This window comes from Phocaeicola sp. HCN-40430 (genome assembly GCF_037890285.1).
Taxonomy (GTDB): domain Bacteria; phylum Bacteroidota; class Bacteroidia; order Bacteroidales; family Bacteroidaceae; genus Phocaeicola; species Phocaeicola acetigenes.
Map to the genome: position 1 here is coordinate 1 of NZ_JBBKBS010000008.1, position 57,671 is coordinate 57,671.

General features: G+C 42.1%; 41 protein-coding genes and 1 tRNA gene (1 of these 42 running past the window's edge). 23 read left to right on the plus strand and 19 right to left on the minus strand.

The window, feature by feature from the left end:
- Window positions 1-31: 31 nt before the first annotated feature.
- The 4 genes from WKU26_RS04995 to WKU26_RS05010 all read right to left on the minus strand — a co-directional run bounded on the left by WKU26_RS04995 (window position 32) and on the right by WKU26_RS05010 (window position 9,165).
- Complete coding sequence (locus tag WKU26_RS04995) at window positions 32-1,672, minus strand: RagB/SusD family nutrient uptake outer membrane protein (protein WP_340321129.1); 1,641 nt, start codon at window positions 1,670-1,672, stop codon at window positions 32-34.
- A gap of 12 nt (window positions 1,673-1,684) precedes the next feature.
- Window positions 1,685-4,765 (minus strand): SusC/RagA family TonB-linked outer membrane protein, encoded by a 3,081-nt coding sequence (locus WKU26_RS05000; protein ID WP_445323216.1) that lies wholly within the window; start codon window positions 4,763-4,765, stop codon window positions 1,685-1,687.
- Between the two features lie 187 nt (window positions 4,766-4,952).
- Window positions 4,953-7,133: a glycoside hydrolase family 97 protein gene (locus WKU26_RS05005; protein ID WP_340321130.1), complete on the minus strand. Its 2,181-nt coding sequence runs from the start codon at window positions 7,131-7,133 to the stop codon at window positions 4,953-4,955.
- A 178-nt stretch (window positions 7,134-7,311) separates the two neighbouring features.
- On the minus strand, window positions 7,312-9,165 hold the full coding sequence (locus WKU26_RS05010; protein ID WP_340321131.1) for a glycoside hydrolase family 13 protein: 1,854 nt from the start codon (window positions 9,163-9,165) through the stop codon (window positions 7,312-7,314).
- Between the two features lie 227 nt (window positions 9,166-9,392).
- Here WKU26_RS05010 and WKU26_RS05015 point away from each other — a divergent pair, with 227 nt between their 5' ends.
- From WKU26_RS05015 to WKU26_RS05025, 3 genes are all read left to right on the plus strand, one after another.
- Window positions 9,393-10,988: a DUF6377 domain-containing protein gene (locus WKU26_RS05015; RefSeq protein ID WP_340321132.1), complete on the plus strand. Its 1,596-nt coding sequence runs from the start codon at window positions 9,393-9,395 to the stop codon at window positions 10,986-10,988.
- A gap of 30 nt (window positions 10,989-11,018) precedes the next feature.
- On the plus strand, window positions 11,019-12,392 hold the full coding sequence (locus WKU26_RS05020; protein WP_340321133.1) for an MFS transporter: 1,374 nt from the start codon (window positions 11,019-11,021) through the stop codon (window positions 12,390-12,392).
- A 73-nt stretch (window positions 12,393-12,465) separates the two neighbouring features.
- Entirely contained in the window at window positions 12,466-13,578 is a 1,113-nt protein-coding gene (locus tag WKU26_RS05025; RefSeq protein ID WP_340321134.1) for a hypothetical protein, read from the plus strand.
- A 76-nt stretch (window positions 13,579-13,654) separates the two neighbouring features.
- Here WKU26_RS05025 and WKU26_RS05030 read toward each other — a convergent pair whose 3' ends face one another.
- The 6 genes from WKU26_RS05030 to WKU26_RS05055 all read right to left on the minus strand — a co-directional run bounded on the left by WKU26_RS05030 (window position 13,655) and on the right by WKU26_RS05055 (window position 21,266).
- Complete coding sequence (locus tag WKU26_RS05030; RefSeq protein WP_340321135.1) at window positions 13,655-14,224, minus strand: hypothetical protein; 570 nt, start codon at window positions 14,222-14,224, stop codon at window positions 13,655-13,657.
- Between the two features lie 11 nt (window positions 14,225-14,235).
- Window positions 14,236-14,694 (minus strand): Spi family protease inhibitor, encoded by a 459-nt coding sequence (locus WKU26_RS05035; RefSeq protein ID WP_340321136.1) that lies wholly within the window; start codon window positions 14,692-14,694, stop codon window positions 14,236-14,238.
- Between the two features lie 1,002 nt (window positions 14,695-15,696).
- A complete protein-coding gene (locus WKU26_RS05040) occupies window positions 15,697-18,363 on the minus strand; it encodes a 4-alpha-glucanotransferase (protein WP_340321137.1) in 2,667 nt (888 codons plus the stop codon).
- A 308-nt stretch (window positions 18,364-18,671) separates the two neighbouring features.
- Window positions 18,672-20,636 (minus strand): DNA topoisomerase (ATP-hydrolyzing) subunit B, encoded by a 1,965-nt coding sequence (gyrB, locus tag WKU26_RS05045; protein WP_178265719.1) that lies wholly within the window; start codon window positions 20,634-20,636, stop codon window positions 18,672-18,674.
- A 261-nt stretch (window positions 20,637-20,897) separates the two neighbouring features.
- Window positions 20,898-21,152, minus strand: a complete 255-nt coding sequence (rpsT, locus tag WKU26_RS05050; protein ID WP_178265720.1) for a 30S ribosomal protein S20 — start codon at window positions 21,150-21,152, stop codon at window positions 20,898-20,900.
- A gap of 42 nt (window positions 21,153-21,194) precedes the next feature.
- Window positions 21,195-21,266, minus strand: a tRNA-Glu gene (locus tag WKU26_RS05055).
- A 226-nt stretch (window positions 21,267-21,492) separates the two neighbouring features.
- Here WKU26_RS05055 and recO point away from each other — a divergent pair.
- Window positions 21,493-22,218 (plus strand): DNA repair protein RecO, encoded by a 726-nt coding sequence (recO, locus tag WKU26_RS05060; protein WP_269878037.1) that lies wholly within the window; start codon window positions 21,493-21,495, stop codon window positions 22,216-22,218.
- A 4-nt stretch (window positions 22,219-22,222) separates the two neighbouring features.
- Here recO and WKU26_RS05065 read toward each other — a convergent pair whose 3' ends face one another.
- From WKU26_RS05065 to WKU26_RS05075, 3 genes are all read right to left on the minus strand, one after another.
- Complete coding sequence (locus WKU26_RS05065) at window positions 22,223-23,524, minus strand: ABC transporter permease (RefSeq protein ID WP_340321138.1); 1,302 nt, start codon at window positions 23,522-23,524, stop codon at window positions 22,223-22,225.
- Window positions 23,525-23,566: 42 nt separating this feature from the next.
- Complete coding sequence (locus tag WKU26_RS05070) at window positions 23,567-24,487, minus strand: ABC transporter ATP-binding protein (RefSeq protein WP_340321139.1); 921 nt, start codon at window positions 24,485-24,487, stop codon at window positions 23,567-23,569.
- Between the two features lie 242 nt (window positions 24,488-24,729).
- Window positions 24,730-26,472, minus strand: a complete 1,743-nt coding sequence (locus tag WKU26_RS05075) for a tetratricopeptide repeat protein (RefSeq protein ID WP_340321140.1) — start codon at window positions 26,470-26,472, stop codon at window positions 24,730-24,732.
- A 251-nt stretch (window positions 26,473-26,723) separates the two neighbouring features.
- Here WKU26_RS05075 and WKU26_RS05080 point away from each other — a divergent pair, with 251 nt between their 5' ends.
- A complete protein-coding gene (locus tag WKU26_RS05080; RefSeq protein ID WP_340321141.1) occupies window positions 26,724-27,083 on the plus strand; it encodes a DUF3244 domain-containing protein in 360 nt (119 codons plus the stop codon).
- A gap of 10 nt (window positions 27,084-27,093) precedes the next feature.
- Window positions 27,094-27,441, plus strand: coding sequence for a hypothetical protein (locus WKU26_RS05085; RefSeq protein WP_178265726.1), 348 nt, complete (start codon window positions 27,094-27,096; stop codon window positions 27,439-27,441).
- A gap of 270 nt (window positions 27,442-27,711) precedes the next feature.
- Here WKU26_RS05085 and WKU26_RS05090 read toward each other — a convergent pair whose 3' ends face one another.
- Genes WKU26_RS05090 through WKU26_RS05100 form a run of 3 tightly spaced genes read right to left on the minus strand, consistent with a single transcriptional unit; the run spans window position 27,712 to window position 30,945 of the window.
- The gene (locus WKU26_RS05090) at window positions 27,712-28,137 is read right to left on the minus strand and encodes a SufE family protein (protein WP_178265727.1); all 426 of its coding nucleotides are present in this window, start codon (window positions 28,135-28,137) and stop codon (window positions 27,712-27,714) included.
- A gap of 13 nt (window positions 28,138-28,150) precedes the next feature.
- Complete coding sequence (locus tag WKU26_RS05095) at window positions 28,151-29,152, minus strand: M20 family metallopeptidase (protein ID WP_340321142.1); 1,002 nt, start codon at window positions 29,150-29,152, stop codon at window positions 28,151-28,153.
- 11 nt (window positions 29,153-29,163) lie between these two features.
- Window positions 29,164-30,945 (minus strand): gamma-glutamyl-gamma-aminobutyrate hydrolase family protein, encoded by a 1,782-nt coding sequence (locus WKU26_RS05100; RefSeq protein ID WP_340321143.1) that lies wholly within the window; start codon window positions 30,943-30,945, stop codon window positions 29,164-29,166.
- Between the two features lie 80 nt (window positions 30,946-31,025).
- Here WKU26_RS05100 and WKU26_RS05105 point away from each other — a divergent pair, with 80 nt between their 5' ends.
- Together WKU26_RS05105 and buk are read left to right on the plus strand one after the other, a co-directional pair.
- Window positions 31,026-31,946 carry a phosphate acyltransferase gene (locus WKU26_RS05105; protein ID WP_178267245.1) on the plus strand — a complete coding sequence of 307 codons (921 nt, stop codon included), beginning with the start codon at window positions 31,026-31,028 and terminating at the stop codon, window positions 31,944-31,946.
- A gap of 5 nt (window positions 31,947-31,951) precedes the next feature.
- Entirely contained in the window at window positions 31,952-33,010 is a 1,059-nt protein-coding gene (buk, locus tag WKU26_RS05110; protein WP_340321144.1) for a butyrate kinase, read from the plus strand.
- A 366-nt stretch (window positions 33,011-33,376) separates the two neighbouring features.
- Here the strand turns inward: buk and WKU26_RS05115 are convergent, their stop codons facing one another.
- The 3 genes from WKU26_RS05115 to WKU26_RS05125 form a co-directional block, all read right to left on the minus strand.
- Window positions 33,377-34,279, minus strand: a complete 903-nt coding sequence (locus WKU26_RS05115) for an alkaline phosphatase (RefSeq protein ID WP_340321145.1) — start codon at window positions 34,277-34,279, stop codon at window positions 33,377-33,379.
- 99 nt (window positions 34,280-34,378) lie between these two features.
- Window positions 34,379-34,702, minus strand: coding sequence for a DUF4491 family protein (locus WKU26_RS05120; RefSeq protein WP_178267242.1), 324 nt, complete (start codon window positions 34,700-34,702; stop codon window positions 34,379-34,381).
- Window positions 34,702-35,169 carry an Lrp/AsnC family transcriptional regulator gene (locus WKU26_RS05125; protein WP_178267241.1) on the minus strand — a complete coding sequence of 156 codons (468 nt, stop codon included), beginning with the start codon at window positions 35,167-35,169 and terminating at the stop codon, window positions 34,702-34,704. The genes WKU26_RS05120 and WKU26_RS05125 overlap by 1 nt, the downstream gene beginning before the upstream one ends.
- A 279-nt stretch (window positions 35,170-35,448) precedes the next feature.
- Between WKU26_RS05125 and rimP the strand changes: the two genes are divergently transcribed.
- The 15 genes from rimP to WKU26_RS05200 form a co-directional block, all read left to right on the plus strand.
- On the plus strand, window positions 35,449-35,916 hold the full coding sequence (gene rimP, locus WKU26_RS05130) for a ribosome assembly cofactor RimP (protein WP_178267240.1): 468 nt from the start codon (window positions 35,449-35,451) through the stop codon (window positions 35,914-35,916).
- A 2-nt stretch (window positions 35,917-35,918) separates the two neighbouring features.
- Window positions 35,919-37,175: a transcription termination factor NusA gene (nusA, locus tag WKU26_RS05135; protein ID WP_178267239.1), complete on the plus strand. Its 1,257-nt coding sequence runs from the start codon at window positions 35,919-35,921 to the stop codon at window positions 37,173-37,175.
- Window positions 37,176-37,268: 93 nt separating this feature from the next.
- Complete coding sequence (infB, locus tag WKU26_RS05140; protein ID WP_178267238.1) at window positions 37,269-40,241, plus strand: translation initiation factor IF-2; 2,973 nt, start codon at window positions 37,269-37,271, stop codon at window positions 40,239-40,241.
- Between the two features lie 116 nt (window positions 40,242-40,357).
- On the plus strand, window positions 40,358-40,894 hold the full coding sequence (locus WKU26_RS05145) for a CvpA family protein (protein WP_178267237.1): 537 nt from the start codon (window positions 40,358-40,360) through the stop codon (window positions 40,892-40,894).
- Window positions 40,867-42,318 (plus strand): Fe-S cluster assembly protein SufB, encoded by a 1,452-nt coding sequence (gene sufB / locus WKU26_RS05150; RefSeq protein WP_340321146.1) that lies wholly within the window; start codon window positions 40,867-40,869, stop codon window positions 42,316-42,318. Before WKU26_RS05145 ends, sufB begins: the two co-directional genes overlap by 28 nt.
- A gap of 22 nt (window positions 42,319-42,340) precedes the next feature.
- Window positions 42,341-43,093 (plus strand): Fe-S cluster assembly ATPase SufC, encoded by a 753-nt coding sequence (gene sufC, locus WKU26_RS05155; RefSeq protein WP_178267235.1) that lies wholly within the window; start codon window positions 42,341-42,343, stop codon window positions 43,091-43,093.
- A 2-nt stretch (window positions 43,094-43,095) separates the two neighbouring features.
- On the plus strand, window positions 43,096-44,439 hold the full coding sequence (gene sufD / locus WKU26_RS05160) for a Fe-S cluster assembly protein SufD (RefSeq protein WP_340321147.1): 1,344 nt from the start codon (window positions 43,096-43,098) through the stop codon (window positions 44,437-44,439).
- 30 nt (window positions 44,440-44,469) lie between these two features.
- A complete protein-coding gene (locus WKU26_RS05165) occupies window positions 44,470-45,687 on the plus strand; it encodes an aminotransferase class V-fold PLP-dependent enzyme (RefSeq protein WP_269878024.1) in 1,218 nt (405 codons plus the stop codon).
- A 49-nt stretch (window positions 45,688-45,736) separates the two neighbouring features.
- Window positions 45,737-48,907 (plus strand): glycoside hydrolase family 2 TIM barrel-domain containing protein, encoded by a 3,171-nt coding sequence (locus WKU26_RS05170; RefSeq protein ID WP_340321148.1) that lies wholly within the window; start codon window positions 45,737-45,739, stop codon window positions 48,905-48,907.
- 458 nt (window positions 48,908-49,365) lie between these two features.
- Complete coding sequence (locus WKU26_RS05175) at window positions 49,366-52,302, plus strand: TonB-dependent receptor (protein ID WP_340321149.1); 2,937 nt, start codon at window positions 49,366-49,368, stop codon at window positions 52,300-52,302.
- 13 nt (window positions 52,303-52,315) lie between these two features.
- Window positions 52,316-53,635, plus strand: a complete 1,320-nt coding sequence (locus WKU26_RS05180; protein WP_340321150.1) for a DUF4876 domain-containing protein — start codon at window positions 52,316-52,318, stop codon at window positions 53,633-53,635.
- Between the two features lie 28 nt (window positions 53,636-53,663).
- A complete protein-coding gene (locus WKU26_RS05185) occupies window positions 53,664-55,268 on the plus strand; it encodes a DUF6850 family outer membrane beta-barrel protein (protein WP_340321151.1) in 1,605 nt (534 codons plus the stop codon).
- A gap of 78 nt (window positions 55,269-55,346) precedes the next feature.
- Window positions 55,347-56,225, plus strand: a complete 879-nt coding sequence (locus WKU26_RS05190) for an ABC transporter ATP-binding protein (protein WP_340321152.1) — start codon at window positions 55,347-55,349, stop codon at window positions 56,223-56,225.
- 5 nt (window positions 56,226-56,230) lie between these two features.
- Entirely contained in the window at window positions 56,231-56,905 is a 675-nt protein-coding gene (locus tag WKU26_RS05195) for a hypothetical protein (RefSeq protein ID WP_340321153.1), read from the plus strand.
- Between the two features lie 33 nt (window positions 56,906-56,938).
- Window positions 56,939-57,671, plus strand: partial view of a DUF4857 domain-containing protein gene (locus WKU26_RS05200; RefSeq protein ID WP_340321154.1) — the 5' portion only. It continues 500 nt past the right edge of the window; the window shows 733 of its 1,233 coding nt (coding positions 1-733); it begins with the start codon at window positions 56,939-56,941; its stop codon lies off the right edge, out of view.

Genomic DNA, 57,671 nt, shown 5'->3' on the forward strand with positions numbered 1-57,671 from the left:
TTTTTTTCATATTTGTACTTCATTAAGATTATTAATATCCCTCATTCTGAACCAAACTTCCATTTACACTCAAGTCTGAAGTAGGAATTGGGAAAACATTATATTTTTTATCCACACCAATACCTGTAATGACACCGCCTTTTTCAGCCCAAGTATATTTTGAATCGGTAAACAATCCATAGCGAATCAAATCGGTACGGCGAGTAGCTTCCCAATACATTTCACGAGCACGTTCATTCAAAATATTACCATATTTTATTGAGGTTTTTGTTCCACCTACCGCTGCTGTTGCAGTCAGCCAGTTAGCATCAATATCGTGGTCATGATTGCCGAATCCGCGGGCACGAAGTTCATTCACATAATTTACAGCATCCTGCATATTTCCTCCTTCACCACCGCGTGCAGTCGCTTCTGCATACATCAGATACACGTCAGCCAAACGAAAGAGAGGGAAATCTGTGTCTGGGAAAGTCGTATTCTTCCCAGCAGTTCCATCACTGGCCAGATTAGTATATTTGTAGACAGCCCATCCTTCTGTTGTAAAGGTAGTCTGAGCCATTGTTACGATATCAATACTACGGTTTTTGCTGTAAAATATACCACGTTTATCCAGGATATTGTCTGCTGTCCACTGATTCTCATCACTGGTTTCAAACTCGAATGAACGAACCAAATTTCCTGTTGATCTAAATCCATCCCATCCAGCATCACAACCATAAGTAGCCGGTCCTGACTCACTATTGGATCTGGAACCCAAAATAATGGCTCCAATTCCATAAGACTGAGCAGAAATACCATCAAAGCAAACAGGATAGATAATCTCTCTATTAGCTTTAGGATTCTCTCCATTGTCTGCCATAAACAATTCGGCATAATTTTCTGCCAACTGATAATTCTGACTGGATATGATATTATTACAGCGAGTAATACAGTCTTTATATCGGGAAGTTCCTGTATATACTTCTGCATTCAGATACATACGAGCCAACAGTGCATCAACAGCAGACTTTCCAGCATAACCATATACAGGTTTATCAGGTAAAGAATTATAAATTCCAGTCAGTTCTGATTCTATCCAATTGAATAACTCTGTACGACTCAGCTGAGCAGGGGCCAATGAATAATTGTTTTCTGTGATAAAAGGAGGACGTGCAAACAAATCCATCAATGCATAATAAGCCAGTGCACGGCAGAAACGAGCTTCAGCTGCATATTGTTCCTTATTGATTCCTTCTGGAGCATTTCCGATATTTTTCATAAAGTCATTTACCAAAGCAACGACATACATGCCTCTCTGATAAACACCTTCGATAGATTCCACTTGTGCAGTACTCCATGTAAGACCGTTAATAGATTTTACCCATGAATCATTCCATGCACACTTTGCTTCATCAGTAGTACCCACCTGCAGAGTATACCAGCAACGCAAGAATACAGTGTTACCGGGGTCTAGTCCACTAATATCAGAAGAGCCGGAGCCATCCTGTCCCGAAAGAGCCCATACAGAATAAATCTTATTCAATGCCTTTGTATAGCTTTCCGCATCAGAATAAGCCTTATCGGATGAAATTACCTGATTATCCAATGGAAATACATCCAAATCTCCCACACATCCGGTCAATGGCAACATAACCGATGCTATCAATGAAGCTGTTATATTTTTTATTTTCATAAGTCAAGCGTATTAAAAATTAAGATTAAGTCCAAGTGTAAATGTTCTGGGACGAGGCCAGATATTATTGTCAATACCCGTACCCGACATTTCAGGATCCATACCCGAATAGTTGGTGATAGTAAAGACGTTCTGCACTGATGCACTAATTCTTCCGGAAATCTTATCTGTAAAGAACTTTTTGAAAGAATATCCCAATGTGATATTATCCATCTTCAAGTAAGATGCATTTTCCAGAAACAGGTCACTACATTTCTGTTCAATTGTACTTGTAGCAGCAAAGCCAGTTGCATCAACTGCTGTCTTATACAAGTTAGACAAAGAGCCCTGGTTTCCGAAATTATTCAGAGAAGCATTATCTGCCACACTTGCATTAAATGCATAGTTTCCGATGCTGGCACGCAAGTTGAAACCCAAATCCCAGTTTTTATAAGTAAACTGTGAGTTCAATCCCATGTATACATCTGCTAAAGGACTCTTTCCTGTAAAATAGCGATCGGCATCCGTAATCTGTCCGTCACCATTGCGGTCTACCAATGCATTCTGAATGGGGTTACCATTTTCATCGTATACCTGCTGGAAGAGCCAGTAGCTATAAGGAGTGTTTCCCACCTGATGTCTTGACAGCACTACATTGGTTCCATAAGGAGCAGAACCAGCTACGATACCTTCGTAATCTGGATTGTAATTTGCAGTCAGCTGAGTAATCTCACTTGTGTTCCAAGTTACATTGTAACCCAATTCCCAAGAGAAATCTTTCGACTGAATAACCATTGCATTTACGTTAAACTCAACTCCGGAATTCTCCATTGTTCCCACATTGGCTGTAATCTGGTTCACAAAATTAGTTCCAGCAGGAGCACTTACTGTATTCAACAAATCTTTGGTTTTCTTTTTGTAAAATTCGATACTACCGTTAATACGGTTATTCAGGAAACCATAGTCGATACCAATGTTATAAGTAGTTGTTTCCTCCCATTTCAAGTCAGGGCTGTAGCCGTCTGGTTTCAACAAATAAGTACCATTGTACATAGTGTTGTTATTGGTACTGAACACATATTTGGTAAGATACATATAGTCACCGATTTCCTGCTGACCAGTCACACCATACCCCAAACGGATTTTCAAATTCGACAATACATCTGTAGTCTTTTTCATGAACGGCTCATTAATGATACTCCAAGCCAATGCCACAGATGGGAAAAGTCCCCAACGATTATTCTTACTGAATCTGGAAGAACCGTCACGACGCAAGGTAGCAGTAAGCAAATATCTATCCAGCACACCATAGTTCAAACGTCCAAAGAACGAGACCAGATAGTTTTCATAAGGAATTCTACGACTATCATTACGTACATAACGCTGCGTTTCTTTATTATAAGTCCATCCTTCTTTTTCACCGAAAGTATCAAAACCTACCACATTTGACTGTGTCTGAGTAAAGTTGCTATAATAAAAATGCTGCCATGAATAACCTGCCATAAAGTCGATGTTACTCTTAATGGCCTCTATATTTTTCTTATAGTTCAAATAAAAGTCCAACAAATGGTTTCTACGAAGGTTACTCCAACTTCCTCCCTGCCCTACATTAGTAAAGTCTGTGTCCTTTGCAGCTTGGAATGAACCTTGATTTACATAACTGTCACCTATAGTAGTAGCTACGTCATATCCCAAATTTAAGTTTACATGCAAGTCTTCCAGGAAATGAAACTTGTAATCCAGTTGTAAATTACCCAAACTACGTTTGGTAGTACCATGATTGTATACATCTTCCAACAAAGACAGCGGATTGACTCCTGCCAACTTATTTGCAGCATAAGAATATCCTCCATCTGCATTAGGAGTCACAACAGTCCAGTTATAATAATCATTGTAACCATAAGGTGCCTCTGTATATACAGGCTTAGTAGGATCATAGAAAGCCGCAGCTCCTACCGCTCCAGAATCTGCAAAACGGTTATTATTGATTGTACCTTTTACATTGATATCTACAGACAAATGCTCATCAAAGAATTTCGGATTCATATTAATGGCTCCGGTATATCTTTCATATTCTGATGTTTTCAATGTACCACGTTCTTTGTTGTAGCCAAATGATACACGGAAAGGTAAAAAGCCAGCCTTACCGGAGACAGCAATATTCTGGTCTGTACTCAAACCTCCCTGATAAATCTGATCCTGCCAGTCTGTAGCCTGATCTGGATACATATTCAAAATAGAATTAACAGCATCACCAGCTGTTGTACCTACAGGATACTGCTGTTGCATTGCCTGACGGAACTCGCCAGCACTCATTGTATTCAAACGCTTATAAGGATCTTTGTATGTATAGGTACTATTGTAAGCTACTTTAATCTTGCCTGTAGAACCTTTTTTAGTAGTGATAATAATGACACCGTTAGATGCACGAGAACCATAGATAGCGGTAGCAGAGGCATCTTTCAAAACGGTAAATGTTTCAATATCGTTAGGATTAATTGTTGCCAATGCATTCGATGTACCAGGAGCTGCATCATTGGATGTAGGGATACCATCAATCACAATCAAAGGATCATTACTTGCATTCAAAGACGCTCCGCTACGGATACGAATAGTTGCACCAGACCCCGGACCACCATCGCCTGACACAACAGACAATCCCGGAACTTTACCCTGCATCAACTCTTGAGGAGAAGTCACTGCACCTTTATTCATTTCTTCTGCTTTAATGGCAACAACCGAACCGCTCAAATCGCTTTTCTTCACAGAACCATAACCAATTACAACTACATCATCAAGCATTTCTGAATCATCCTTCAGAATTACATTCATCATAGCTGCAGCAGGCAACTCCTGAGTTTTATATCCAATAAAGGAAATAACTACAATATCTCCCTTATTAGCATTTAACGTAAAATTACCATCAAAGTCGGTAATAGTACCATTGGTAGTGTTTTTCACCAATACGTTTGCACCGATAACCGGCTCACCGGTATTATCTTTCACCACACCCTTAACTGTAATGCCTTGTGCAAAGGCTTGTACAGAGAGTAAAACTCCTACTAACCATAATAGCAAGAACTTACTCATTTTTTTCATTCCTTCTATTTTCATATTATTAAATTAAAGTATTAGAATATTATCGTAATAAATACCTATTGAAAACGATACGAATCTCAACCTTTTCAAATAAGATAATTTTTTATTCCTTACCTTATATAAACATCAATAAACCAAATCTATATAATATCATAGGAAGACAAAGCCAGTGTCCTCCTATGATAAAGAGTTCTTACTTTGTTTATTTTATTTCCTTAATAGAAATAGCGTATCCGCCTCCTATGGCAGCTTTCAGAGTCAATTTACTCTTATTGCTTACCTTTTTCTTGGTGATAGTATAAGCCTGTGGATTGGTTTCCCAATTAGCATCTTTTGCGTCGGCATAAATAGTTGCTTCATACTTCTTTCCCGGTTGAAGGAAATCCAATGCCAATTTCGATTCATGACCATTGTAGCCAGCAGTACAGCCTACATACCAGTCGTTTGTGCCTTTTGCGCGACGGGCAATAGTAATATACTCACCCGGCTCTGCTTCCAGATATTTGCTTTCATCCCAATCAATCGCTACATCCTTAATGAACTGGAAAGCATCCATGAAACGTTCATAATTCTCCGGAATATCTGCCGCCATTTGCAATGGGCTATACATCGTTACATACAACGCCAACTGACGAGCCAAAGTAGAACGGACACGAGAATTATTATTCGGATTCATCTTACTGCAATCAGTTTCAAAAATACCCGGAGTATAATCCATCGGACCTCCAATTAATCGGGTAAACGGCAGGATAGTAGTATGATTCACTTTATTTCCACCGAACGATTCATATTCAGTACCACGAGCAGACTCATTACCGATAAGGTTAGGATATGTACGGCAAAGGCCTGTAGGACGTACCGCTTCGTGCGCATTAACCATAATCTTATAATCTCCAGCCTTAGTTACAGCATACAAATAATGGTTTACCATCCATTGTCCATAATGATGTTCGCCACGTGGAATAATATCGCCTACATATCCGCTCTTCACAGAATTGTATCCGTTATCTACCATAAACTGATAAGCCTGATCCATATGACGTTCATAATTACGTACAGAAGCAGAAGTTTCATGATGCATCATCATCTTCACACCTTTATCTGCTGCATAACGATGAATTTCTTTCACATCAAAATCCGGATACGGAGTTACAAAATCGAACACATAGTCTTTACTCTTTCCAAACCAGTCTTCCCATCCTTCATTCCATCCTTCAACCAGTACTGCATCAAAACCGTGTGCTGCGGCAAAATCAATATAACGTTTTACATTTTCAGTGTTAGCAGAGTGTTTACCATTTGGTTTGGTATTCTTATAATCTGTTTCTCCCAGTTTTACACTTGAAAGTTCATCTGTATAAGCCCAACTTCCCTTACCGGTAATCATATCCCACCATACTCCGACATATTTCACCGGCTTAATCCAAGAAGTATCGGCATATTTACAAGGTTCATTCAAATTCAATGTCATGCGTGAAGCCAGAATATTACGGGCATCATCACTCACAATCACTGTACGCCAGGGGGAATGACACGGAGTCTGCATATATCCCTTATCACCTTTAGCATCTGGAGTAAGCCATGATTCAAACACCATATTCTTATCGTCCAGATTTAAATGCATACAAGAATAATCTACCAAAGCAGCCTCATGCAAGTTAATATACAAGCCATCTTCTGTTTTCATCATCAAAGCTGTCTGTACTCCTGTAGGTGAGAATACAGTCTGTGAAGAATTAGGAGTAACCGCTTCTTTCATGCGCTCTCTGATTTCAGACAACTTAGAAACTGTATAATCATATTCCTGTGTATCATAATCTCCCGGAATCCAAAAAGCAGTATGGTCTCCTGCCATTGCAAACTGAGAATGCTCTTCTTTGATTACAAAATAATTCAGATTCTTTTGCTGTGGGAACTCGTAACGGAAACCTAAACCATCGTTGAACAGACGGAAGCGAATCACCATTTTCCGATCATTCATAGCCTGATTCAAGGTTACAGCCAATTCATTATAATGGTTACGGATGCTGCTTTCTTCTCCCCATACCGGAGTCCATGTTTCATCGAAAGTGGCAGTCTGAGTATCAGCTACAGTAAATCCGTTCATCAGGTTAGTTTTAATATCCAGCTGATCTTTATCAGTCCGCTCTGTCCATTCAAAGTCTGTTTTTTTATCAGCATCTTCCTTTTTCAGTTCAAGTCCCAATGTACTCGGTTTAATTACAACCTTGTTTTTAAAATACAAATCGTATACAGGAGCCCCAGCCTGATTCAGACTGAAATTCATGACTAAGTTACCGTCCGGCGAAGTCAGTTTCTGCGCATTTGCCAACAAGGCACAGCAGAATAAAGTTGCAAAGGTTAAATGTTTTTTCAAATTCATAGTTCTTCAAGTATTAAAGGGCCAACGTTATCAGAACGTGTATTGCAAAGCTATCGGGTCTGATTACTTGTTATACCCCTCAGAATAAAAATATAAATCAAAACCTCTTTATATAATCAATAATAGATTATTATTCAAATAGTTACACTTCACTAAAAGGAACAATAATATAAACCTGTTAGAAACACAAAATCAATGTTTCCCGTGACTGTAAAGACAGTTTATCCACCAGATTTACAGTTTTTCCTGTCAGGAAATCAGTAGCCTGCTGCGAAGACAGACTTTCTTTATAAGGAGCCAAATTCAAGACCTGTTCTTTATCAGTTCCATTCATAATCACTACAACCGATTTTCCCTGATAACTACGTTCGTACACATACACTCCATTTGCAATAGAATAGTGTTTCAAGCTACCTTTTCCTATTACATCGTTATTCTTTCTCCACTGCAAAAGTTTACGGGTATAATCGAAAGCCTCGTTTTGCAATTCAGTACGTCCGGCAGCTGTAAAGCAATTAATCGGGTCACCTGCCCATCCACCAGGAAAATCACAACGCAAATAGCCATCTCCTTGTCCTTTATCTGCAGCCATCAGAATTTCTGTTCCATAATAAATCTGAGGAATACCACGAGTTGTCAACAAAAAGGCCATTGCCTGTTTATAACGGTTCAAGTTCTTTGTATCTTCTGCTTTTTTATAGAAACGAGAAGTATCGTGATTATCCAGAAAAATCAAAAGATTCATAGGATTAGCATATACCAAATCCTGAGTCTGATAATCATACAAACGGAACAAACCATTGGCCCAGTCGGTTGTTTCTTCGTCAAAAGCCTGATTCATCAGACTCTGCAAAGGAAAGTCCATTACAGTAGGCAAATTAGAATTCTTTGGAGCTGCCAATTTGCTATCTTTCTGCCAATAAGATACCAGCACATTACTATTCAGCCATGTTTCCCCCACAATATTGAAATAAGGATATTCATCCAGCACTTCTTTACACCATTCCGACATAAAATCGAAATCAGCATACGGATGCGTGTCCTGACGAATACCATTTATCCCCGCATATTCAATCCACCAGATACTACTCTGAATCAAATAGCGTGCTACATGACGGTTACGCTGATTTAAATCTGGCATCACCTGAGTAAACCAACCATCTGTCGCAATCTTGCGTTCATACTCACTGGCATGTATATCCATCACACTGGCTGTTTTAAACGAAGTCTGCACATACTGCGATTTAAAGTTGAACCAGTCCTTAGACGGTTTATCCTTAAACAAATAGTTTTCACTTCCACAGTGATTAAAAATCATATCCATTACGACCTTCAATCCCTTTTCATGTGATTTTTCAACCAATTGCTTAAAGTCATCATTAGAACCAAAGCGACGGTCAAGCTGATAGTAATCAGTAATTGCATATCCATGATAAGATCCCTCCGGCATATCATTCTCCTGTGTCGGATTCAACCAGATTGCAGTTACACCCAAATCAGCAATATAGTCGAGATGTTCAGAGATTCCCTGAAGATCTCCCCCATGACGACCATACTGTTCAGTGCGGTCAACTTTATTTTCCAGCATACCCGGTATCACATCATTGTCTGGATTTCCGTTTGCAAAACGGTCTGGCATTATCAGGTAAAGTACATCACTCGATGTAAATCCCTCTATATCTGTTCCCTTACGAGTACGCTGTTTCAGTTCATAAGGCACCACAGTAGTTTTCCGTCCCTGCTTCAAACAAATATCAAATGTTTGAGGAGTAGCATCAGATAAGTCTACATACAATAACAAATAGTTAGGATTCTCTTGTTTGACAACCTCCTTCAATTCCACATTCTTACTAGAAAGTGTTACTTCAGAAGATGCAATATTATCCCCATACAATAAAATCTGTAATTCAGGATTCTTCATTCCTGCCCACCAGAAAGTCGGAGCAATTTTTTTGATTGTTGCCGTACGAGTGGCAGAGTGTCCACTTAGAAAAGAAAGTACAGCCATAATGATTAATAGTGTTTGTTTCATGATATAGGTATTTGGTTTGATGCAAATGTATAGGCTTTCTCTACAAGGTACTTTTCATACAATAAAAATATAAACAGGTAATACGCATAAATCATTATTATTCAAGTATATAATAAATAGATACATTGCTAATATTATAAATGAAAAAGAAAAGTTTTTCCATGCCAGACAATATCTTATTTGAGAATTATTATATATTTGCATAAATCAAATGCAGACAAGATACTATGAGAGCATATTCATTACTCCTATTCGGGTTTATAAATGTATGGTTCGCTTCTATCCATGCACAATCTGTGTCACTTCAACAAGTATTGAATGAATTAGATCGAGTAATCTTACAAAAAGAGATTTATCACTCCCAACGCGAAGAAAACATTCAGAATCTAAAAGAACGTTTGCAGCATTCTTCAGATATATGGGAAAAATACAATTTGTGCGGCTCCTTATTTTATGAATATCTCCATTATCAAGCCGACTCCTCCTTATATTATATCAACGGAAAATCCAAGATTCTGCCAGAATTAAACCGCCCTGACTTAAAAAACGAAATTATCATCAATCGTGCCGAAGTCATGGGAGTGATGGGTATGTACAACGAAGCCTTACTGGAATTGCAGAAGATAAATCCCCATGAACTGGAAAAAGGAGCACTCGACTACTATTACCGCACTTATCGTGCCTATTACGGTTGGATTGCCGACTATACAGCCGAAGCCTCTGCCAAAAGGAAGTATTTGAAACAAACAGACTTATACAGAGATTCTATCCTGCTCCTTTCTTCTCCAGGACCCGATTGTGATATTGTTTTCGCAGAGAAAAAATTATTATACAATAAACCAGACGAAGCCATCACTCTGCTCAAACAGCTGAGTTCACAGCCACAAAGCATGCAAAAGTTGGCCTATATTAATTACACTTTGTCCGAAGCCTATGAGGTAAAGAAAGACGTAGAAAAACAAATGTATTACTTGGCACAGACAGCCATACTCGACATGAAAATGGCTGTCCGGGAATATGCTTCTTTACAGAAACTGGCCCGTTTAATCTACGAACAAGGAGACTTGGAAAGGGCTTACAGATACCTGAACTGTTCTATGGAAGATGCCGTAGCATGCAATGCCCGCCTCCGGTTTCTGGAAGTAACTGAAGTATATCCTATTATTGACAAAGCATACAAGGTAAAAGAAGCTGAAGAACAGGCTATTACCAAAAAACTTCTTATCTGTATCAGCTTACTGGCATTTCTGCTTATCGTTGCCACATTCTATCTTTATTATTGGATGAAAAAACTGTCGGCCATGCGAAAAAGTCTCTACGAAAGTAATACTCAATTAGTAGCAGTCAACAGCAAATTAGCACAAACCGGAAAAATCAAAGAAGAATACATTGCACGCTATTTAGACCGTTGCGTAAGTTATCTGGAAAAACTGGAACAGTACAGGCGTTCATTAGAGAAACTGGCTATGGCTTCTAAAATAGAAGAATTGTTCAAAACCATTCGTTCCGAACAGTTTTTACGCGACGAAAGAAAGAGTTTCTACAATGAGTTCGACAAATCATTCTTAAACCTCTTTCCCAATTTTATCAACGACTTTAACAATTTATTATCAGAAGACGGAAAAATTTATCCTAAATCAGGTGAACTTTTAAATACAGAACTTCGTATATTTGCACTGATTCGTTTGGGAGTAACCGATGCAGCCCGTATTGCCCACTTTTTAGGTTACTCTTTAGCCACTGTTTACAATTATCGCAGTAAGATTCGAAATAAAGCCATTGGCGATAAAGAGAATTTCGAACAGGAGGTAATGAATCTGTAAGGCAAGGAAATACATATACATAATATTACCATGAAAAAAATACCTGATTTAAATTTCTGGAAACTGTGGAACATCAGTTTCGGGTTTTTCGGTGTGCAAATAGCCTACGCCTTACAAAGTGCAAACATTAGTCGTATATTCTCTACTTTAGGAGCCGACCCTCACAGTTTAAGTTATTTCTGGATACTGCCTCCTTTAGCGGGAATCATCGTGCAACCTATTATCGGTGCTTTAAGCGACAAAACCTGGTGCCGTTTCGGACGACGGATTCCTTATCTGTTTGTAGGAGCCCTGATTGCCGTACTGGTAATGTGTCTTCTTCCCAATGCCGGCAGTTTCGGTATGGGAGTATCGGCAGCTATGATTTTCGGTCTGATTTCACTGATGTTTTTGGATACTTCCATCAACATTGCCATGCAGCCTTTTAAAATGATGGTGGGCGATATGGTAAACGAAAAGCAGAAAGGGCTTGCCTATTCCATTCAAAGTTTTCTATGCAATGCCGGAAGTTTAGCCGGTTATCTCTTCCCTTTTATTTTTGCAGCGATTGGTATCAGCAATATAGCTCCTAAAGGTGTCATTCCAGATTCTGTCATCTACTCTTTCTACATTGGAGCAGCCATCCTTATTCTTTGTGTAATTTATACGACTGTAAAAGTAAAAGAATATCCTCCCCAACTTTATGCCGAATATCACGGAATTACCAAAGAGGCAGAACAGGAAAAAACCAATGTATTCAAATTACTGGTAAAAGCCCCCAAAGCCTTTTGGACAGTGGGTTTGGTACAGTTCTTCTGCTGGGCTGCTTTCATGTTCATGTGGACCTATACCAACGGAACCATTGCTGCCAATGTATTCAACACTCCGGCTATAGAGTTGGTAAAGGACGGAGTGACTCACATGGTTCTCGATACACAATCTCTGCAATACCAGACTGCGGGCGACTGGGTAGGTATTCTCTTTGCAGTACAAGCCATCGGTTCTGTAATTTGGGCTGCTACCATGCCGTCTATTAAAAACCGTAAATTCGCCTACGCACTGAGTTTAGTATTGGGAGGAATCGGATTCATATCCATTCTTTTTATTCACAACCAGTACATGTTGTTTGTATCCTTCCTGCTTATCGGATGTGCATGGGCAGCCATGTTGGCTATGCCGTTCACGATTCTGACCAACGCACTCACCGGAGGGCATATGGGCACCTATTTAGGACTATTCAACGGCACAATCTGTGTACCCCAGATTATAGCAGCTGTTGCAGGAGGATGGATTTTAAAACTGTTCACAACCGAAGGGCAGATTGCTCCAGAAGTCAACATGCTTGTACTGGCAGGAGTACTGCTTATTATCGGTGCATTATGCGTGTCTATCATCAAAGAACATAAAGAATCTGCCGAAGGATAAGGAATCATCATTTTTTTTTCGGATATTTGTAGATATTTTGAAAAACAATAATTTATAAACATCAACCTAACGTATGAAAGTAAAATCGTTATTAGCTATTGCAGCTGCATGTGTATTAGGCATGACCTCGTGTAACAGCGGGGCTGTAAAAACTATTCCGGTATACGGATGGCAAGGTGAAGGAGAAGACGCCACTGAAGCTTCCATTCAGGCCGATTTCAAGAAATGGAAAGACCACGGACTGGTAGGTATGTGTTACAATGCCGGTGGATTCAATGTAGAAAAGCACACCCGTGCTGCTAAAATTGCTCATGCCAACGGCCTGGAATATCATGCATGGATTCCAGCTATGCTGAAAGGAGATGCCGATTCTACCTGGTATGCCGTAAACCGTAAAGGTGAATCAGCCTACAACGTACAGGCTTATGTTCCTTACTACAAATGTATGTGTCCGAACAATCAGGATGTAATCAACTACCTGGTAACCGAATATGGCAAGATTGCAGATATTCCTGAAGTAGACTTCGTTCATCTGGATTATATCCGCTACGTAGATGTTATTCTGGCTCGTGGCTTGTGGGACAAATACGGACTGGTGATGAACGAAGAATATCCTACTGCCGACTATTGCTACTGCGACAAGTGTGTAGCTGATTTCAAGGCTGAAAGTGGTATTGATATCAAGGCTGTAGAAGATCCTTCTACTTGCCAGGAATGGAAAGAATTCCGTTATCACAAGATTACCGACCTGGTAAACAAGATTGCAGATGCAGTACATGCTAAAGGAAAGAAAGTAAGTGCGGCTGTATTCCCTGGTCCGGAATCGTATGCCAAGAAACTGGTTCGCCAGGAATGGAACAAATGGAACATTGATGCTTTCTTCCCGATGAACTACAATGACTTCTATCTGGAACCAGCTTCATGGGTAGGTAAAGTAACTAAAGAAGAAGTAGAATCTGTAAACGGTAAAGCTCCGGTATATAGTGGCTTGTTCATCTGTCGCGACTGGCAGAACAAAGCCAACATCAAAGATCCGGAAGGACACGGTTTGATTCCATCTGAAATCGGTGAAGCTGTACGCGGATCTATCGAAGCAGGTGCAGCAGGTGTAGCTCTCTTCATCCCGTCGAACATGACTGATGAACACTGGGCTGAATTTGAAAAAGCCATCCAAGTGAAAGAATAATCGTAGTACTAACCATAACGAAACGGCTGCAAGCTCAAAAAGAACTTGTAGCCGTTTATATTTACGAATATATGACTTATTTACTAGTAATAACTATTATATAAGGTTTTAACCCATTTTTCACATTAGTAACTAATACTTCATCCTCAACTGTCACACTACACATATTCTGAGTACCAGTATCAATAGAACGTTGCAATACAGTTATCGTATGCTCTTCCGTGTCTCCAAATACAGATGGGCACATAATCTTATATGTGAAAGGATAATAAATATCTTCGGACAACCCCAATGGATCTTCTTTCTCGAATCCTACATTACTAACAGCATGTATCCAAAAAATATTATGGCCATCTTCTCTTTTTATCACAAAGCACCCCAACTGTCGATTATCTTCTAATCCATTCATAAAAAAACGGGCACTAAAATCTTCTACAGAAGTCATATACAATGTTCCCTCCTCATTTGCAGGAAATAAATTTATTTCTGATGTCAAATCTTGTTTTTTATCATTTTCAAAAGTCAAATATAAATTATGATCTGTATACGACCCTATTCTCTTAGGTACTTCATCTATCAGTACCTCTTCATCATTACAAGCTGAAAAAAACAGCAACATACTAAACAACAATAAAATACTTCTCATAGATAATATAATTAAGATATACAAAGAATACCAAACTCACCGGCATATTCGCCATAGTCTATATCAAAAATAGATTCATACCATCCATTAGCAGATGTAATAGAATCATCTATAGTACCTTCATCCGAAAATGCCAATATAGGATTATAAAGTTTAGTGGCACTCACTATTACAAAACCCTTCCTAAAATTCACAACATAAGCGATAGGCGTATTTTCTTTACCCACAACCGTTTTAATAGATTTTACTTCAGAATTTCTATCAGAACGACTATTGTCTTGATTCTGAAATAATAAAGCTACTTTTTGAGCATCATTAGGAGTTAAATCAACAGTTTCTTTGTCAATCAGTAACAAAGATTCTTTTGCTAATGGAGCTTTTATTGAACAATCAGTCTGCAAAACTTCTTCTTTTTGACATGCAAAAAAGAAGAAGAAACTCACTAAAAAGGGGAAAAGATTTGCTTTCATAAAATACATCATTAAATAAAACTCTACTTGATAAGGACTTATCATTCAAAGCATAGACATCCTATGTATAATCTCCTCCTTTCTATGCATAGGGAAAAATATTCTCACTTAATCTATATAAACTTTAGTACTTCATGGTTTTGGAAAGATAAAAAAAAATAATTTTTATACAAACTTTATCTATAAAATATGCTGAAGAAAAAGATTTCACAGCATTATGAAAAAGTTGAAATATAATATTTATCCATTTTTCTTTTTAAGCCTTTCAAATTTTGTCGTAGCACATAATAACACATTACATTTTTATCGTAAGTCAACCCGACTTATGACTTTGACAAAATGATACAATGTCTCCCCCTCCTTTTTCTCATTTCTCACTATTTACAAAATGTCAATTCAGATGCTTCTACACGGCATTATTTGACCACCGGCACAGAAGTCGTGGAAAATTCGGTTGTTTTTCGGCCTTTATAAAATACAGAAAGACAGAAATTACAGCCTTTATCCTTCTAAACAACATAAAGAATAGTCTACACCAGACACCGGAATCGAAAAATCAAGGGAAAAGCAGCCTTTTATCATTTCAAAAAATGAAGAGAATCTGCTTCGAAAAAGCACCGGAAATCCCCCGAAAACAGGTAAAAACCAACAAAAGGAAGCATCAGTCAACGCGACTAATCGCGTAAGGCAACGATTCTAGTACCGTCAGCCCTCGTTACAAGTATTGTTGCCGCTTGATAAAGGTCGTATTTTCCTTCGGGAAAGGCTTCATAAACCTGTCCTATAACATATTTCAAGGAGGTTTTCCGATTCTAAAAAGGAGTTTTTATCGCCGTGAGCGAACTTTTTATTCAAAATACGAGTTATCGGGAAAGAACATTTTCTTATTTTTTAATATAAAAACTCCATTTTACCTACCAATATGATATTTACCAAAAGATAAAAAAAGTGGTTGCCACCACACGTGCGACAACCACTTGCTATCATAAAAATCTGTCACTTCTAACGACCGCTTTCGGCAATCATGCTACGTATTTTTTCGTTGAAAGCATCCTGCTTCATCAGTTCTTCCAGCGTGATGTGCATACGCCAGCGCCAGTAATGTTTCGGATTGGCCGGTACATTGATACGCTCAATTTCAATATCCGGATTACGAAGCGATTCGTCCATCGCCGTCCAATCTTGCCAGGTAAGAATACAAAGCATGGACGGACTGTATAAATGACGGCGTACCACTTCCTCACACAGCCAACCCGGAGCATGTTCCGGTAAATCTCCCCAATGACCTAACTCACGATAATAGAAAGATTCTGTTACACTACGGTCTTCCTCCCACCATCCGCGGAAGGTAGACATATCGTGTGTACCGATAGTACATACCGAGCGGAATGGATATTCGCTGACGTGCCCAAACTCATGTTCAGGATTTTTGGGCATACGTTGTATCTCCAAGGACAGAATCTGCAACTGATCCATTACCCAAGGCACACAGTCGGGCACCATACCCAAGTCTTCTCCACATACCAGCATGGAAGTAGACTGCGTCAGTACCGGCAGTTTCTTCATGGCTTCCCGATACCAGAAATCATTATGACGCTGATAATAATAGTGATTGTACAGGCGGTTGAACGCTTCCTGTTCCTGTCCGGTAAGCTGACGATATACAAAATCGTTCTGCACGGCAATGCGCGGATGATACATTTCCGGATTATCACGGTCTACCACAAACAGCACATCGCTAATGAGTGAGTACAATCCTTCTTTCAGATCAAGATCAGCCTCATCTGTTTTTCCTGCAAAATAAGCCTCAACCTTACGTTGCGTATCAAACTCCGGACGCATCTCGTAGATATCGTGATGTACATGCTGTACAAAAGTCTGACGAACCTCTTCGCTCCGTTCGCCAAACATGGTATTCAATATATAGTCGTTGATAAACGGTTTCGTCATGAATTCCGGCTGAAAACGTAAACCAAAACTCTGGATTTCCTCCTTACTCATAGGCAAAGAAGGGACAAACTGTCCTAACAGGCCATGCACAGAGTGGACTGGAATCTCCCAAATACGGAAGAATCCCAAAATATGGTCGATACGGTAAGCTGTAAAATATTCTGCCATCTTACAGAAACGGCGGCGCCACCATTGATAATTATCCTTCTCCATCACATTCCAGTTGTAGGTTGGCATTCCCCAGTTCTGGCCTTTGGTAGAGAAAGCATCGGGTGGAGCACCAGCCTGTCCGTTCATGTTAAAGTAATAGGGTTCTACCCAGGCTTCCACACTGGTACGACTGATACCTATTGGTATATCTCCTTTGACAATCACTCCACGGCTACGACCATAATTGCAGGCATCGAGCAACTGGATATGGAGCTCATACTGCACAAAATAATGGAATGCAATTTCCGGATAAGCTTCGCTGTCGGATGCACAAAGTGCCTGTACCTTTTCTTCATCGTACACACTATATTCTCCCCATTGATGGAAATCGGGGGTTCCGAAACGATCGCGCAAATAACAGAATGCCGCATAAGGCATCAGCCATTCTTCGTTATCGTGGAAGAAACTGCGAAGCCCTTCGGAAGCCAATATCAGTTCTTTTTCCTGCTGGAAAACGGCTTTCAGATAAGTTTGTTTCAGGCGATTCACTTCTTCGTAATCTACTTGTGGCAACGCATTCAGCCGAATACGCTCTTCTTCCATTTGCTTGGCGAGTTTCCAGTCGTTCAACACGGGCAACTGACGCAAATCGACAAACATAGGATGAAATGCATAAATAGAAATACTGCTATACGGATACGAATCAGTCCACGTACCAGTCATTGTAGTATCATTGATAGGCAGAATCTGCACAGCTTGTTGCCCGGTTTCGGCAGCCCAGGTGATAAAGTGCTTTAAGTCACCAAAGTCGCCGACTCCAAAACTGCCTTCCGAACGAAGTGAAAATACCGGAATGGCACTACCTGCAATCTTACGTTGCGGAAGATTGAAGAACACTTCAGTTTCCATCGGCAGGTAAGTTTCACCACGCAGAAGTGGCTGAATATGGAATATACGGTTGGAACCGCATTCCCATTCTTCTACAGCTCCAGTTTCTACATTGATGGCCACAAATTTATATTCGAAAGTATATCGAAGAGAGGCGGCATCCAATGTAAGATGCCATACATTAGGCTGTACTTCCATCATCCGCAACGGACGGCAATATTCCCAGTTTCCCAATGCATCGCAGCTTCCTATAAGACCGAGTGCCTGTTTCTTCACACTAAGACCCGGACAAAGAGCACGGAAAGTGATACAACTACCTACTCCATCGGATAATTTGTTAGGTTGCTGAGGTACATAAATGCCATTAAAAGCCGAACTGTAGCGATATGATTCTGCGGGTAAATCTCTCCAACAATCGCATAGAATCAAATGACTTTGTTGAGCATTCCCGATACAAAAGGAATGCGATATAGCTCCAAGTTCTTTACGGATACAGACTCCGTCGCGGAAAACACCGTACCGGTAGGTTACAAGTGAATCTCCTTCCGGAAGCCGGCATTCGGCAGTGCCCTGCCATTCGTTCCCGTCTTTAGTAGACAGTTCGATGACTTCCTCATTCAAGATTACACAAAGATATTCCCCCCACACCGTACGATACTGAATGCGAAAAGTTAGTTTCATATTTTTCTGAGGTATTAGTTTATCTTTTTCTCAAAAGTAATGAAATAATACAGAAGTTCACTTTCCCATGAAAGAAAATATAAGTGAAAACAAGTATAAATCGTGCTCAGAACACCTTGTAGGGCATAAACAGAAACTAAAAATATAAACAAATACAAACCGATTTGGAGATAAAAAAAGGAACCGGCCGACGTATTTCAATAAAAAAGCTCCGGATGCCTACAGACCTCCGGAGCTTCCCTCATTGTAAGATGTGAGGATGGATTTGTTTAGATAAAAATTAATTATGAATATATAAAAAACACTCCTTATGCATCGATATTCGCATAAGTCGCATTCTTTTCAATAAATTCACGGCGAGGAGCTACATCGTCTCCCATCAGCATAGAGAAGATATAGTCTGCCTCTGCGGCATTCTCAATATTTACCTGTTTCAAAATACGGGTTTCAGGATTCATGGTAGTTTCCCACAACTGTTCCGGATTCATTTCACCCAAACCTTTGTAACGCTGAGTATGAATACCTGTCTCTGTACCGTCACCGTATTTCTGAATGAATGCCATACGTTCTTCATCGGTATAGCAGTATTCGCTTACTTTTCCCTTTGAACATTTATACAAAGGAGGAGTAGCAATATACAGATGTCCGCCTTGAATTACTTCAGGCATATAGCGGTAGAACAATGTCATAATAAGGGTGTCGATGTGTGAACCATCGACGTCGGCATCGGTCATGATAATTACCTTGTGATAACGCAATTTATCAATATTGGCCTTCTTGCTGTTTTCTTCTCCGTCTACTCCGAAACGGATTCCCAATGCCTGAATAATATTGTTTACTTCGTCGCTTTCGAATGCTTTGTGCCACATTGCCTTCTCCACGTTCAGAATCTTACCACGCAACGGCAAGATAGCCTGGAACTGACGGCTTCGTCCCTGTTTTGCAGAACCACCTGCAGAATCACCCTCGACAAGGAACAACTCACATTCTTCTGCTACACGACTTGAGCAATCGGCCAGTTTACCCGGCAAACCGCCTCCACCCATCGGGCTCTTGCGTTGTACCGATTCACGGGCTTTACGCGCTGCAATACGCGCAGTAGCTGCCAATACAACTTTATCTACAATTGTCTTGGCTTCCTTAGGATGTTCTTCCAGATAATAAGTCAAAGCTTCACCTACTGCCTGATTGACAGCTCCGCTTACCTCGTTATTACCCAACTTGGTTTTGGTCTGTCCTTCGAACTGAGGCTCTGCTACCTTCACTGAGATTACAGCAATCAGCCCTTCACGGAAGTCTTCTCCGGAAATTTCCACTTTCGCTTTTTCCAGTGCCTTGCTTTCTTCAGCATATTTCTTCAATACACGAGTCAGAGCAGTACGGAATCCGGCTTCGTGTGTACCACCTTCGATGGTATTGATATTGTTTACATACGAATGCAGGTTTTCGCGGAAGCCAGTATTGTACATAATGGCACATTCAATAGGAATTCCCTGCTTTTCAGTATTCAGATAAATGACGTCTTCAATTAATGGAGTGTTTGTAGAATTCAAGAAGCGTACAAACTCTTTTACTCCTTCTTCCGAATGGAAAGTTTCACTCTTATAAGAGCCATCTTCCTCCCGTACACGCTTGTCAGTCAAAGTAATGGTAATACCTTTGTTCAGATAAGCCAATTCACGCATACGAGCCTGCAGAATGCTGTATTTATACTCGGTTACAGTAAAAATACTTGCATCTGGCCAGAATGTCTGACGAGTACCGGTGATATCACATGTACCAACCTCTTTCACTGCATACAGAGGCTTACCACACTCATATTCCTGCTGATAGATTTTTCCATTGCGGAATACATTGGTTGTCATGTGAGTAGACAATGCATTTACACACGATACACCAACACCATGCAAACCTCCGGATACCTTGTATGAACCTTTATCGAATTTACCTCCGGCATGAAGCACGGTCATAACGACCTCCAATGCCGATTTCTTTTCTTTTTCATGAAAATCAACAGGAATACCTCGTCCGTTATCTTGTACGGTAATTGAATTGTCTTCGTTGATAGTTACTTCTATATGGGTACAATAACCGGCGAGGGCCTCATCAATTGAGTTGTCTACCACTTCGTAAACCAAATGGTGCAACCCTTTTTCACTGATGTCGCCGATATACATAGCGGGACGCTTGCGTACAGCCTCAAGTCCTTCCAAAACCTGAATGCTACTTGCCGAATAATTACTTCCGCTGTTAGGTGTCAGTTCTTCGCTCATTTCTTTATTAATAACTTAGATTTTTAAGTGTTCAAAGTTACTAAAAATCTATGACATTGCGCCTCTCCCTCTATCTAAAAATACTAAAATAAATAAGGTAAAGCGCATTCTACCTCACTTCAAAGAAGTGCAAAACACAGTATAGAAACAGACCGGATTAAACAATAAAACAGACAAAGAATATTTTCACAGCAAGGGGAAAACGACAAAAGGCTGAGTTATAAAACCCAGCCTTAATATCTTTAAAAAACAGGCAACAACTTAAGCCAATTTGCTGATATGAGCAGACAATTTAGCCTTCAAGTTTGCAGCTTTGTTCTTGTGGATAATGTTACGTTTAGCCAACTTATCCAACATTTTCTGTACATTAGGGAACAAAGCAACAGCTTCACCTTTGTCAGTAGTTGCACGAAGCTTCTTCACTGCATTACGCATAGTCTTTGCATAATATCTATTGTGAAGTCTTCTCTTTTCTTCTTGTCTAATTCTTTTGATAGATGATTTGTGATTTGCCATCTCGACTAATCTTTAATATTGTTCGTGATTTTGTTTATTATGTAGCCCGTGGGGGAATCGAACCCCCCTTTCAAGAATGAAAATCTTGCGTCCTAACCGATAGACGAACGGGCCATCCTTTACTCCCAGAAAGAACTTCTGAGCCCGCAACTGAGGATGCATATCTCTCGATTGCGGTTGCAAAGGTATGAAGAATTTTCATACCTGCAAAACTTTCTGATATTTTTTTTCAATTATTTGATTACAAAGACCTACAAAAAGTCTAAAAAGCCATCTTCCCATATATCTCAGCTCCTTTTATGTATTCATTTTAGTTCAGATTCTATATCTTTGTATTACTATGTTACAAAAATATACAGGCATCGTACTACATACAGTAAAGTACAACGACAAATCGAACATTATCCACATCTATACGGAGACCGAAGGAGAAATGTCTTTTTTGGTTCCACTCCCCCGTTCACGCAAGGCTACAGTAAAATCAGTCTTGTTTCAACCTTTGTCGATTGTTGAATTTGAAGCGGAAATACGTCCCAAGACAGGACTTCACCCTATCAAAGAAGCCAGAATGTGGTATCTATTCCACAGTCTTCCTTACGATCCATACAAATCGGCCATTGCCATGTTTCTGGCAGAATTCCTGTTCCGTGCACTTAAAGAAGAAGCGGAGAACAGACCACTTTTTGCTTACCTTATCCATTCTATCCAATGGCTGGATACATGTGATAGCAATTTCGCCAACTTCCACCTGGTCTTTCTGATGCGTCTGTCCCGTTTTTTAGGACTCTATCCTAATACAGAAAACTATACTGATGGCTGCTACTTTGACTTAATGAATGCTTGTTTTTCCCCTTCTAAGCCTTTGCACGGAATGTTTGTACGGCCCGAAGAAGCCGCACAAATCCGCACACTACTACGTATGAATTACGACACGATGCATCTTTTCAGCATGAGTCGCCGAGAACGGAATCGTTGCTTAGACATCATGGATGAATATTACAGACTCCATCTTCCAGACTTTCCGGAACTGAAATCACTGACCGTGCTACAGGAATTATTTACCTGAACATTTATTTATAAAGTATCCAACGAAACATTTCTTTCAACGAAGGCTTTTTACCATACATCAAAATACCTACACGATAGATTTTTCCTGCTGTCCAAATCAACCCTAGGGCAGTGCCATACAAAATACATAGCGACAATATCAGCTGCCACATGGGAGCATCAAAAGAGAGTCGGACCATCATTACTACCGGAGATGTCAGCGGAATCATTGAACACCATACAGCTAACGGACCATCCGGATTATCTGCACTGGCAATAGCCGCATACATAGCAAAAACCAACAACAGTGTAACCGGAAGCATAAACTGTTGTGAGTCTTCCTGCTCGTTTACCGAAGCTGCAATAGCCGCAAAGATAGAGGCATAAATCAGATAACCTCCTATAAAATTCAGAACAAAAAACGCGCCCAACTTCAGAAAATCCATGTTGTATAAAGCAGCCAGTAAAGATGTCGTATCATCACTCACAGGAGCTGCAGAAGCTCCCATCATTGCTCCCGTCATATCAGGCGACTGCAAGGCAGAATAGCCAAAGGCAGTACCCGTCACGCCTAAAATCACAAACAGCATTACTCCCCAAATACACAACTGCAGAATACCAACCAGACCGATGCCAATAATCTTGCCAATCATCAGCTGAAAAGGTTTTACTGAAGAGATAATCAATTCTACAATACGGTTTGTTTTCTCTTCCATTACACTCTGCATCACCATTCCACCATATGCCATGATAAACATATAGATAAGAAAGGTAAGTATCATCCCTGACATCATTGCCACCAAAGAATTCGACTCACTGGCAGTTCCATCATCTGCCCACTTCACAGTACGTACCGAATATGAAGTTTCAAAATCGCTCATGATATCTTCCAGCTGCGGGATATCATATCTTTCCAGCTTATCATGACGTATCTGTTCATTCAGTACCTCATTTACCAGACGAGACAAGCTCTTAGGCACTTCCTTACGAGAATAAATAGTAGCAGCCTCCGGATGCTGAATCAAATCATCCGTAATCATCACCACCGCACTGACATCCGTGGTATCACTACGAAACTCAGGCTCCATTTTCAAGGCCGGTACAAAGCTATACGACTCGTTGTTTCTGAATTGAGGAAGATACTTTCCTGTATCATCAATGACTACTACCTTCTGAGGCACATCACTTTTCACCATAGAGAGCCATACCGGTACAAAAACAGTAGCTGCTATAATGAAAGGCATCAGAATTGTCAGCACAATAAATGATTTCTTGGTCACGCGATGCAAGAATTCACGTTGTATAATAATCCATATTTTAGACATAGCTTTTAGTTTTTAAGATTGTAAATCTTCAAGCAAAAGTGCTTACTGATTGCTTTTTCCTTCAACCGTACGGATAAATATTTCGTTCATAGAAGGAATACATTCTGCAAACGACAGAATTTCTGTCTGCTTCCCAAGTTCCGACAATAAAACAGTATTAGGCACATCCTGCAACTTTCTCACCGTATAATATCGCTCCTGTCCCTCTTCTTCCTTCAAAGCAGCCTCGAAAAGCGGTGTATCTTGCAACAACACATCTCCTTGTGTGACCAGTGTATAAGTATCGGTCTTGAAACGACTACGAACTTCTTTCACTTCCCCTTGCAGAACCACTTCCGAATGGCTTATCAAGGCAATCTTATCACAAATTTCTTCTACTGAAGCCATATTGTGTGTAGAAAAAATAATGGTATGTCCTTTTTGCTTTAACTCCAATATCTCCCTTTTCAGCAATTCGGCATTCACAGGGTCGAAACCAGAAAAAGGCTCATCGAATATCAGTAATTGAGGTTCATGCAGCACCGTAATGATAAATTGCACTTTTTGCTGCATTCCTTTAGACAACTCTTCCAACTTTTTATTCCACCAGGAAGTAATTTCAAATTTATCGAACCAATGTTTCAAACGAGTTGTAGCGTCTTGCCGGCTTAACCCTTTCAGCTGTGCTAAATAAATGGCTTGTTCGCCTACCTTCATTTTCTTATACAAGCCTCGTTCTTCGGGAAGATATCCAATACGATAAATATCATCCAGACGAGACAAATGACCGTCAAAATACACTTCTCCGGCATCAGGAGCCGTAATACGGTTGATGATACGGATTAAAGTGGTTTTACCGGCACCATTCGGCCCGAGCAGACCAAATACTTTACCTTCGGGCACCTGAATGCTGACTCCGTTTAGAGCCGTATGGTCTGCATAACGCTTGACCACGTCTCGTGTTTCCAAAAAGAAATTGTCCATAAACTCATGTTTTATCCAAATTTACAACTCCTCATCTCCCAATCCAAGAAAAACAGCAATAAATTCAATTTCAAATCCATTTCCTCTATCCTATACTTTGCAAGAATATGCTTTCACACTTCCATCCACCTCATTATAAATAGAATAAGCATGAAATAAGAATACAAATAAATTTCAAAACCACTTCAGCGAAGAAGTGTTTAAATATAAAGGAAAATCATCATGAAAAGACAAGAACACTGCTAAAAATTCAATATAAAACCATCGAACGAATCATTCTCTCCCATTCCCATCTTTTCATGCTTCATACGGTTCTTACGCTTTTTCAAAGCCGCCTTGTTTGTATTCAGTAAATACAAAATCTCAGCGTTGGAGATTCCTATTTTTATCAGACAACACAGATGAATATCCGTTTCTGTAAGGGCAGGAAACTGTTTCCACAAACGTTCTGCAAAATGATGATAACAAAGATTCACTACCTCCACCAGATTAGCCAGTTCATCTGCAGAAAGCATAATCGAATCACTATTCCGATTTTTATCCCGCTGGCTCATTTCATTCAACACCTCCATTTTTTTGATTACTTCACTATGACGCAATACTTCCTTACGCATAGACTGCTCATTGGACAAATATTCTTTAATAACCTTTTCTCTCTCCGATAATTCCGTTGCCAAGTTCAATTCCCTGCTTACCATTTCTTCACGTGCAGACTGCAAGGCAATAGTTTCTTTCTGAAGTTGCAAACGAATCTGCTTCATCAGGTCATCCTTTGAGCGAATTTGTTCCGACATTATCCGTTTTTCTTCCCTATGTGTAAAAAAGGATACCATCCCTACAATCATTACCACCGTACAGATACTAAAAAGAACTACATAAAGACGCTGCCGTTTTACTTTCAGCAGTTTGTTCTCGCTCTGCACCAACGAATAATCATATTTCCGCTGGAGTTCCGTCAGTTTAAACGACAATTCTTCCTCATGAATACTATCCAACAGTGCCGCATAACGCTTGCTATGTTCCAATGCTCCTGCATAGTTTTTCATTTTCTCCTCGTACATGCCCCACAAACGATGATGACCGGCTTTTTCGTACAAAGTAGTGTATCGGGGGTCTTTCTCAAAATAAAAACGGGCAGAATCGTATTGTGCCATGTTCAGATAAATCTCTCCCTTATTGATCCATAAAGGATAAAGTTCCGTAGAATCCTGCTGAAAGATGCCAATGCTACGGTCAAGCAAACGTAAAGCTAAAAAATATTCCCCTCTCAGACGGGCCGCCAAAGACAAATGATTCAATAAATAAGCGTCATAATATCTGTTTTCAATCATCAAAGACAATTTTAATCCTAAATTCAACATACTGTCCGCCTGTTCGTATTTCCCATTCAGCAAATACCCCCATCCCCAATTATCATACAAATTCACCAAAGCCAATGTATCTTTCAACCGAATGACATGTTCTTTCGCTACCCTATACTTCCCGATGCCATCCTCTGTATCTGTTTCATCTATCAGGAAACTTCCCCAATGCAGGTTTAGCAGAAAACGAAGTCGATCATTGGAGATATTCCTGCTTGCCCTGTCTGCCAGTTGAAAATAGCTCAATGCCTTTTCCTTTTCTCCCGAATCACGACAATACTGTGCCAAATAGAAATAAGTCCATGCTTTATACAAAGAGTCCGGGCTGTCTTGATAATACCGCTCTGCAATGCGAAGAAGAGAATCGTTTTCTACCGGAATATGATTCTTATATTGCGCCTGTGTAAACAACAATGCATAAAAAGCTTGGCTTTCTTCATCAAACTTTGAGACTTGCGGTATATGCTGCAACAACTTCCATGCACTGTCCGGTCTTTCCTGCATCAATTGTTCCACCTGTTTCAGAGGCATATCTGTCCCGTCCGATTGCTTTTGATAAAAGAGCGAAAACAGTATGAACAATACTATAATGACACCAAGAATAACAGCATATATATGTTTCATAGTATTTTTCAAGTAAAGACATGTACAAAGATAACAAATACATATAAATACCCAACAAATACGCTCTATTTTTCCTCCTTTTTCAACGGGTATCTGGTATGTCTACCTTTTTATTCCATACACAAATAATAAGTATTAATTATCAAGATGTTACAATCCAAACATGTCTACCTCTTGTCCACCTGTCTTTCTTGCATTACTACCTACCTATACATAACTTTGTATCATACCAAAATCATAATATAAATGCCATGAAGAAAATATTTTTACTACAGACCATCTCCTTATTACTTATATCAAGTAATATTTATGCTCAGGAAAAAATATCTTTAACATTGAGCAACAAAAAGCCTTCTAACACCCAAAGTCAGATTCCCATTGATGTTTCAATAGAAGAAACAACAATCATGATTCTGTTTAAGGAAAACTCCACTTACCAAGTAATCGTAAAAGGAGAAGTAGGCATTGTATATCAAAAACTTCTTACAGCTACTACCGCAGAAACTATCCGTATCGAATTACTCCCATATAAGGAGGGGAATTACAGCATCCTCTTCTACGATATGGAAGGAAACGAAATAGAAGGAAACTTTTTGACACCAATCGAATAAATAAGTAATCATGATACAAGAGAAAATATACAGCTTTATTGATATTTTGCTTTCAATTGCACTATGCCTTGCTTGCATATATGGAACAATAGAAAGCATCTGTCATCAAGAGTGGTTACTGACCGTCATCATGGGACTCTCTGCAATCAGCACCCTATACGGAGTGTTTACATGGAAAAAGAATAAAGAACCTTTCATGCAAGCAGAAGTATATATGCTCACCATTGCCACTGCAATCTGGTGGATATTTTTCTTTTACATGAATGGATACCCTTCGCTCACAACTGTATGCATTGTAAGCAGTATACAGACATTATATCAATGGCTACTCATCAAACAAAGAAGAAATGCGACATAAAAGTCAGATAAGGTAAGATTTTGGTTCATGCATTTTTACAGACTAATTCAAGAATTAAAAACCTCGCTATTGCAGTGGCGAAGTCTCGTCATTGCAGGGACGAGGGCGCGTCATTGCAGGGGCGAGGGTTTCGGATAAAGGATTGATACGCCAAGGAACGGCTAAGACAGGCATAAAAAACAGTTCGGGAAAAGAACCGGAATATGCTTCCGCCTCTCTTCCCGAACCATTGTTTCCTGTCGCTTCCCGCAGGGAAAAAGTCCGTCTGCCTCAGGCATTCTTCGCCTTGAAGGCAAGCGCATACATACGCATCTGTTTCACCATTGCCAGCAGACCATTACTACGGGTAGGCGACAAATGTTCTTTCAGACCGATTTTTTCAATAAAATACAAATCGCTGTTCAATATTTCATCGGGAGTATGCCCTGATACCACTTTAATCAGTAAGGTTACAATACCTTTTACAATCAAAGCATCACTCTCTGCCTGAAATATAATTTTTCCATCCACCAAGTCAGCCTGCAACCATACACGGCTCTGACATCCATCTATCAGATTTTGTTCTGTTTTATATTTCGGATCGAGTGGTTCCTGTTCATTGCCCAAATCAATGAGCAACTGATACTTATCCATCCAGTCTTCAAAATCGCTGAATTCCTCGATTACCTCGTCTTGCAGTTCGTTAATTGTCTTCATATCTTTTATTTTTTTATTTTTCATTATAAATCACCGTCATCACAGTCTGGCCTACAGCCTGCAAAGTAGCCTTGTCAATATGTTCCATATTATCTTTCAGTGTATGCCAGGTATGATTAAAGCCTGTATCACTGTTCGGGTCGAAATCGATGACATCGACACACGGAATCTGGCGGAACCGATGTACATACATGTGATCGTCGGTAATATGTCCTCCATCTTTTTTCAAGAAATAATTTCCATACCCTATACGATGCGCTGCATCCCATATCTTCTGCATGGCGGTATGAGCCGTATTTTTGGAATAGGCCTCGTAATAGAACGATGCATTCTTACCGCCTACCATATCGAGCAAAATACCAAAGCGAGCCTTGTAGTCGGGTACATGCGGAATACGTCCCCAATATTGTGAACCCAAACACCAAGTATCGCTGCGATGGGTACCTTCATAGAAATCAGGTGTTCCATAATCTTCCGCATCGAAGAATACAATATCAACTCCAATAGCCGGTGCTTGCTTCTGCAACTGACGGGCTATTTCCAGCAAAACACCTACCCCACTGGCTCCGTCGTTTGCCCCATCGATAGGAGTACGGTGATGCTTTGCCTCATCTTCATCGGCATACGGACGTGTATCCCAATGTGCGCAAAGTAAAACTCGCTTTTTCGATTCCGGGTTATAAGCCCCAATAATATTACGGGCCTTCAGCATTGTACCATCGTACGCCATCAAGTCGGCATACTGATTATACACTTTCGCTCCAAATCCAGCCAACTTATCAGCCAGATAATCGCCACAAGCCTTATGAGGAGCCGAATTCGGCACACGTGTACCAAAAGCCACCTGCTTTTCTACATAAGCATAAGCACTGTCAGCATTGAAAGCCGGAGCCTGCACAAAGGCCTGTTCTTCCGTCTGTTCTTCCTGTTTGGCTTTGTTGTTACTACTGCCACACGCCACACATGCACATGCCAGCAAACACACTCCTCCTATATTTCTAATCAGTCTTTTCATTTCCGTTATCTTTAATGATTACAGCTGCAAAGGTAGCTGTTTTTCTGCACTTCTTCCATCACCCGCAGGAAGTTTCCTCCCCAAAGCAGACGAATTGCCTCTTCATCATAACGCTCCAACAAGAAGCGCCGTGTCAGATTAATCAGTTCCGACGAATCATTGCACCCTATAATACCTCCATCGCCATCGAAATCGGTTCCGATGCCCACATGTTCTATGCCCATCACACTGACCATGTGATTGATATGTTCAATTGCATCCTCAATCGTAGCCGGAGCATCCTGACGCAGGAATCCGCTATACAGACAAACCTGCACTACACCACCCTTGTCGGCAATAGCCTTGAGTTGTGCATCAGTCAGATTACGAGGATGGTCGCACAGTGCCCGTGCAGAAGAGTGAGAACAAACCACCGGCTGCGCACTGATATCCAACGTATCATAGAAAGTCCGTTCACCGGCATGCGACAAATCAACCATCATGCCTACCCGATTCATCTCCCGGATGACCTGCTCACCGAAAGCGCTGACACCCAGATTCTCTTCATTATAACGTGCCGAACCGCAGATATCATTGTTTCCATTATGGCACAATGTCATATATACCACCCCTCTTTGGCGGAAACGTTCCACATTACTTAAATCTTTACCAATGGCATATCCATTTTCTATACCCAGCATAATTGCCTTCTTTCCAGCCTGCTTCAAACGATACAAGTCGGCCGGAGTATAAGCAATGTCTACGGCCGTGCAGTTCATGGCCACCATACGCTCTATCTCGTTCAGCAAGCGGTCTGCCTTGGCTGTTGCAGCCAGCAAAGCTTCTTCTGTACGTTCTTTCTGTGCCAGATAAGCAACCATAATGGTGGCATCCTGACGCCCTTCGGTCATTTTATGCAAATCGACCTTGATTTTAGGGTCACGAGACGCAAAATTAATTTGCTGACCAAAGAACATGGGCGTATCACAATGGGTATCGAGAGTCAGCAAACGGCTGTGCAAGCGTTTTGCCCTACGGAAAGAATGAGCCTCACGTACCAGCCAGTCGAATATCGGCATCATGTATTCATCCCCATTCAAGATGAAACATTCGGGATGCCACTGTACTCCCAGCATCGACTTATATTCGGTACTTTCAATTGCTTCAATCACTCCATCGGGAGCATAAGCCGAAACACGAAAGCCGGGTGCCGGCTCCTTGACTGCCTGATGATGGAACGAATTGACAGCAACAGTAAGAGTATTCAGCACATCCGACAATAATGATTCGGGGACAATCTGAACAGTATGCGAAGCGTAAGCCCGGTCAAGTTTCTGACTATGTTTGACAGACTCTCCCTCCCGCTGCGCATAAATGTCCTGATAAAGGGTTCCCCCCATTGCTGCTGTCATCACCTGCATACCCCGGCAAATACCTAATATAGGAAGTTGGCGATTTGCTGCCAGACGTACCAGCAATAACTCCTGACGGTCGCGATGGGGATTAATGTCCTGCAATTCGCGTATCGGCTCCTCGCCCACATACAACGGATTCAAATCGGCACCACCACTCAATAAAACGGCATCAAGCGTATCGAGCAAACCGATCAAAGCATCTGTATCTTCTGTCGGAGGAATCACAACAGGAATACCTCCCGCCCGAAGAACTGAAGTATAATAGCCCGGGGCCAGCATCAAATTACCCTCACTGAAATTCGCCGTAATACCTATCAAAGGAGCATCGGCATGATTGGGAAAGCGACTATGTAGCGCCTTATAGTCCGCTTCAATATCGAAGTTTTGAAACGTTTTCATAAGTTAAATCTTTCTTAGAAGTGAAACAAAGATAGAGATAAATCCAGATTATTTTCCCATATTTGAAAAAAATCTAATATATGGAACCAATCCGATCACTCAGCCAATTAGTGAATGTATTGCGCTCTCGCTGTATCCGCCGCAGAGTGGCAGTAGTTTGCCCCAATGACCCTCATACAGAATATGTCATTATCCGAAGTCTGCGTGAAGAGATTGCGTCTTATCTATTGGTAACCGATGAGAACCACCGGACTATAGCCGACCGTCTGCATGCCGCCTCTCCGGACTTCGTCCGTGTATATACCGCACCCACGCCCGACGAAGCTGCTGCACTGGCCGTAGAGCTGGTACGAACAGGCGAAGCCGACATTCTAATGAAAGGGCTTATCAATACAGACAATCTGCTTCGTGCCGTACTTAAGAAAGGAAAAGGATTACTGCCCGAAGGAGGAATACTCAGCCATGTTTCCCTTGCACAAATCCCCTTATATCATAAGTTGCTTTTCTTTTCGGACGCAGCAGTTATTCCACGTCCTTCTCTGGAGCAATTCCGCGCCATGATAAAGTCGGATACGCAAATCTGCCATCGTTTAGGACACGAGCAACCCCGCATCGCACTGATTCACTGCTCCGAGAAAACCAATGAAAAATTTCCGCATACATTAAGTTATGCACAACTGAAAGAAGAAGCTCTACAAGGAAGGTTAGGAAAGATTTTCATAGACGGACCAATGGATGCAAAGACAGCCTGCGACAGACACAGTGGAGAAATAAAAGGACTCAGTTCTCCTGTTGTGGGAAATGCAGATATTTTAATCTTCCCGAATATCGAATCCGGAAATACTTTTTACAAAACCTTATCGCTGTTTGGAGATGCAAATATGGCGGGCATGCTTACAGGAACCATTGCCCCTGTAGTTGTTCCATCGCGTAGCGATTCGGGTAATTCAAAATTTTACAGCCTGGCATTGGCTTGCCTTGCCGGCAATCAAAACGACTGACTGTTATGAAAATACTTGTAATCAACCCAGGGTCTACTTCGACCAAACTGGCTGTATACGAAGACAGCACACAGGTTTGGAAAGAAAGTGTCTATCATTCTGCCGAAGAACTGGCTCCCTATCATCACATCAACGAACAGTACGAATACCGGAAAGAGCATGTATATACAGCACTTGCCAAGGCCGGAATACCCCTTCACTTCGATGCCATCATAGCTCGTGGAGGTCTCCTTAAGCCCATTCCGGGAGGAGTATACCGCATCAATGAACGTATCAAGCATGACCTTTGGAATGCCAATATGGAACATGCTTCCAATCTGGCAGCACTCATTGCTGATGACATTGCCTCTCACTCCGGATGCCCTTCTTTTATTGCCGACCCTGTAGTTACTGACGAGTTGCGCGACATTGCACGACTGACCGGTATTCCGGAGGTTCCAAGAATCTCCATCTTTCATGCTTTAAACAGCCGGGCAGTTTCAAGACAATATGCAGCCAGCATTCACAAAAAATACGAAGAGCTGAATCTGATTGTAGTGCATTTGGGAGGAGGAATTTCGGTCAGTGCGCATCACTTCGGAAAGGTAATTGATGTAAACAACGCATTGAATGGAGAAGGTCCGTTCAGCCCGGAACGGGCAGGTACAGTTCCGGCACGTCAGCTGGTAGACCTTTGTTTCAGCGGCAAATATAAATACGAAGAAATACGGAAAATGCTGAACGGCAAAGGAGGATTACTTGCTCATTTAGGAACCACAGATGTACCCACTATCGTGCGATGGGCACATGCCGGAAATAAAAAACATAAGCTTGTATTGGATGCCATGATTTACACGGTAGCCAAACAGGTAGGTGCCATGCATGTAGCCCTGGAATGTCAAACCGATGCCATCATCCTGACAGGTGGTATCGCACACTGCCAATATTGCACCGATTTACTCACACAATGGATTCATAAGCTGGCTCCGGTCATCATCATCCCCGGAGAAGACGAAATGGGAGCATTGGCCATGAATGCACTAGGAGTATTACACAAAGAACTCCCATTACAAGAATATTTATAAAAGGCACGAGACTATTTCAAAACAGATTTGAGATAGTCTCGTATCTTTTTAGTCCTCTGCATTTATCTCTAAGATATTAAGATTTTCCCCGATTCAATGCACCTGCAGAAAACAAATCCATTATCATAGACAAAAGTGCCTGATTCTATTCACTGACTTCATACGACGTCGTCGGCTGCACAAACAACCACGTTGGCTGCAAAGCCAACACCGGCGGCTGCACAATCAACGACGGCGATTAAAACCTCCGACGTCCATCGCTGTTTCCCGATTCCTGTTACATGATACGCTCCTCAAGAAAAGACAAAGGCCATCTCAAGTTTATCTGAGACAGCCTTCATCAAACGTCAAACTTACTTCAACCCTTTATTTAAAAACTTGCGTCATGGGGCGTCCTACCCAAACTTGAGGCTGTTTTACCCCGAAAATATATGCAATAGTAGAAGCTGTATCATATTGCATCATACTTTCTTCAAACTCGCCCCCTCTTTTCACATTTTTTCCTGCAATGATAAAAGGAATTTCCATTTCCTCCAAAGTAATTCCTCCATGTCCGGTCTTAATTCCTCCATGATCGGACGTCATCATAATAATCGTATCCTCCCACATCCCGGCATCTTTAACAGCCTGCATAATACGTCCGGCATAACTGTCCAGTTCCTTCAATTTGTCGTAGTAAGATGGAGTATCATGTCCTGCATCATGTCCCGTATGGTCTAACTGATCAAAACATACCGCAATAAAATGGGGACGTTCGGCCTTAATATATTGTTCGGCCATTTCGCAAAGCAAAGTCGGATGATTCGCATAATCAGGAGCAAGAGCGTGATGAGAAACAGCCAAAGAATCTATCAGATATTTAATCCCATCCCACTCATACAAACAAGCTGTTTTCAGTTCCGGTTTCTGTTCTTGCAAGATAGAAAAAATCGTAGGAAATACGCCATGTTTATTCAAGACTCTGGAGGGAATTTCCGGAGTTTTGGAACCCCATTGAGTATATCCGTGAATCTCCGTAGCAGCTCCATTAAACATCGAAGCCCAATTTATTGCACTTGAAGAAGGTAACACGCTGCGTTTCTTCAATGTATAACAACCCTCGGCCATCAATTGGCTGATATGAGGAATATCTTTCGCCTTCGGAACACTGTAAGCTCCCCATCCATCTAAAGCAATCAACACTACATGCTTGGCTTTCGGCTTTCCCGCATACAAAACCTGACTGATTCCTATCAAAAGGAAACAAATAAAAACAAATGTCTTTTTCATAAAATAATAGATTCAGTTTGAATAATTTCAATTCTATAGCTCCATAAAACAAAAAACCTGAGATACATTTCTGAACCTCAGATTTTTCGTTTTATAAACTCATTGATTTGTTTCATAATCATGCTTTCGCTTGGGATTCATCGGGAACCATCCTTTCAACACACGTTGCCGCTGTTCGAACAGCTCCTTAATCGTCCAAAACGAAGAGAAAGAAAAAACTCCTAATAAAGATGACACCAGCAAATTTTGAATAATAATTGAACCAGCCATTCCCATCAGGCCTAACACCAAAAACACCCACCAACAACGAGTGCCCCAATAATATTCAGCTTTGACTACAACCGGATGGAATAAACCGATGATCAGGAAAGTGCATATTCCTATTACCACACCTCCTAAATGACAGGATACAAGCCAGTCCATTATTTCTGTTCTTTAAGAATAGGAATTTCTTTCTTAATACTCTGCTCCAACGAAATCAGTGTTTCTGTAGCAGTTACCCCTGGTATTTCCTGTATCTTTGAGTTCAACAACTCCATCAGATGCTCGTTGTCTGTAGAGTACAATTTGGTAAGCATGGTATACGGACCAGTAGTAAAGTGACATTCCACAATTTCCGGAATCTTTTCCAATTCGGCAACCACACTTTTATACATAGAACCTTTTTCCAGTTTAATACCTACATAAGTACAAGTACTGTATCCCAGGCTTTTGGGGTTTACATGGTATCCTGAACCAACGATTACATTCAGATCTATCAAACGCTGTACACGCTGATGAATAGCTGCACGCGACACACCACATTCTTCCGCTACATCTTTAAATGGAATACGGGCATTCTGAGAAATAATTTCCAGAATCTGCTTGTCAAGATTATCAATTTTCTCCATAAGCAATCTTATTATATCATTTTGTAAGCAAATATAGGAAAACTTTTTACTAATATCCCCTTTTAGCATAAAAAACATATTTTTATAAGACATCTAGTCCAAATTTCTAAAAAAAGTGCAGAATTCCAAGACCATTTTACATAAAAACTAAATTTTCTTAAACAGGAAATAAATTCCCTATAATTTTGCAATACATTATATTATTTATATCTTTGCAGCGAAATGGATGAAAGGTGGAGGGGCGATTAGCTCCTTTTTTTGTTCTTATATAGTTAATGCATGATAGATAAAAATGTTGTTACCCGAATAGTTAACGAATGGCTGGAGGGAAAAGATTATTTTCTGGTCGATATTACAGTAAGTCCAGATGATAAAATCGTTGTTGAGATAGACCATGCAGAAGGTGTATGGATCGACGATTGTGTGGAATTAAGTCGATACATAGAATCGAAATTGAACCGGGAAGAGGAAGATTACGAATTAGAGGTAGGATCTGCCGGTATCGGACAACCATTCAAGGTTCTAAAACAATACCTGATTCATATCGGAACCGATGTGGAAGTATTGGCTAAAGATGGTAAAAAATACGTTGGAGTATTGAGCGACGCCAACGAAGAAAACTTTACGATTACTGTCGAAACAAAAATCAAGCCGGAAGGAGCCAAACGCCCCAAACTGGTAGAGCAAGATATTACTTTTACATACGAAGAAATAAAATATACCAAATACTTAATTAGCTTTAAATAATTATGGCGAAAAAAGAGGAAACTGTCAGTTTAATTGACACATTTTCGGAATTTAAGGAGTTAAAAAACATCGATCGCACAACAATGGTTAGCGTATTGGAAGAGTCTTTCCGCAGTGTGATTGCAAAAATGTTTGGTACAGACGAAAATTATGACGTAATCGTAAATCCGGATAAAGGCGATTTCGAAATATGGCGTAATCGAGAAGTAGTAGCAGATGATGAATTAACTAATCCGAATGCACAAATCTCGTTGACAGAAGCTCGTAAAATAGACAGCTCATACGAGGTAGGCGAAGAAGTAACAGATGAAGTTATATTCGAAAAATTTGGTCGCCGTGCAATTCTGAATCTTCGCCAGACATTAGCTTCCAAGATTTTGGAACTGGAAAAAGACAGTTTATACAACAAATACATAGACAAAGTTGGAACTGTCATCAGCGCAGAAGTATACCAGATCTGGAAAAAGGAAATCTTGCTGCTGGATGATGAAGGCAATGAACTGTTATTGCCCAAAACAGAACAGATTCCGAGTGACTTCTACCGCAAAGGCGAAACAGCTCGTGCTGTCGTAGCTCGCGTTGACAACAAAAACAACAATCCTAAGATTATATTGAGCCGTACTTCTCCAATGTTCCTCCAGCGCTTGTTCGAACAGGAAGTTCCGGAGATCAACGACGGATTGATTACAATTAAAAAGATTGCCCGCATTCCGGGAGAACGTGCGAAGATTGCAGTAGAATCTTACGACGAACGTATCGATCCGGTAGGTGCTTGTGTAGGTGTAAAAGGTTCTCGTATACATGGTATTGTACGTGAATTGCGTAACGAGAATATCGATGTAATCAATTATACATCAAACATCCAGCTGTTTATACAGCGTGCCTTAAGTCCGGCAAAAGTTTCTTCTATCGTAATGCACGAAGAAGAAAAGAAAGCAGAAGTATATTTGAAACCGGAAGAAGTATCTTTGGCTATCGGTAAAGGTGGTCTTAATATTAAGCTGGCAAGTATGCTGACTGAATATACAATTGATGTATACAGAGAATTGGACGAAAATGCAATGGATGAAGACATCTATTTGGATGAATTCAAAGATGAAATCGATGAATGGGTAATCAATGCCATCAAGAGTATCGGTATTGATACAGCAAAAGGTGTATTGAATGCTCCACGTGAAATGCTGATAGAAAAAGCAGATTTGGAAGAAAACACAGTGGACGATGTGCTGAAGATTTTAAAAGCAGAGTTTGAAGAATAGTTTACAGAAACCGGCAAAAACATCGTTCATTGGTGAACAACAGTCGTGAGTAGTAACTTTTTTCAGAACTCTATAAAAAAATTAGATAAACGTATGACGATTAGACTAAATAAAGTAACACGAGATTTAAATGTAGGAATCACCACGGTAGTAGACTTTTTACAAAAAAAAGGATATACTATTGAAGCGAATCCGAATACTAAAATTACTGATGAACAGTATGCTGTACTTGTAAAAGAGTTCAGTAAAGATAAAGATTTAAAAATAGAGTCTGAAAAAATTATTCAGGAACGACAGAATAAAGAACGCAACAAAGCCTCTGTTTCTATTGAAGATCTTCAACCGGAAACAAAAAAGCCTGAAGTAATAGAGACTGTTGTTCCGGATGATGTACGTCCTAAATTCAAACCTGTCGGTAAAATTGATTTAGACAGCTTCAACAAAAAGAAGACGAAACCAGTTGCTACCGAACCTGCTAAAGACGAAGATGTTCATTCTACAGTAGATTCTGCAATCGCAGAAAAACCTGCTGTAACAGAACAGGCTACCCCTAAATTTGATAATATTCAACAAAATAATACAGAAGCAGTCAATAATACGATTACACCATCAAAAGCGGAAGACGTAAACTCAACGACCACTTCTAATGAAACAGTTAAACCGGATACAAAAGAAGAAGATTTGAAACAAGAGGTAATGGAGGAGAAAAAAGAAACCCCAGAAGTACACAATGTGCAGCTTGAGAAAGAAGACGATGTATTTAAAATTCGTCCTACTGAATTTAAATCCAAAATCAATGTAGTGGGACAAATTGACTTGGCTGCACTGAATCAGTCGACACGTCCGAAAAAGAAGACCAAAGAAGAAAAACGTAAAGAGCGAGAAGAAAAGGATAAACAGCGTCAGGAGCAGCGCAAACAAATGAAAGATGCTATCATCAAAGAAATTCGTAAAACGGATGAAAAAGGTGATAGATCTGACTCTGATGATGCTTCAAAGAAAAAGAAACGCAACCGGATTAACAAAGAACGTATTGACATCAATGCTGTAAATACTTCTAACAATGGTGCAGCACGTAATGATCGCGCTAATAAAGGCAATGTTCAGAATACGAACAAACACGCAAATAAAGATCGCTTTAAGAAACCGGTTATCAAGCAAGAAGTTAGCGACGAAGATGTAGCTAAGCAGGTAAAAGAAACTTTAGCACGACTTACTAATAAAGGTAAGAATAAAGCAGCTAAATACCGTAAAGAAAAACGTGAATCTATCCAGAACCGCCAATTGGAACAGGAGGAACTGGAACAGGAAGAAAGCAAGATATTAAAGCTTACCGAGTTTGTGACTGCAAACGAGTTGGCCAACATGATGGACATCTCTGTAACACAAGTTATCTCTACTTGTATGAGTGTCGGTATCATGGTTTCTATCAACCAGCGTCTGGATGCAGAAACAATCAATCTGGTAGCAGAAGAATTTGGATACAAAACTGAATATGTCAGCGCAGAAGTAGCTCAGGCTATCGAAGAAGAAGCTGATGCAGAAGAAGATTTGCAGCCACGTGCTCCGATTGTAACAGTAATGGGACACGTTGACCACGGTAAAACATCTCTGTTGGACTATATCCGTAAAGCAAACGTAATTGCAGGAGAGGCTGGTGGTATTACCCAGCACATCGGTGCATACAATGTGAAACTGGAAGATGGACGTAAGATTACTTTCCTCGATACTCCGGGACACGAAGCATTTACAGCGATGCGTGCTCGTGGTGCTAAGGTTACCGACGTAGTAATTATTATTGTAGCAGCCGACGACAATGTCATGCCTCAGACCAAGGAAGCTATCAACCATGCTATGGCTGCAGGAGTGCCTATTGTATTTGCAATTAACAAAGTTGATAAGCCTAACGCCAATCCGGACAAGATTAAAGAAGAATTGGCTGCGATGAACTTCCTTGTTGAAGAATGGGGAGGTAAATATCAGTCACAAGATATTTCTGCAAAAAAAGGTACTGGTGTACCAGAATTGCTGGAAAAAGTATTGCTGGAAGCAGAAATGTTGGATTTGAAAGCTAATCCAAACCGTAAAGCAACAGGTTCTATCATTGAATCGTCTTTGGATAAGGGACGTGGATATGTAGCAACTGTACTGGTATCGAACGGAACTCTTCACGTAGGAGACATCGTATTGGCAGGTACATACTATGGTAAGGTAAAAGCAATGTTCAACGAACGTAACCAACGCCTGAAAGAAGCAGGACCGGCAGAACCTGTATTGATTCTGGGATTGAACGGAGCACCTGCAGCAGGTGATACATTCCATGTATTCGATACCGATCAGGAAGCACGTGAAATTGCCAACAAGCGTGAGCAGTTGCAACGTGAGCAAGGATTGCGTACTCAGAAAATGCTTACTCTGGATGAAGTGGGCCGCCGCTTAGCTTTGGGTGACTTCCATGAATTGAACGTAATCGTCAAAGGTGACGTAGACGGTTCTGTAGAAGCCTTGAGTGACTCGTTGATTAAGTTGTCAACAGAACAGATTCAGGTTAATGTAATCCATAAAGGTGTGGGTCAGATCTCTGAATCGGATGTTTCTTTGGCAGCAGCTTCAGATGCTATCATCGTTGGTTTCCAGGTACGCCCATCAAGCAATGCAGCTAAACTGGCAGAACAGGAAGGTGTAGATATCCGCAAATACTCTATCATCTACGATGCTATTGAAGAAGTAAAAGCTGCAATGGAAGGTATGTTGGCTCCGACATTGAAAGAACAGGTAACAGCTACTATCGAAGTGCGTGAAGTCTTCAACATCAGCAAAGTAGGTATGGTTGCTGGTGCTATGGTAAAAACTGGTAAGGTTAAACGTTCGGATAAGGCTCGTCTGATTCGTGATGGTATCGTTGTATTTACCGGTTCAATCAACGCTTTGAAACGCTTCAAAGACGATGTAAAAGAAGTTGGAACAAACTTCGAATGCGGTATCAGTCTGACAAACTGCAATGATTTGAAAGTAGGCGACATTATTGAAACTTACGAGGAAATTGAAGTAAAACAGACTTTATAAGCTAATTATATTTATCTAAATAATGTCATCCTGAGCTTAGCGAAGGATCTGCTAATGCCGTTTGGATGTATGCAGTTCTATTACGCACTCAGAATGACATTATTTTTATTAATAAAATGACAACTCTCGACTTTGCAATTATAGGTATTATATTCATCGGAGCAATACTAGGCTTTACCAAAGGATTCATAAAACAACTGTCGTCTATTGTCGGGCTCATAGCCGGATTACTTCTGGCACGTGCCTTGTTTGCTTCTGTTGGAGAAAAACTGGCGGTTGAACTGGGAACCTCTGTTTCTATTGGACAAACAATAGCATTTTTTCTAATCTGGTTAGTAGTGCCTTTAACTATCTCTTTATTGGCTTCCATGTTATCACAAGCTGTAGAAGCCATTCATCTTGGCTTTATAAACAGATGGTTGGGAGCCGGACTGGGTGTCATTAAATTTGCTCTGCTTACAAGCATGATTGTTTATTTCATAGAATACATTGATTCTAAAGATAACTTAATTCAGTCAACCACAAAGAGCAAATCATTGTTATATTATCCGATAAAAGATTTCTCCGGAATATTTATTCCTAAAATTAAAAGTGTAACCAAACAACTAATAGATACTGATATTATATGCTACAAGAACCCAATAAATATGTGAAAGAACTCACTCAGGAGAAGTATAAATACGGCTTCACGACTGACGTTCACACAGATATTATCGAAAAGGGACTGAATGAAGATGTGGTACGGCTTATATCAGCCAAAAAAGGAGAACCGGAATGGTTACTCGAATTCCGCCTTAAAGCATATCGCTATTGGCTGACAATGGAAATGCCGACATGGGCACATCTGAACATCCCGGAAATAGACTATCAGGCTATTTCATATTATGCAGACCCTACAAAGAAAAAGGAAGGTCCTAAAAGTTTAGATGAGGTTGATCCTGAATTATTAAAGACATTCAATAAGTTGGGAATTCCTTTGGAAGAACAGATGGCACTGAGCGGAATGGCGGTAGATGCTGTGATGGACTCTGTTTCAGTAAAGACTACTTTCAAAGAAACACTGATGGAAAAAGGTATTATCTTCTGTTCCATGAGTGAAGCTGTACGCGAACATCCTGACTTGGTAAAAAAATATCTTGGTTCTGTAGTAGGATACCGAGACAACTTTTTTGCTGCATTAAACTCTGCAGTGTTTAGCGACGGTTCGTTTGTATATATTCCAAAAGGGGTACGTTGTCCGATGGAACTTTCTACTTACTTCCGAATCAATGCGGCCAATACCGGACAGTTTGAACGTACACTGATTGTAGCAGATGACGACAGTTACGTATCATACCTGGAAGGATGTACTGCACCTATGCGCGATGAGAACCAGCTGCATGCTGCTATCGTTGAAATTGTTGTATTAGACCGTGCTGAGGTGAAATACTCTACCGTGCAGAACTGGTATCCGGGAGATGCTGAAGGAAAAGGAGGAGTATACAACTTCGTAACAAAACGAGGAAACTGTAAAGGGGTAGACAGTAAACTGTCATGGACACAGGTTGAAACTGGTTCTGCCATTACCTGGAAATATCCAAGCTGTATTCTAAGCGGCGACAATTCCATTGCCGAATTCTATTCTGTAGCGGTAACCAACAATTATCAACAGGCCGATACAGGTACAAAGATGATACACTTAGGAAAGAACACACGTTCTACCATTGTCAGCAAAGGTATCAGTGCCGGAAAAAGCCAGAATTCATACAGAGGCTTGGTTCGTGTGGCAGAAAAAGCAGAAAATGCACGCAACTACAGCCAGTGCGACTCTCTCCTGCTGGGAAGCCAATGTGGAGCACATACTTTCCCATACATGGATATTCACAATGATACTGCCATTGTAGAACATGAAGCAACCACGTCCAAGATTTCAGAAGACCAGGTATTCTACTGCAATCAGCGTGGTATATCAACGGAAGATGCTATCGGACTTATCGTCAATGGCTATGCTAAAGAAGTAATTAACAAGCTGCCCATGGAGTTTGCCGTAGAAGCGCAAAAATTACTCTCCATTTCATTGGAAGGCAGTGTAGGATAATATTAACGAAGAAACAACACGTATGTTAGAAATAAAAGATTTACATGCCACAATCAATGGCAAAGAAATTCTGAAAGGAATCAATTTAACGGTAAAAGCAGGTGAAGTACATGCCATCATGGGTCCTAATGGTTCTGGTAAAAGTACATTAAGCAACGTACTGGTAGGACACCCGGCCTATGAAGTAACAAAAGGAAGTGTGACTTTCGACGGGAAAGATCTTCTTGCTTTAAGCGCAGAAGACAGAAGCCACGAAGGCTTGTTTCTGTCCTTCCAGTATCCGGTAGAAATTCCGGGAGTAAGCATGGTCAACTTTATGCGCGCTGCCGTAAACGAACAGCGCAAATATAAAGGACTTCCGGCTTTATCTGCCAGCGAATTCTTAAAACTCATGCGCCAAAAGCGTGAAATCGTAGAACTGGACAGTAAATTGGCCAATCGTTCTGTAAACGAAGGTTTCTCGGGAGGTGAAAAGAAAAGAAATGAAATATTCCAGATGGCCATGCTGGAACCTAAACTCAGCATCCTCGACGAAACCGATTCAGGCTTGGACATTGATGCACTACGTATTGTTGCAGAAGGAGTAAACAAGCTCAAGACTCCTGAAACAAGCTGTATTGTCATCACTCATTACCAGCGTTTGTTGGATTACATCAAGCCCGATATCGTACACGTACTCTATAAAGGAAGAATTGTAAAAACAGCAGGTCCGGAACTGGCTTTGGAACTGGAAGAAAAAGGCTACGACTGGATTAAAAAAGAATTGGGAGAATAAGCATGAAAGCAGAACAACAATATATTGATCTCTTCTCTCAATGTGAAGCCCTTATCTGCAAGAACAGTACAGAAGTACTCAACGCTCCCCGCGCAAAGGCTTTTGCTGATTTTGAACAGGCTGGCTTCCCCACAACGAAGCAAGAGAAATATAAATATACAGAAGTTAGCAAGTACTTTGCCCCCGATTATGGTTTGAATCTCAAACGACTGGAATTTCCGGTCAATCCGTATGAAGTATTCAAATGCGATGTGCCCAACATGAGTACATCCTTATACTTCGTGGTAAATGATACTTTCTACCAGCATACACAACCTACCGGACATCTTCCGGAAGGAGTGATTTTCGGCAGTTTAAAAGACGTTGCAACCAAACAGCCGGAGTTAGTCAAGAAGTACTACGGCAAACTGGCTGACACATCGAAAGATGGGGTGGTAGCATTCAACACCATGTTTGCACAGGACGGTGTATTCATGTATATACCGAAAAATGTCATTGTTGACAAACCCATCCAGTTAGTCAACATCCTCCGTGCAGATATCAACACAATGGTCAACCGCCGTGTTGTCATCGTGCTGGAAGATGGTGCACAAGCCAAACTGCTTGTATGCGACCATGCTATGGATGAAGTTAATTTCCTTTCTACCCAAGTCGTAGAAGTCTTTGTTGGCGAAAATGCCGTATTCGACTTATACGAACTGGAAGAAACTCATAATAGCACAGTACGCTTCAGTAATCTGTATGTAAACCAGGAGGCGAACAGCAATGTTTTACTCAATGGTATGACACTCCATAACGGTACAACCCGCAATACAACAGAGGTTACACTCTCCGGCCGTGGAGCAGAAATCAATCTGTGCGGTATGGCTATTGCCGATAAAAATGAACAGGTAGACAACCATACTTTTATTGACCACAAGGTTTCAGATTGTACCAGCAATGAGTTGTTCAAATACGTATTGGACGATCAGGCAGTTGGTGCCTTTGCAGGCAAAGTGCTGGTACGTGAAGGTGCACAACACACCTCTTCACAACAAACGAACCGTAACATTTGTGCGACCAAAGAAGCCCGTATGTATACACAACCACAGCTGGAGATCTATGCAGATGATGTAAAATGCTCACACGGTGCTACCGTAGGTCAGCTCGATGAAAATGCATTGTTCTATATGCAACAACGTGGAATCAGCCTGAAGGAAGCACGCTTGTTGCTGATGTTTGCTTTTGTCAACGAAGTCATCGACAACATCCGCATGGAAGCTCTTCGCGACCGTCTTCACCTGTTGGTTGAAAAACGTTTCCGCGGCGAACTGAACAAATGCCAAGGTTGTGCCATCTGTAAATAAATCTGTTTTGACACAAAGAAAAAGTCTGATATGTACGACATACAAAAAATAAGAGAAGATTTTCCTATACTGTCACGCACAGTATACGGCAAACCTCTAATCTACTTAGACAACGGGGCTACAACACAAAAGCCCCGTTGCGTAGTAGAATCAATTACAGACGAATATTATTCCGTCAATTCCAACGTACACCGGGGAGTTCACTTCCTTTCCCAGCAGGCTACAAATCTGCACGAAGCTTCCCGAGAAACAGTACGTAAGTTTATCAATGCACGTTCCACTTCCGAAATCATTTTTACCAGAGGTACTACCGAAAGTATAAACCTCGTAGCATCATCGTTTACCGACAGCCAGATGCAAGAAGGAGACGAAGTGATTGTATCGGTCATGGAGCACCACAGCAACATCGTATCCTGGCAGTTGCAGGCAGCCCGAAAAGGAATCAAGCTGAAAGTCATCCCGATGAACGATCAGGGAGAGTTGCTATTGGACGAATACGAGAAACTGTTTTCTCCGCGTACCAAACTGGTTTCCGTAGCTCATGTATCCAACGTATTGGGAACCATCAATCCAGTAAAAGAAATCACAGCCATTGCACATGCACATCAGGTACCCGTACTTATCGATGGGGCACAAAGTATTCCCCACATGAAAATCGACGTACAAGATATCGATGCCGACTTCTATGTATTCAGTGGTCATAAAATATATGCGCCTACCGGAATTGGTGTACTCTACGGAAAAGAAAACTGGCTCGACAAGCTCCCTCCCTATCAAGGTGGAGGAGAAATGATTCAGAATGTAAGTTTTGAAAAGACTACATTCAACGAACTTCCTTTCAAATTCGAAGCCGGAACTCCCGACTACATCGGTACCACTGCCCTGGCCAAAGCATTAGACTATGTTTCTGCCATTGGAATGGACAATATAGCTGCACATGAACATGAATTAACCATTTATGCCATGCAGCGTTTGAAAGAAATTCCCGGAATGCGTATCTTTGGCGAAGCAAAACACAAAGGAGGAGTTATTTCTTTCCTTGTCGGAGATATACACCACTTCGATATGGGAACATTACTCGACCGATTAGGCATTGCTGTTCGTACCGGACATCATTGTGCCGAACCGCTGATGCACCGCTTAGGTATCGAAGGTACGGTTCGTGCCTCATTGGGATTATACAATACCAAAGAGGAAATCGATGCACTGGTAGCAGGCATAGAGAGAGTACGCAAAATGTTTGGATAAGTAATACACTCCAACCTTTGTTACTAATATTCATTTTTTAATTTATCCTATGAAGAAGCATTTATTCTGGAAAAAAAAGGTTACTGCTTTCAGTTTACTTTTAGCAGGCCTCAGCTCCTTTGTCCATGTACAGGCACAGGAAGCTACACGCAACTATTGGGAAGATGAAACCCGCTTTGAAGAGAATAAAGAAGCAGGACATGCTACTTATATTCCTTATACTTCTACCGCTTCCATGAAAGCGGACAAATATTACGATTTCCCATGGGAAACTCCTACTAAAGCTGCCTATCTGTCGCTCAACGGAGTATGGAAATTCCATTTCGTAGACGAACCATCCAAACGTCCCACCGACTTCTACAAAAAAGGATATGATGTTTCCAAATGGGATAACATTGAAGTTCCGTCAAACTGGGAAATGAAAGGATACGACCATCCTCTTTACGTCAATGTAGACTATCCGTTCAAAGACAATCCTCCTTACATCCAGATGCGCGATGAGTTCAAAGGACAATATGGTGAAAATCCGGTAGGTTCTTATCAACGTACTTTCATGTTGCCTGCAGGATGGGATAAGAAACGTACTTTCCTTCACTTCGGAGGTATTTACAGTGCAGCCTTTGTATGGGTGAACGGAGAATACGTAGGTTACACACAAGGAGCCAACAACGATCACGAGTTCGACATCACTCCTTATGTGAAGAAAGGCAACAACAACGTATCTGTACAGGTATTCCGCTTCAGCGACGGCAGTTATCTGGAAGGACAGGATATGTTCCACATGAGCGGTATCTACCGTGATGTTTATCTGTTCTCTACTCCGAAGACATTCGTACGCGACCACTATATCACCAGCACACTGAACGAAGCTGATCATTATACATCGGGTACTTTCAATGTAGCACTGGACATCGACAACCGCGACGGTAAAGCAGACGAAAAAACTATCGAAGCTGAGTTGCTCGATCCGGAAGGCAAGACCGTTGCTACCTTCTCACAGAATGTACAGTTCAAAAAAGGTGAAAAGCAGCAACAGATTGAGTTCAAGAAAGAAGGTTTGAAAGACCTGAAACTTTGGACTGCTGAAACTCCGGAACTCTATACCGTGATTGTACGTCAGAAAGACAAAAAAGGCAAGGAAGAATCGGTATTCTCTACCAAATACGGATTCCGTCATATCGAAATCAAGAACAGTGTGGTACTTGTAAACGGCAAAAAAGTCTTGTTCAAAGGAGTAAACACACAGGATACACACCCCGAACTGGGTCGTGCCATTGATGTACCTATGATGCTGAAAGACATTCTGATGATGAAACGTAATAATGTCAACACCGTACGTACCAGCCACTATCCACGTCAGGCCAAGATGTATGCCATGTTCGATTACTACGGACTTTACGTGATGGACGAAGCCGATGTAGAGTGCCACTTGAATTGGGCTAACCACAGCGGTGACAAGCTGCACGAATGTATCTCCAGTCAGGAATCATGGAAGCCGATGTTTATCGACCGTACCGTACGTATGGTATACCGCGACCGTAACCATCCGTCTGTATTCTTCTGGTCATTGGGTAATGAGGCCTCTCCTGGTTCCAACTTCTATGCTACTTACGATGCAGTCCGCAAACTGGACAATCGCTACATCCACTACGAAGGATATTACAACGGATTTGGCGATGCCCCCAGCGACTTCGTATCGGTAATGTATCCTACACTGGAATGGATGGTATACAATTCGGATGCCAACCATAACGGTAAACCGACTTTCATGTGCGAATATGCACACTGTATGGGTAATGCCTTGGGTAATTTCAAAGAATACTGGGACATGATTGAACGCAGCAAGAGTGCCATCGGTGGCTGTATCTGGGACTGGGTAGACCAGGCTATCTACGATCCGGCAGAACTGAAATCAGGTAAAATCAAGACTGGTCTGCACAGTGGTTACGATTATCCGGGACCTCATCAGGGTAACTTTGTGAACAACGGTGTGATTACTGCCGACCGTCACGAAACTCCGAAGTTGAATGAAATGAAACATGTATACCAATACATCAAATTCTCCAACTTCAACCCAGCTACTCAGACGCTGAGTCTGACAAACAAATACGATTTCACTAACCTCGACCAGTTCACTCTTTCGTATACAGTACTGAAAGACGGTAAACCGGTAGAAAGTGTACAAAACATCGCTATCCCTGCTACTGCTCCCGACCAGTCTGTTCAGATTGCAGCTCCGGTGAAAGCATTGGAAGCTGGAAGCGAATACTTCATCACTTTCGAAGTAAAACAGAAAGAAGATACACGCTGGGCAAAAGCCGGCCACATTGTAGCATCCAACCAGTTCTGTCTGCAGGAACGCCCGGCTACACTGAAAGCAGTAGAAGTAAGCAGCAAGGCACAGCCACTCAAAGTAGAAGAAACAGCTACAGCTTATACCATTTCCAACAATGTAGTAAAAATGGTATTCGACAAGAAATCTTCTCTGCTCACTGAGTACACATACGGTACCATGGCAGTATTGGCGCCCAACGGTGGATTCGTATACGATAACTTCCGCTGGATTGAAAACGATACCAACACAGACAAAGACAGCAAAGTAAAAGATGCAGTTCCTACCGTAAAAGCTTCGGAAGACGGCAAATCGGTAGTTGTTACCGCTTCACGCGATGCGCTTTGTCCTTACACACTGCAATACACCATCTATGCCAACGGAACAGTAGATGTAAAAGCTACATTCATGCCGGGTCAGGAAGGACTTCGCCGTATCGGTCTGAAAGCCCTCTTTGCCGAAGGTCTTGAAAATGTATCTTACTATGCACGCGGTCCTTGGGAAAACTACAGCGACCGTAAGATGGGTTCTTACTTCGGACGTTACGAAACAACCGTAAGCGACATGCAGGAAGAATACATGCACCCGCAAACCAGCGGCAACCGCGAAGACTTGCGCGAACTGGTGTTCACCAACAAGCAGCATAAGGGTATCCGTATCGAAACAGAAGGACAGGTAGGTTTCTCTCTGTTGCATCACGACGATGTCACCATGTCTGAAACCCGTCACCAGTGGGATTTGAAACCGCTGAAAGAAACCGTAGCCCACTTCGACTATATGCAGCGTGGTGTAGGTAACGGAAGTTGCGGTCCGCAAACCATCGAAAAATACTGGTGTCCGTCAAGTGGTATCTACTCATACACTTTGCGCATCAGTCCGGTGAAATAATCATCATTTAGATACATTTATGAAGGCTGTCTCAACTCACTTTGAGACGGCCTTTTTTGTATCCGGATATTCCATCCCCAGCAATGCAGACAGAAAAGACTGGAGTCTGAATCCAAGACCTCTTGACAAACATATCATGTATATCATGCAACAAGAATAGAAAGGTAGCGACAGGCATGGGAGGCTTTAATCGCCGTCGTTGATTATAAAATCAACGCTGTTGGCTGTACAGCCGACGACGTCGTTCGTGCAGCCGACGTCGTCGAATAAAACGAACGAATAAGACCTTAAACTTATATCTATGGCGATAAGTTTATCCATTCTTTTTCATATGGATAAACCCATTACCGGGACTTTTTTATCCCTCTCCCTATCCCAATAAATACCAACAAATGGTGATTGTGCCGCAACTATGCTTCCCGTAATTTTGCACCGGATTTCAAACAGGTATAAGGTATATGCGATATTTTCTGGTAGTTTTCTTGGCATGTATAAGCATTTTCTGTAAGGCGCAAACCATTACAGTAACCGGACGTATTTTGGAAAGCAGTTCCAATTCTCCCATCGAGTTTGCTACCGTATGGGTAGAGGCAACCGGTTCGGGTGCCATCAGCGACAAAGACGGGCACTTCCGTCTGGAACACATACCAGCATCAAACACCAAACTCACCATCAGTTGCCTGGGATATGCAACCCAGACCTACCTTATCCGCTCTTCCAAAGATAAAAACCCGACTATCTACTTAAAAGAAGCCACACTGGCACTCGATGAGGTCACTGTAACCGCCCGCCGGAAAGCAGACGATGCAACCACAGCCTATACCATCGACCGCACCGTATTAGACCATCTTCAGTCTATCAGCGTGGCCGATGCCATCAGCATGCTCCCGGGCGAACGTACCAGTACCACATACAAACTAACCGAATCACAAAGTATTGCCATACGCGGAGGAAACAGCAGCGAGTTGGGTAATTCCTCCTTCGGTACAGCCGTAGAAGTAGACGGAGTACGTCTTTCCGGCAATGCCACACAAGGCATGTCGGGCACCGATTTAAGAAACATTGGAAGCAACCATATCGAAAGTATCGAAGTCATAACCGGAGTTCCTTCGGTTGAATATGGCGACATAACCAACGGGATGGTCAAAGTAAAAACATTCAAAGGAAAAACCCCATTCCTGTTCGAAGCCAGTGCCCGTCCTCATACACAGGTCTATTCTTTGAGCAAAGGCTTCGACCTGGGTGCACACCGGGGGATGCTCAACACCTCTTACGAGCGTGCCCGTTCGGTATCCGATCTGGCTTCTCCCTATACCTCATACGTACGCAATGCACTCACGCTGAAATACTCGAATACCTTCCTTACTGCCCGTCACAAGCAGGTGGATTTCGATGTCAACCTCAGTGGAAACATCGGAGGGCTCAATTCCGAATCCGATCCCGATGCATTCAACAACACGTACCAGAAGTCGCGCGACAACGCTCTTCGGGGAAGCATCTCGGCCACGTATCTCGCCAACTCAGCCTGGTTGTCCAATTTAAGTGCCGGTCTTTCTTTCTCGTACACCGACAAGCTGTCCGAAGTACGTACCCGCCAGTCCATGGCTTCTACCTACCCCTCCATCCACTCCATGGAAGAAGGTTATTTTGTAGGAGAAAAATACGAAGACAATCCCAACGCCGACATTACCCTCCTTCCCGTAGGGTACTGGTATCAGACAGCATTTACAGACAGTAAACCTCTTACATACAATGCCTATCTCAAGGCCAGATGGGCACACCGTTTCGGAAAAATAAGCAACAACCTTCTTCTTGGAGGAGAATTGAAAGGAGACGGAAATTCAGGAGAAGGAGTCTACTACGAAAACAGACTGACTACCTCCGACTGGCGTGAATACCGCTATAGCGAACTTCCCTTTACCCACAACCTCGCCTTGTATGCCGAGAATGAAATAAAGGTACAGTTCCCCGCCTCGCGCCTCAGCGTAAAGTTCGGACTACGCTCGGATATGACCTTCATCAAAGAATCGGCCTACGGTACCGTAAGCAGTCTGTCTCCCCGACTCAACACCAGTTATACCTTTGCAGAACAGAAAGACGGCTGGTTGCAGGGAATTACCTTGCGTGCCGGATGGGGAAAAGCTGTCAAACTCCCCTCTTTCGACATTCTTTACCCACGCACCACCTACCGCGACCGTCTGGCATTTGCAGCCACCACCACTACCGATGGCACTGCCTACTATGCCTACTACACCCACCCCAGCAGTCTGCAATACAACAAAGACTTGAAGTGGCAATACAACATCATGCGCGAAGTAGGGATTGATGCACGCTTCAAAGGTGTAAAGGCCTCTGTATCGTTTTATTACAATACGATGAATCACCCTTACGCCTCGAACGGAAAAACAGTCTATACCCCCATGGAGTATAAGTTTACCGACCAGTCGGCTCTCGAATCGTGTCCGATTCCTGCTGATGACAGAGTGTATCAGATAGACCGTACAACCGGTATTGTAACCGTAAGCGACAAGACTGGTACCTACCCCTCGCAGCAGTTGGACTATACGGTCATGAACGACTGGGAGACTGCTACCATCAGCTTCAACACATCTTCTTCCAGCCGCATGGGAGTAGAATGGGTATTGGATTTCGATAAAATCAAAGCCTTGAATACATCCATCCGTCTCGACGGTAAATACTACCGCTACAAAGGCATTGACGAAGAATTATATCAGTCGTCCAGTTCGCTTCGCTCGGCCGACGGACAGCCTTATCAGTATGTAGGCTATTACGTGGGAGGGACAGGAAACTACAATGGAATGATTACCAAGCAGCTGAACACCAATCTTACCATTACGACCCACATACCTAAAATAAGAATGATTTTCTCTCTCCGTGTAGAAGGAACATTCATCAACTCCCGCCAGAACCTGAGCGAATACAGCGGAGGTACCCGAAGCTATATTCTGGATGACAGAGACAGTAATCTGCCTTCTGCTTCGGGCGGAAGTATCTACGAAGGCGATCACTATGTGGCTACCTACCCGCTTTATTACGTAAGCAGGGATGACATCCACAACCTGAAGCCTTTCATGGAAACCTATCTTTGGGCTGCACAAAACGATACCCAGCTGTACAATGAACTGAGCAAACTGGTCATGAAAAGCAATTCCGGATATACGTTCAAGGAATGGAAGTATTCTCCTTACTTTTCCGCCAATCTGAATGTAACAAAAGAAATCGGCAAACACATGACCGTATCGTTTTATGCCAATAATTTTTTCGATACCATGCGAAAAATCAAATCATATCATACCGGTACCGACGTCAGTCTTTTCGGCTCCGGATATGTGCCGACTTTCAACTATGGCATTACACTGAAGCTGAAATTATAAACATTAAAGCAATATGAAAAAGAATCTCTATCTCTTGTGCTGCCTGATTCTGGCAGCAGTAAGCTTCGCTTGCAGCGACGACCACAATGAAAACGGATACCAGACCACCGAACTGATAGTAAAACTTGAGTATCCGGAAAGCAGCATTACTCCGGCAGAAAACGTCGTAGTTACGCTGAGAAACTCCGTGAACAACACCGAATACGATGCCAAGACCAATGCCAGCGGAGAGGCTGTCTTCCAGATTCCTTCCGGAACCTACGAAGCATCGGCTACCGAAACCCGGGTAGACGGAACCGATGTAGTGGTCTTCAATGGAGTAAACTCCAATGTAGTGGTCGGCAACCAACCACTCAGCATCACGTTGAAACTGGTGGCATCGAACAGCGGCTCGGTCATCATCAAGGAACTTTACATCGGAGGCTGTCCGGATGATGAAGGAGGCGCAGGCTTCAACTTCGACCAGTCGGTAGTGCTTTACAACAACTCGCCTGTCACAGTCGATATCAGCGACCTCGCCTTTGCCATGGTCAATCCTTACAATGCCACTTCGGCAAACAAGGACTATGTAAACGGAGAACTTTTCTACAAAAACGAAGGATGGACTCCGGCAGGAATGGCTGTATGGCATTTCAACACACAGGTAGAACTGGAATCGGGTAAACAGATTGTAGTCAACATGTGCGGAGCCATCGACAACACCGTCACTTATTCCCAGTCTGTCAACTATGCAAACCCCGACTACTATTGCTTCTACGATCCGTCTTCAGGACTGAGCAATACCAAATACTATCCGGCTCCCTCTTCTGCCATCCCTACTTCACACTACCTCAGTGCAATGGTCTACGGATTAGGCAATGCATGGCCGCTGAGCCAGGTTTCTCCGGCTTTCTTCCTTTTCCGTCCCGAAGGAACAACCTTGCAGGCTTTTGTCGACGACCCCAATACAACAAACAACTACGGCGGAAGTCAGGTGATGGGTAGAAAGAAAGTACCCAATGAATGGATTGTAGACGGTATCGAAGTCTTCAAAGCCGGAGAGTCGGGTGCACTGAAACGTCTGACAGAAGCCGTAGATGCCGGATACATTGAAACTACTGGCAGAATGGGATATACCCTTTACCGCAATGTAGACAAGGCAGCTACCGAAGCCATTGCCGGAAATAAAGACAAGCTGGTCTACCAGTACAGCGGAGGTACAGAAGGCAGTACAGACCCCAGTGGTATCGATGCCGAAGCATCTCTCAAAAACGGAGCCCGCATCATTTATCAGGATACCAACAACTCAAGCAAAGACTTCCACCAGCGTGCCAAGTCGTCGTTGAGAAACTAATCTTCCAACCGAGGAATACGATTTATACATGAGAAAAAAATTTCATTACCTGTTACTTGGGATAGGTGGGGCTTATAGCCTCACCTGTTCTGACATATACGCTGCCGAGCCTCATCAACTGGCAGACTTTGCCACATCCGTGCATCAGGAAACCACGACAGCCGGACACAACCCGGCGTTTCTCACCGTCTTGTCCCTACCTGCACATTTGTCATATCTGCAAGTCTCCGCCCACATTGGCCAAGGCTCGTTTTACAACTACCAGCAAAGCAAGCACCATACCCAGGGAGGTATTCACACCGAATCGTATTACCGTCTGAACCGGAACATCACCCTCTACGGAGCCATGGGCTACCTCCAATCTAAAGGGAAAGATATGGAAGGAACCGCCTTCATCAATCCGTCTGCTCCTTTCCACATTGTAGAAGCCAACTCTTCCAACAAGGGAGACAAGAAGATGGAGACTTATCATCTACAGGGAGGAATAGGCTGGAAGGCACTTCCCCAACTCAGCATCGGAGCTTCCATAGACTATACCGCAGCCAATTATGCCAAATACAAAGACCTGCGCCATAAAAATACACTGATGGACATGCAGGTAGCTGCCGGTATCAACTGGCAGATTAACCAGGCATGGGCTGTCGGACTCTCGTACCACTATCACCGCAACAATGAGGCCGTAGAGTTTGCCACCTACGGCAACAAGGATATCCAGTATTATTCCCTCATCAGTTACGGCAATTTCTACGGACTGAAAGAAGCCTTCGGCGAAAGCGGCTATACCGCAAGCCGTACCCCACTGTTCACCGAATGGCACGGTCTTTCCCTGCAAGGCTTGTGGCACCTCTCTCCTCGCCTGCAATGGTTCAGCGAAGTATTCTTCCATTCTCCCAAGGGCAGGTTCGGCAAAGGCACTTCCACCTCAGTCACCTTTACCACCCACGAAGGTACGGATAAAGGATACAACGGACGCTTGTCTTACCGGAAAGGCAACTGCACCCACATTATAGATGGTGGTATAAGCTGTCATAATCTGAAAAATTACGAGAACTCGTACAAAGAATCTACAGACGAGTCGAACGTCACCCAAATCATTTACTACGGTAGCAATGAAGTAATGGACCGCAAGGAATGGAAAGGCAAACTGGACTATACACTTTATGCCGGTCGGGCAGGTCGGAATCCGAAATGGATTACCGGTATCCGAACCTCGTTTTATGCACGGAATACCACCACTTCCGTATATCCTTATTACCGCAAGCAAGACCTTCATCAGATAGAAGCCATAGCCCATGCCGCACGAAGCATCCCACACCGCAAAGGAGTATATACCCTACGCCTGCAAGCCGGATACGGCACAGGAGGAGGTACCCTGAAAGAAGACGGCCTCTATACTACTCCGGGCAGCAACCAGCAGGCACCCTTCAGCAGAGAAGACCTTCTGCTTCAGGAGTTCGAATATTATACAGCGCCAAGGAGCCTTGCAGGAACCGCCCTGCGCTACGAATATGCCTGGAGCGAAAAGCTGGAACTGTATGGAGAAGTGTCTTATCAGTACACGCGTGCATACCGTACCACACAGACCGGAACAGACCGGCATGATATCGGCTTGCACATCGGATGCCGGTTCTGATGCGTAAGAATACCTACAAATGGGGATGGCGCAGCATTTCCCAATGCACTATTTTTGCAACACTTTTAAACGAACAACATGGATAAAATCATTGAATGCGATAAAATCACACATTATTACGGCAACAGGCTTATTTACAAAGACCTGAGTTTTGAAGTAGAAAAAGGCAAGGTATTAGGTTTATTGGGTAAAAACGGAACCGGGAAAACTACCATTATCAACATCCTGAACGGCTATCTGAAGCCCCGGAGCGGTGTATGCCGGCTTTTTGGCGAAGAAATGGAACACCTCACCCCACAGACCAAAGCACGTATCGGTCTGTTGCTCGAAGGCCACGTACAGCATACCTATTTCAATGTAGGCCAGATTGAGCGTTTCTACAGCGGCTTCTTTCCCAAATGGAACCGCGATGCCTACTACGAACTGCTGAAAAAGCTACAGGTACTCCCCTCCCAAAAACTAAGTACCATGTCTTGCGGGCAGCGCTCACAGGTGGCTTTAGGACTGCTGTTTGCACAAGATCCGGAATTGCTTATTCTCGACGACTTCTCCATGGGGCTCGACCCGGGATACCGCCGTCTGTTTGTAGAATATCTGAAAGAATATGCTTCGGCAGAAAACAAGACTGTATTCCTCACCTCCCACATTATTCAGGACATGGAACTGCTGATAGACGACTGTATGATTATGGACTACGGACGTCTGCTTCTGCACAAACCCGTAAAGGAAATCATGGAAGGATTCCGCCGTTTCCGTTTCACTTCTTCTGCCGATATCCGCTTCGGACAAGACGAAGGCATCTGGAATTGCGAACGCATAGGAAACAACTGGGAACTGTATTCCTTCCTCCCTACAGCAGAAGTCGCTCATAAGCTGAAACAATACGGAATAGAACAGTTTAAAGAAGAAAATCTCTCTTTGGAAGACGCATTTATTGGTTTAACAGGTAAATATTGAATCGTATGAATTTATTTTATGCATTAGGATACAAAGAATGGATAAAGACACGCCGCATTATCGGTGTACTGGTGCTGCTCTTTGCCGCTGTGCTGACCTACACATTTATTGAAATCACATACAGTCTTCGTCTCGAAGGAGCAGTCCATACCTGGTACAGCCACATTTATCAAGGTGTTTCTGTAGCTCCCTGGTTTGCCAGTCTCACACTGCTGGCCGGACTGGTTCTTGCGCTGACACAGTTTGTACCGGAGATGACCAACAAACGGCTGAAGCTCACCCTGCATCTTCCTGCCCAGGAAATCCGTATCATGAGCAGCATGCTGCTGTACGGTCTGTGCGCTCTCTTGCTCCTTTTCTTCCTTTTCGAGGTTGTGCTTGTAGGTATCGGAAGCCTTTATCTGCCGGCCGGTGTGTTGCGCCAGCTGGGCTGGCAACTGCTTCCATGGAGCATGGCAGGTATTGCCGTGTATGGTTTCACCGCATGGGTATGCATCGAACCACAATGGAAACAGCGTATATGGAATGCGCTGACAGGGACAGCAGGTATCGCCATGCTCTACGTATCGCAATATCCCGGTGTATACGCACACTTTCTTGCCGAAAGTATTGCAATCGCCTTTTTGGCCCTTCTTTTTCCGCTTTACTCTTGCGCGCGTTTCAAGAACGGCATCCAGTAATCTCTCTTCCCGTACACTAAAAACAAGGACGAAATGAAATACAAGAATCTTATATTTATCGCGATTGTCGCTTTTACCACACTGGTAGGAAGTTGGGTTATCCCTTCATTGGCTCAAAAAATGACCGACGAATCGAAAGGATACCCGCTCATGTACTATAGTGCCCGTCTGAAGGAACTCTGCATGATAGACTTCCGCACCCATCCGGACTTCTTCTCCGACATTAAAGGAAACCGGTATGCCCGTGCCGACTACGACTCTCTGCTGCCGCTGCTCAATGCCCGCCAGCTGATGCTGGACGGCACTATGCCCGACTCCATCGACGGTCATGCCATAGACATGAAAACATTACGCATGACACAAGTCATGTTCCGTTACCGTCCGCAAGACATGCAGATGCCTCAGCCTCCTATGGGCGTACTTTTCGAAGCGATGCCCAAACGCGGCAAACTGACCTTGCCCGGCGACTATTTTACTCTGACAGACCGGATTACTTTCACCGATGCAGAGACCAATACCACAGACGAAAAGAAGAGCAAGCGCTTTCAGGAAGAAATGCAGAAAAAAGGATTTGCCTTTCCGGCACAAGGCTATTGGGGAAATCCTTCTACCCGCAAGCCTTACGAAGAAGGTTATTTCTGTCTGGATGCCCACGGGGAACTCTTTCACTTAAAGATGGTAAACGGACGTCCTTTCGTGAAAAATACTCATCTCAGCGACTCGCTGGATATACGCTGGTTTGTCATGAGTGAAGTATCCGACAAAC

Bases quoted from the DNA above. Each gene is read 5' to 3' on its own strand.
- WKU26_RS04995 (WP_340321129.1), bottom strand. From the start codon at position 1,672: ATGAAAATAAAAAATATAACAGCTTCATTGATAGCATCGGTTATGTTG.
- WKU26_RS05000 (WP_445323216.1), bottom strand. From the start codon at position 4,765: ATGAAAATAGAAGGAATGAAAAAAATGAGTAAGTTCTTGCTATTATGG.
- WKU26_RS05005 (WP_340321130.1), bottom strand. From the start codon at position 7,133: ATGAATTTGAAAAAACATTTAACCTTTGCAACTTTATTCTGCTGTGCC.
- WKU26_RS05010 (WP_340321131.1), bottom strand. From the start codon at position 9,165: ATGAAACAAACACTATTAATCATTATGGCTGTACTTTCTTTTCTAAGT.
- WKU26_RS05015 (WP_340321132.1), top strand. From the start codon at position 9,393: ATGAGAGCATATTCATTACTCCTATTCGGGTTTATAAATGTATGGTTC.
- WKU26_RS05020 (WP_340321133.1), top strand. From the start codon at position 11,019: ATGAAAAAAATACCTGATTTAAATTTCTGGAAACTGTGGAACATCAGT.
- WKU26_RS05025 (WP_340321134.1), top strand. From the start codon at position 12,466: ATGAAAGTAAAATCGTTATTAGCTATTGCAGCTGCATGTGTATTAGGC.
- WKU26_RS05030 (WP_340321135.1), bottom strand. From the start codon at position 14,224: ATGAGAAGTATTTTATTGTTGTTTAGTATGTTGCTGTTTTTTTCAGCT.
- WKU26_RS05035 (WP_340321136.1), bottom strand. From the start codon at position 14,694: ATGAAAGCAAATCTTTTCCCCTTTTTAGTGAGTTTCTTCTTCTTTTTT.
- WKU26_RS05040 (WP_340321137.1), bottom strand. From the start codon at position 18,363: ATGAAACTAACTTTTCGCATTCAGTATCGTACGGTGTGGGGGGAATAT.
- gyrB (WP_178265719.1), bottom strand. From the start codon at position 20,636: ATGAGCGAAGAACTGACACCTAACAGCGGAAGTAATTATTCGGCAAGT.
- rpsT (WP_178265720.1), bottom strand. From the start codon at position 21,152: ATGGCAAATCACAAATCATCTATCAAAAGAATTAGACAAGAAGAAAAG.
- recO (WP_269878037.1), top strand. From the start codon at position 21,493: ATGTTACAAAAATATACAGGCATCGTACTACATACAGTAAAGTACAAC.
- WKU26_RS05065 (WP_340321138.1), bottom strand. From the start codon at position 23,524: ATGTCTAAAATATGGATTATTATACAACGTGAATTCTTGCATCGCGTG.
- WKU26_RS05070 (WP_340321139.1), bottom strand. From the start codon at position 24,487: ATGGACAATTTCTTTTTGGAAACACGAGACGTGGTCAAGCGTTATGCA.
- WKU26_RS05075 (WP_340321140.1), bottom strand. From the start codon at position 26,472: ATGAAACATATATATGCTGTTATTCTTGGTGTCATTATAGTATTGTTC.
- WKU26_RS05080 (WP_340321141.1), top strand. From the start codon at position 26,724: ATGAAGAAAATATTTTTACTACAGACCATCTCCTTATTACTTATATCA.
- WKU26_RS05085 (WP_178265726.1), top strand. From the start codon at position 27,094: ATGATACAAGAGAAAATATACAGCTTTATTGATATTTTGCTTTCAATT.
- WKU26_RS05090 (WP_178265727.1), bottom strand. From the start codon at position 28,137: ATGAAGACAATTAACGAACTGCAAGACGAGGTAATCGAGGAATTCAGC.
- WKU26_RS05095 (WP_340321142.1), bottom strand. From the start codon at position 29,152: ATGAAAAGACTGATTAGAAATATAGGAGGAGTGTGTTTGCTGGCATGT.
- WKU26_RS05100 (WP_340321143.1), bottom strand. From the start codon at position 30,945: ATGAAAACGTTTCAAAACTTCGATATTGAAGCGGACTATAAGGCGCTA.
- WKU26_RS05105 (WP_178267245.1), top strand. From the start codon at position 31,026: ATGGAACCAATCCGATCACTCAGCCAATTAGTGAATGTATTGCGCTCT.
- buk (WP_340321144.1), top strand. From the start codon at position 31,952: ATGAAAATACTTGTAATCAACCCAGGGTCTACTTCGACCAAACTGGCT.
- WKU26_RS05115 (WP_340321145.1), bottom strand. From the start codon at position 34,279: ATGAAAAAGACATTTGTTTTTATTTGTTTCCTTTTGATAGGAATCAGT.
- WKU26_RS05120 (WP_178267242.1), bottom strand. From the start codon at position 34,702: ATGGACTGGCTTGTATCCTGTCATTTAGGAGGTGTGGTAATAGGAATA.
- WKU26_RS05125 (WP_178267241.1), bottom strand. From the start codon at position 35,169: ATGGAGAAAATTGATAATCTTGACAAGCAGATTCTGGAAATTATTTCT.
- rimP (WP_178267240.1), top strand. From the start codon at position 35,449: ATGATAGATAAAAATGTTGTTACCCGAATAGTTAACGAATGGCTGGAG.
- nusA (WP_178267239.1), top strand. From the start codon at position 35,919: ATGGCGAAAAAAGAGGAAACTGTCAGTTTAATTGACACATTTTCGGAA.
- infB (WP_178267238.1), top strand. From the start codon at position 37,269: ATGACGATTAGACTAAATAAAGTAACACGAGATTTAAATGTAGGAATC.
- WKU26_RS05145 (WP_178267237.1), top strand. From the start codon at position 40,358: ATGACAACTCTCGACTTTGCAATTATAGGTATTATATTCATCGGAGCA.
- sufB (WP_340321146.1), top strand. From the start codon at position 40,867: ATGCTACAAGAACCCAATAAATATGTGAAAGAACTCACTCAGGAGAAG.
- sufC (WP_178267235.1), top strand. From the start codon at position 42,341: ATGTTAGAAATAAAAGATTTACATGCCACAATCAATGGCAAAGAAATT.
- sufD (WP_340321147.1), top strand. From the start codon at position 43,096: ATGAAAGCAGAACAACAATATATTGATCTCTTCTCTCAATGTGAAGCC.
- WKU26_RS05165 (WP_269878024.1), top strand. From the start codon at position 44,470: ATGTACGACATACAAAAAATAAGAGAAGATTTTCCTATACTGTCACGC.
- WKU26_RS05170 (WP_340321148.1), top strand. From the start codon at position 45,737: ATGAAGAAGCATTTATTCTGGAAAAAAAAGGTTACTGCTTTCAGTTTA.
- WKU26_RS05175 (WP_340321149.1), top strand. From the start codon at position 49,366: ATGCGATATTTTCTGGTAGTTTTCTTGGCATGTATAAGCATTTTCTGT.
- WKU26_RS05180 (WP_340321150.1), top strand. From the start codon at position 52,316: ATGAAAAAGAATCTCTATCTCTTGTGCTGCCTGATTCTGGCAGCAGTA.
- WKU26_RS05185 (WP_340321151.1), top strand. From the start codon at position 53,664: ATGAGAAAAAAATTTCATTACCTGTTACTTGGGATAGGTGGGGCTTAT.
- WKU26_RS05190 (WP_340321152.1), top strand. From the start codon at position 55,347: ATGGATAAAATCATTGAATGCGATAAAATCACACATTATTACGGCAAC.
- WKU26_RS05195 (WP_340321153.1), top strand. From the start codon at position 56,231: ATGAATTTATTTTATGCATTAGGATACAAAGAATGGATAAAGACACGC.